The sequence below is a fragment of the Microbispora triticiradicis genome (assembly GCF_005864065.1).
GTDB lineage: Bacteria > Actinomycetota > Actinomycetes > Streptosporangiales > Streptosporangiaceae > Microbispora > Microbispora triticiradicis.
Genome location: NZ_VANP01000005.1, coordinates 114,224 through 171,894 on the forward strand (window position 1 = coordinate 114,224; position 57,671 = coordinate 171,894).

The following is a 57,671-nucleotide window of genomic DNA, read 5'->3' on the forward strand; positions in this document are numbered from 1 at the left end:
CGGGCAGCTCACCCTCGGGCTGGGCGCCGCCTTCGCCACCGCGCTCGTCGTGGCCTCACCGCCGGTCCTGGTCACCGCCGTGGCCGGGCTCGCGCTCCTCCCGGCCCTCGCCTCCTCGCTCGCCACCGCCTTCACCGGGCCGGACCGGCGGGAGGCGGCCGCGGTCACCTTCGTCGTCACCGCCTCGGCGACCTCCTTCGCGGGCATCGGATCGGCCTTCTGGGGACTGGTCGCCGGATCGCTCGCGCTCCTGCTCACCCGCCGCCGTACGGCACCGCGACCGGCCGAGCAGCCGGTGGCGCCGGCCGAGCCCGCGCCGCACGCGGAAACCGGGGCGGCGCGCCCGGCTTAGGTGACGGGCGTCCGGGGGATCGGGAATCGCCGGCGCAAGGCGCGCCGAGCCGGGCTCTCCGGCGCCGCGCCCGCCAGGTGCGGCGGCCGGGTACGGCCGCGAGGTCGTCATCGGCTCCGGGCAGGGGCCATCGGGGCGAAGCCGAGGCCGGTGAGCACGGCCTCGCCGCGCTCGGCATGGGGGCCTCCGGCGAGCACCATGGTCCGAGCGAACTGGTAGCGGCAGCCGGCGGCGTCGAACGCGTCCGCCGTGGCCAGCAGCGCCTCCCGGTCGCCGTCGAGCAGGGCTCCGGCCCGCTCCACGATGGCGCCGGCGACCGGGTTCCCGGCCACGACGGTGCGGGCCTCGGCCAGACGGTCGCGGGCGCCGGGGCTCCCGGCGAGCACGGCGGCCTCGGTGCGGAGCGCGACGTACCAGTGGTGCCAGATCCAGGTGACCCACTTCCACACCTGCCCGGCCTCCGGCGCCATCCGTTCCAGCGCCTCCGGCGCCCGCCCGCGGTGCAGCAGGAGCAACGCGTCGAAGACGGCCCCGTAGCCGTAGGTGCCCTCCGGCGGGGTGCCGAGCCGCTCCAGGACCTCCTGCCACTCGCGCCGGGCCCTCCGGTCGTCGCGCAGGCCATGGATCATCGCCACACCGGCCGCCGCCGGGCGGAGGATCGACAGGGCGGGGCTGCCTGCCCGCCGCCACGCGTCGAGGAACCGGACGCTGCCGGTGAGCACCTCGGCGACGTTGCCCGCCAGCGCGTCGACCATCAGCAGCCGGCATGTGGCGCGGTGACCGACCTCCGCCAGCGATGGATGGCCGGCCAGCCGGCGTGCCCATCGGCGGGCGCCCGGCACGTCCCCCGCGCCGAGGCCTGCCTCGGTGACCATGGCGAGCGCGTCGACCAGCTCGTGGGTGCCGGCCGGCGAGATCGGCAGGGACGACAGGAGCGCGATCCGGCGCCGGGCCGTGCCGGCGGCGGCGAACGTGTCCCCGGCCCAGCTCTGCGCGCCGATGAGCGCGTCGAGCGCGGCCGACTCGGCGAGCGGGTCGCCGGTCCGGCGGGCGAGGTCGACCGCGTGCTCGGCGCGCGCGATCGTCTCCGGCACCTCGTTCTCCGACGGGCCCTGGGCGGCGCCGAACGCGTCGGTGAGCACCCCCGCCTCGGCCAGCGCCACCGCGGCCCGCGCGGCCGGATCGTCGCCGGCGCGCTCCCGCGCCTCACGGACCAGCGCGAGCGCCTCCTCCCGGGGCGGGAGCCGCACGAACGTGGTCGAGAACCGGAACGCGACGGTGGCGGCGGTCGCCAGGTCGGCGGCGGCGCCGGCACTGTCGCCCGAGCCGCGGGCGGCGTCCGCGGCCGCGCGGCGCAGGCGGTACATGTCATCACCGATCGTCCGGCAGCCGGCCACGGCCGCGGCCTGCCGGAGCATCGACGCGCTGTCGGCGGGGTCGCCCGCGAGTTCGGCCGCCTGCTCGTAGCGCCGCTGGGACTCGCCGGTCAGGTGCCGGGTGAAGGTCAGCTCCGCCAGACGCCGGGCGAGCTCGTACGCGTCCGCGCGCCGCTCCGGCCGGCCGGCCGCCCACGCCAGGGCCGCGCGGAGGTCGTCGGCCACCAGGTCGAACCAGGCCCGCCAGTCCGCCCGTACGACCGTCAGGCTGGCGGCCTGGGCCAGGCACCAGCGCAGGTGCCGGGACCGGGCGTCGACCAGCTCACCGGCCTCGGCGAGCCGCTCCGTCCCGTACTGGCGGATGGTCTCCAACGCCCGGTATCCGGTCCCGGCCGGGGACGCGGTCACCACCAGCAGGCTCTGTTCGGCGAGCCGGGCCAGGCCGTCGGCGACGATTCCTTCATCGACCGTGCCCTCGTCGACCGTGCCCTCGTCGACCGGGCCCGTGCCGACCGGGCCTGGCCCGAACCTGACCACCTCCGCGGCCGCCACGGCGGTGAACGGCGCCGTGAACACCGACACCTGCCGGAGCAGCGCCCGGTCGGCCGGCTCCAGCAGGGCGTGGCTCCAGTCCAGCGCCGCCCGCACCGAGCGGTGCCGCTCATCGGCGCGGGAGCCGCCGGTGAGCATCCGCAGCGGTGGGACAGGGCCGCGGTGATGCCGTCGAGCCCGAGCGTGGGATACCGGGCGGCGGCCAGCTCGATCGCCAGCGCCATTCCGTCCAGCCGCGCGCAGATCGCGGCGATCTGGTCGCGCAGCGGAGGATCCAGCGGCCAGCCGACCGCCGCCGCCCGCTCCATGAACAACGCGACCGCGTCCGACTCGCCGTCGACGGCCAGTGACAGCGGCGGAACCGGATACACCCGCTCGAACGGCACCATCAGCCGGGCCCGGCTGGTCGCCAGCACCGTCATCCGAGGGCACGTCGCCAGCAACCGCTCGAGAAACAGCGCCACCCCGTCCGCCACGTGCTCGCAGTTGTCCAGCACCAGCAGCGCATGCCGGTCGGCCAGCGCGGCGACCACGGACTCGGTCATGTCGCGGCCGGGCTGCTCACCGAGACCGGCCGCCCCGGCGACCGCGGTCGCGATCATGCCCGGATCGGTGACCGGGACGAGGTCGACGAACCACGCCCCGTCGGAGTACTCGCCGACGGCCTCCCCGGCCACCGCCAGCGCGAGCCGGGTCTTGCCCACTCCCCCAGGGCCGACGGTGGTGACCTGCCGGTGCGCCCTGATCATCTCGGTCAGCTCGGCCCGCTCGCTCGCCCGGCCGACGAACGAGGTCAGCGGGGCCGGCAGGACCGGCGCCGGATGCGAAGAAGGAGCGGCGCCGGCCGCCTCGGGCGCACGCCGGGCGAGCGCCCGCCGATCCGGCACCCGCAGCTTGCGGAGCAGCGAGGAGACATGGCTCTCCACGGTCCGCACCGAGAGGCACAGCCGTGCCGCGATCTCGGCGTTGCTGAGATGGGCGCCGACCAGCTCCAGCACCTCGGCTTCCCGAGGCGAGATCTCCACTCCTGTACCCATTGGGCTCATTTTGGCGTATCCGCGCCGCGTCCCCATCCGCACCGTCCGCGATCCGCGCCGCCGATCCGTGCTCTCGATCCGTGCTCTCGATCCGTGCTCTCGATCCGTGGCCGGTTCCGTGGTCACCACGGATGCGGGCCCACCGGGCCGGGAGGAAGGCTGTGACCACGCAACCAGCGGGTCGACGCGACCCACCACCGAAGGAGTGACCATGACCGACGCCTCCCCCAACGTGATCAGGACCGTGCTGCACCCCGTGTCCGACCTGGCCAAGGCCAAGGCGGTGTACGCGGCCCTGCTCGGCATCCCGCCGCAGACCGAGTCGCCCTACTACGTCGGCTTCGACGTGGAGGGCCAGCACATCGGACTGGTGCCGGACGGCGGACCGCAGGGCATGACCTCGCCGGTGGCCTACTGGCACGTCCCGGACATCGAGGCGAAGCTGGCCGAGGTGGCCGCCGCGGGGGCCACCGTGAAGGAGGCCGCGCACGACGTGGGGGGCGGCCGCCTGGTGGCCACCGTCACCGACCCCGACGGCAACGTCCTCGGGCTCCTGCAGGACCGGTGAGCACCGGCCTTCCCCTGCCCCATCCGCGACCCGGCCGCCGCCACGACGCCGAACCCACCTCGCCTGAAGGACCCGTCATGACCTCTTTCACGTCCGTCACCCTCGAAGTTCCCGACCCCACGGCCGCCGGTGCCTTCTACGACGCCCTCGGTCTGGGCCCGTACGTGAACGTACGCGCCTCGGACGCGCCGGCGGACGGCTTCCGCGGGTTCGCGCTGTCGCTCGTGGCGTCCCAGCCGGGCGACGTCGACGCCCTCGTCGGCGCCGCCCTCGACGCCGGCGCCACGACGCTGAAGCCCGCCGCGAAGGGATTCTGGGGCTACGGCGGCGTCGTACGCGCCCCGGACGGGACGATCTGCAAGATCGCGACCTCGAACAAGAAGGACACCCGCCCCGCCGCCCGGCACGTCGACCAGGTCGCGCTCCTGCTGGGGGTGGCGGACGTCAAGGCCAGCAGGCGCTTCTACGCCGACCGCGGCCTGGCCGTGGCCAAGAGCTTCGGCGGCAGGTACGTCGAGTTCGACACCCCGGCGTCGGCGGTCACGCTGGCGCTCTACCCGCGCCGCGCCCTCGCCAAGGACACCGGCGTCTCCCAGGAGGGCACGGGATCACACCGGATCGTGATCGGCGGCGACGCCGGGCCCTTCACCGACCCGGACGGGTTCGTCTGGGAGGCCGCCTCCGCCTGAGGCGGGCGGCGGGCCCGCACAGCGCCCTTCTGAACGGCGGGAGAGCGGCAGACTTCCGGCCTGCTGCCGCCAGATGTCCGTATCACATACGGCCATATCTAGGCGTTATATGGCTGGACGGCGTTTCAGCCGCGTTAGGCCGGGAGTCATTCCGACTGTCAAACATCCCCAGTGGACGTTCGCCTCGACGCCACCACTGGGGAACATCATGGATCCCGCCCTCAGCCGCCGCGCTTTCCTCCTCGCCTCCGGAGCGACCGCCTCGGGCCTCGCGCTGGAGATCGCACTTCCCGCCGGCCCCGCCGCCGCCTCGGCCGTGACGCCCTCGGCCACGACCCCCATGACGACGGTCCGCACCGTCGCCAGACCACACGGCACCAGCGGTTACCGCAGGCTGTCCGACGGCCCGGGCTGGCGGCGGGTGACCCGCACCGAACTGGCCGACGCCAGGAAGGACAGGGCCGAACGCCGTACGGTGCTGGCCTGCTTCGTCCAGTTCACCGACCTGCACATCACCGACGCGCAGAATCCGCAGCGCTACGAGTTCCTGCGCGCCGGAGACCTGGGCTCCTGGCGCCCGCAGGAGGCGCTGACCGCCGTCGGCGCCGTCTCACTGATCGAGCAGATCAACGCCCTGGGGCACGGCCCGGCCACCCGGGCGCCGATCGGCTTCGTCATGACCACCGGTGACAACACCGACAACAACTCCCGGATCGAGATGGAGTGGTTCCTCACCGCCATGACCGGCGGCCGCTTCACTCCGAACACCGGCGACCCCGGCGCGTACGAGGGCGTGCAGAACTCCGGCCTCGGCCTCTACTGGCAGCCCGACTCGGGCCTGCGCGACGTCGACAAGCGGGTGGGGTTCCCTCATCTGGACGGCTTCCTGAAGGCGGCCATCCGCGAGGTGAGCAGCCCGGGCCTGGCCATACCGTGGTATTCCACCATCGGCAACCACGACCAGCTCTTCGGCGGCGCCTATTCCTCGGCCGGCGGTTTCTTCGCCGACCTGGCCACCGGCTCGCGCAAGCTGTTCTCCCTCCCCGCCTCCGAGGCCGGCGCCGTCTACCAGGCGCTGCGCCGGGGCGACCCCACGGGGGCCCGCTTCCGCGCCGCGTGGAAGCGCTACCGGGGCAAGACCCGCACGGTCACCGCCGACGAGCGCCGCGCCCCGCTGAGCCCGCACGCCTACATCGCCGCCCACCTCGACCCGGCGTACACCGGCTCGGGGCCCGCCGGCCACGGCTACACCCGCGACAACCTCGACAGCGGCCGGCTGGACTACTCCTTCCGGATCGCCGACGGGGTCGTCGGCATCAGCCTGGACACCACCGACCGCGGCGGCGACTACCGCGGATCGGTCGGCACCCGGCAGCTCGCCTGGCTGGAGCGGACCCTGAAGACCCACGCCGACGACATCGCGCTGATCTTCAGTCACCACCCGAGCTGGGCCATGACGAACCTCACCCCCAACCCCGCCAGGCCCGGCGAGAAGCGCCACAGCGGGCAGGAACTGCTGGCGGTGCTGAGGAAGCACGGCAACGTGGCCGCCTGGATCAACGGCCACTCCCACCTCAACAAGATCGTTCCGCATGGCGGGCTCTGGGAGATCTCCACCGCCTCCCACGTCGACTACCCCCAACTGGCGAGGGTCGTCGAACTGGCCGACAACCACGACGGGACGCTGTCGCTGTTCACCACGCTGGTGGAGTCGGCCGCGCCGCACCGCACCGACTTCACCGACCTGTCCCAGAGCGGCCTCGCCGCGCTCTACCGGGAGCTCTCGTTCAACTCCCCCGGCATCCGGAGCGGGCTGGCGGGCCTGCCCGGCGACCGCAACACCGAGCTTCTGCTGAAGAAGCGCTGACCGTGCGTGTGCGGGCGTACACCGGACGGGCCTGCGTGCGCCCCGCACCGCTCACGGCCTCAGCTTGAGCCTCTTCCTCGACGCGCCCGGGAACACGACGATTAGGTGCTCCTCTCCCAGCTCGCCGACCCGCACGTGGACACGGACCCGGTAGCGGCCCTTCCCCGCGATCGCCAGGTTCGGCATCGGGGCGCCCGCGCCCACCTCTCCGCCCTCGCCCATCTCCGGCACGATGAGCCGGCCGCTGCGGCTGACGACCGGCACCTCGTCGACCTGATCCCACCCGGCCGTCCGCCGTGGCGGCGGGGTGCGGAAGGCCTTCACCGTGAGGCACAGATCGGCGACGTCCTCGACGTGCCCGACGAGCACCGCGCTGCCGGCCACCCCGATGAGGGCGCTGTCGTCGAAGGACTTGTCCGTCGCCCGCTCCGCCGCCTCGTCGGCCGCTTCGTCCTGCGGGTCGTAGACCAGGTAGCCGGGATCGCCGTCGGCGAACAGGAAGTAGTTGGCGGTGGCCTGGACGACGCCCTTCGTCCGGGGCCACGGGTCGCGGCACTCGGCGTTCCGCTCGGCGACGTAGGCGTCGTTCGCCGCCTTCGTCTCGGCGGTCGACCGCAGCAGCTCGGGATGGGTCGCGCCGACGATCTCCGGGCAGACGTAGACGAGGTCCCACGGGTCCGCGCCCCAGGCGGGCCGCGCGCTCCCGGCCCGGGTCAGGATCGCCTCCTGTTCCTCGCGGTCCTTCGTGCGGCACAGCGCCCGCCCGTACGCGAGGACCTGCTGGTCGGACAGGCTGTCCGGGAACATGGGCGGGACTCCGCCGTCCGTGTTCCGCGCCCGGCACAGGAACGCGGCGTCGCGTTCCGCGGGTTTCAGGTCCCCAAAGCTGGGCCGGTCATAGCAGTTCGCCGACCAGCCGGTGTAGGCGAAGTGCGGGGTCTGCTCCGGGTGGATCATCGCGATGACCGGCAGCAGGGCCACGGCCGCCGCCGCGACGCGGATCACGCGCCGCCGTGCGGGCGGCAGGTCCGCCGGGCGGCCCTCGGTGGGCAGTTCACGGGCGGTCGCCGCGATCCACACGGTGCTGACGAGCCCCAGCGCGTCCATCAGGACCGGTATCGCCAGATCGCCGCCGCTGGGAATCATCGCGAAGCGGACGTTGAGCGGGATCACCAGCACGTAGACGCCCACCGACACCCACCCGGCGGCCTGCGTGCCGCGGCTCCACCGGCCGTCGCGCCGCTGCCCGACGAGCGTGATGAGGGTCGCCGCCACTCCGCCCAGCATCAGGCACAGTCCGACGACGCCGCCCGAGCCGAGCTCCGGGAGGTCGAGTTCGTCGAGCAGGTCGTCGGCCATCCCGGCCAGCTCGACCGCGAAGATCGCTCCGGCCGCCGCGCGCAGCACGCGGGACCGCCAGCGGATGACGAGCAGGTAGAGGACGTCGATCGCGGCCCACAGCGCGAGCTGGAATGCCGCGTCGACCGCGTCGGGGAGCAGCGCGATCGGAAACCACAGCACGAGGGCGTACGCCACCGCCAGATACAGCAGCAGGCGCAGCGCCCTCGCCCGGCGGTCCAGGAGTCCCGGCGCGGGGGCACGCAGGATCAGCCACAGGAGCGCGGCCTTCACCAGGGCGGCCACGACCAGCGCCACGACCGTCGCGGTGCCGAACCCGCCGCGCGCGTAGAACCCCGCGAAGGCCGGCGGCGACCATTCGACGGCCACCCAGAGCCAGGCGTCGCCCAGCACCAGGCCCGCGGCCGCCGCCGCGAGGACCAGGCCCGCCGATCCGATCCTGATGATCCGCCAGAGACTGTCCGGAAGCACGGAACGCGATCTTAGTGCGGCACCGCCGTACGGGCGGGCACGGCGGAATCAGCCGTCCCGCCGATCAAACTCCGTGATCTTCGCGCGCCAGGGGCGGGACCGCTCAGCCCAGGACGATCGTCGTCAGGGCGCGCGGCGCGATCGTCACGCCCTTGCCCCGCAGGGGGATGGGGGCCACCGCGTTGTCCTGGTCGGTCAGGTAGGCCCTGGCCCGGCCGTGGCCCTTGATCCTTTCCCAGGTGACGGGTTCCGTACCCGTGTTGAGGATCTCGACGACCCGGGAACCGTCGGCGTTGCGGAACGCGGAGACCTTCAGGCCGGGGTCGGAGGCCGTCGCCCCGAGCCGCACCGCGCCGGGCCTGATGAACCTGCTGTAGGCGGCCATCGCCCACAGCCTCCGGGACACCTGATAGGTCTGCGTCGTGGTGTCGATGCGGATGAACGCCCTGGTGGCACCGCTCGAAGCGCCCAGCCAGTACACGTAGGCGGAGGCGCCGCCGAGCGTGAGCGCGTCGTTGACGGCCTGCGCGACCGTCATGCCGTCCTGGCCGCTGCCGTCGTCCCACTGCTCGTCCCACGTGCTGCCGCCGGGGCCCCACTCCGACATCCACGTGTGGCGGTCCGTCGGCAGCGGGGAGGTCGGGGGACTGGCGTAGGAGTGGCCGGTGTGCACCCTCACCCAGCGGGCGGCCTCGGGGTCGGCCTCGATCGCCTCCGTGTACGCCTTGGCCTGGTCCCAGCCGAAGGAGTCGCAGCACGCCACCTTCACGCCCGCGGCCCCGGCCACCGGGCCGAGCACCTTGACGAACCGGGCGGCCTCCTCGGGGGTGAAGCGCATGGACTCGTAGCCGGCCGTCCAGTCGGGCTCGTTCGTGAAGCCCAGGTCGGTGATCCTGACGCCTTCCCGCGCGTAGAACTTCGTGTACTGCACGAGGTAGTTCGCGTAAGCCTGCTGCCACTCCGGCAGCAGCTTGCCGCCGTTCCTCGCGTCGCCGTTGTCCTTCATGTAGCCGGGCGCGCTCCAGGCGTCGGCGAAGAAGCGCCTCACGCCGTACCTCTGGGCGGCCTTGGCCATCCAGACCTGGCTGTTGTCGTCGCCGTCCCAGACGTACTTGGGCGGCGCCGTCGGGCCGCCCGGGTCCTCCGGCTGGATCGAGATCATCTGGTCGTACGGGCTGCCCGCCGGCCGCGCTCCGATGCCGAGCCGGAGAATGCTGAGCCCGGCACCCTTCTGGCGGCTGAACCACAGATCGAGGATCTCCTGCTGCTTGTCCTCCGGCAGGGCCTTGATCAGCTCGTTCCGCCGGAACGCGGTGGAGACCCCGAACCCGTCGATCTTCTGGTACTTCACGCTGTCGTTGATGTCGATGGTGACCGGCGACGCGGCCGCCGGCTGCGCCTGCCCGATCAGCGGAACGGCGAGCAGTGCGGCCGCGAGGACGTGTTTACGCATGGCTACTCCGGTGGCGAGGGGGTTTCCGCGCCTGCACAGGCACCTCGGAATCTGGGCAGGGCCGGCGTCATGCGGCCGCGGCGCGGTTGCGGAACGGTCGGTGGGGGCTCGTGCCGAGGGCGACTCCGACGTGTGCGGGACGAACTCCTCTATGGCAAAACAGTCCCGGAACACTCACAGAAATAGCACGCCGAAACGCGTGACTCAATATGTCAGGCCGGATTCCCGAAAATTTCGGCGTAATTCGTCACGGAGAGGAGCGCCGACCATTGCCGGCAGGGGGACGGCAGGGGCGGTGTGGCGTTCGGCTCGCGGTCCGAGCCTCCCCGCCGACCTAGGACGGGCGGGACGCACGCGTCGGGGAAACCGACCCTCTGGTTCAACACCCCTGCTCAACGGCTTGGTTGCGGTGTCGCGGGGGCGCGCCTCAGGGTGGTGTCACACTGACCGCGGCACTCCTGATGCTTGACACGTATCTGTAACCTGTCTACACTTCTGAACAGAAACTATCGAATCATCTTCGAAATTTTTCGACGAAATTAGCCGGACGCGAATTTCCGGAAACCGTGTGACGAAAGGCCACGCGGCCCTTTTCGCCCTCGCGCGGAATAACACCCGCGGCTTACTACGGCAGCCGCCATTTCCTGGCTGACCAGGACATTTGCTCGGTCGAGGCGGGCACGGCGATGGAACCCGCGAGAACGTGCCTGGTGGCGGCGTCGCCAGTGGTGAAGTTGGAGGCGACCCGCAGCACGTACGCCTGGCCGCGACCTTCCAGGAACGCGCGCGGACCAGTGCAGCCGCCGTACACCTCATCGCCGCAGAGGAGACCGTCCGCGCTGCTTACGCGATGCTCGCGTGGTCGGAGTAGCCAACAGCACGATCACCCACCGTCGAGAAAGGCGGTGGTCGCCCGTGTGGCGCGCGGGTCCAAGAGCGTTGTCATGTGGCCTCGGCCACGGAGCAGGAGGAGCCGAGCGTTCGGGATGCCGCGTGCGGTCGCTTCGACGAGCGCGGGTGGGACGAGGGAATCCCGGGTGCCACCCACGACGAGCGTGGGTGCGGTGATCTCGCCCAGCCGTGCCGTCACATCCCACTCTTGAACGGCTTCGATGAGGGCGACCTCACCGGGGGCTCGCTGTTGGCCGGCGCCGAGCGCGTACATGGCCGCGACGACCACGCGCAGGGGTCCGTGTGCGACCAGGCCGCTGCTGATCCAGGCGGCGGACTTCCCCCGGCGTTCCATCTCGACGCTCCGTAGCAGGTCATGTCGTCCGCGGTCGCTGACGCGGCTCGCGGCGACGGAGATGACCAGGCGGTGTACGACTTCGGGGTGGTCCATCGCGAGTTGGAGCGCGGTGACGCCTCCACCGGAGCTACCCATGACGTCGACCGGTTTGCCGAACCGCTCCTGCAGTGCGATGGCGTGCCATCCGGCCAATCGGGCAATGGTCGTGCCGGAAGGCATGTCGATGGGACGGTTGATCAGGTGGACCGTGCGGCCAGATCCGAGCGCGACGGCGCGGGCCGACCGGGCCATGGTTCGCGGGACCCCTTGGGACAGGTCGGCACCCGGACCGAGGCCGGCCAGGAAGACCAGGGGTGCGCCGTTCCCGGTAGCCGCCACGGACAGTCCGTCGTTCAGGCGTTCGCCCCGCATCCGGCCTCCGCCCGTGCTCAGTCGCGTTGTCGCAGACCGAAATCCTAGCCAGCAACGCCGCCACCAGGCACGTTCCCGCCGGTTCCATCGCCGTACCCGCCTCGACCGAGCTGCAGCCGGAAAAATTCGGGAACTCGGAGGCCAGCGGATGTCGAGAACGCTACGGCGGCTCCGTCCCTGGCTCGGATCACGACAACGACCCTGGAGGGACCGCTATGCGAGCGAACGAGATCGCCGAGATTCTGGACCGGCCGATCAGCCGAGAGCTGCTGGCACGCGACGTGACGCGGCTGGCGTACGTGGCCAAGGACGGCACGCCCCGGAACGTCCCGATCGCGTTCACCTGGAACGGCTCGCAGATCGTCATGTGCACCACGAAGAACGCCCCTAAGCTCCCGGCTCTGCGCGAGAACCCGATGGTCGCCCTGACGATCGACACCGAGGTGCATCCGCCCAGGATCCTGCTGATCCGCGGCCGGGCCGAGCTGGACGTCGTCGACGGCATCCCGGACGAGTACCTCCAGATGAACGGCTCGTACGAGATGACGCCCGAGCAGCGCGTCGCGTGGGAGGCAGAGGTCCGCTCGCTCTACGACGGCATGGTCCGGATCGTGGTGACCCCGACCTGGGCGAAGCTGATCGACTTCGAGACGACCCTGCCGAGCGCGGTCGAGGAACTGGTCCGGCAGCGAGCAGAGCGGGAGCGCGCCTGAACACGGTCTTCGACGACGCCACGGACGCCGTCAGCGGTGGTGGCCTGTTTCGAGAAGACTGAGCCGAATGTGCGAGTGCTCGTAGGCTGCTCTCGCACGTGACGGACAGGAGGCTGAGGTGGCCGGAACGACCCCGACCGAGACGACGCTGCCCGCGGTGATGACCGAGCTGGCCGAGCTCGAGGACCCGAGAGCGCGCGAGGTGAACGAGAGACACGGCGACGATCACGGTGTGAACCTCGGCAAGCTGCGCGCGCTCGCGAAGCGGCTGAAGACGCAGCAGGAACTCGCGTGCCGGCTCTGGGAGACGGATGACACCGCGGCGCGGCTGCTGGCGATCCTGATCTGCCGTCCGAAGGCGTTCGAGCGTGACCAGCTGGACGTCATGCTGCGCGAGGCGCGTGCCCCCAAGGTGCACGACTGGCTCGTGAACTACGTGGTGAAGAAGAACCCGCACTCCGAAGAGCTGCGCCTGGCCTGGTCCGCCGATCCGGATCCCGTGGTCGCGAGTGCCGGCTGGGCGCTGACCACCGAACGCGTGACGAAGAAGCCCGAGGGCCTCGACCTCGCAGGGCTGCTCGACGTCATCGAGGCGGAGATGAAGAACGCCCCGGATCGCCTGCAGTGGGCGATGAACCACTGTCTGGCGCAGATCGGGATCGAGCACGCCGAGCACCGCGCCCGGGCGATCGACATCGGCGAGCGACTGGAGGTGCTCAAGGACTACCCGACTCCCCCGGGCTGCACCTCTCCGTACGCGCCGATCTGGATCACCGAACTCGTACGCCGGCAGCACGAGAAATAGGAAGGTCCCACTCACACCCGCGCCGCCTGATACTCCAGCCGTAGATGACGATCTCGCGCGTGGGCTGGTGGCAGAGATGCCCGATAAACAGGTCTGCCGTGGCTGAAGTCACCCGTTCTGGTTGCCGCAGGAACGATCGTCAGGCGATCAGCCCCGGGCGGCGACCTTCGAGCAGCGCGGTGCCGAGGTCGGTGATGGTGTGGATCACCGCCTGTCCGAGGCGCCGGCTTTGCACGAGGCCTGCCTCGCGCAGTGTGGTCGCCTGGCGGCTGGCGGTCGATCCGGGGATGCCGAGCCGCAGGGCGAGCTCTCCCGTGGTGCAGTCGCCGCGGGCGATGGCCTCAAGGACATGGGCGCGGGTCAGGCCGAGCAGCCGCGTCAGGGCGGGACGTCCGTCGAGAGCCTCGCGGTCGAGGAGCTGGTCCGGCGGCGGGCCGAACGTGAGCGCGCCTGAACACGGTCCCGACGTTCCCCATTGACAATCGATCCCGCGCGGGCGCATCTTGTCAGTGACAAGTTCAGTTCATCGAGGTGAGAAGGAAGGGCCTGGCCACCCCTTGCCGGTCTGAGCCTCATTCGGACGGTCGCGGCGAACAACGCCCGTCTCCGAATGCGCGGTGATTTCCGATGTCGGCCTCTCATTCGTGACACACCGTCGCCAGTCAACCGGGAAGCTCACATGACCCGAATCGCCGCTGTCCGCGGTGCCCTTCCCCCACACCGTTACCCGCAGTCGGAGATCACCGACGCGTTCGCGCAGGTGTGCCTTCCGCGGGGAGGCAGCCGCAGGCTGCTCGACCGGCTGCACGCCTCCGCCCGGGTCGAGCACCGCAGCCTCGTGCTGCCTCTGGAGCGGTACGTCAAGCTCGACGGCTTCGGGGCGGCCAACGACAGGTTCATCGAGGCGGCCGTCGACCTCGGGGCCGAAGTGCTGAGCGATGCGCTCGACGCCGCCGGGCTGACACCGGGCGACGTCGACATGATCATGTTCACGACGGCGACCGGGATCGCCCTGCCCTCGGTCGAAGCGAGGGTGGCGAACCGGCTCGGGATGCGTCCCGACGCCAAGCGGATGCCGATGTTCGGCCTCGCCTGCCTCGGCGGAGTCTCGGGTATCGCACGCCTGCACGACTACCTGCGCGGATGGCCGGACCACGTCGCCGTGCTCCTCTCAGTGGAACTGTGCTCCCTCACCGTGCAGCGGGAGGACCCCTCCCCGGCCAACCTCGTCGCCAGCGGCCTCTTCGGGGACGGCGCCGCCGCGGTCGTGGCCTGCGGGCCCGGCAGAACGGACACGGACGCGCGGCGCGCACCCGGTCCGACCGTCGTCGCCAGCCGCAGCCGCCTCTACCCGGACTCCGAGCAGGTGATGGCCTGGAACGTCTCCGACAGCGGCTTCCGCATCGTGCTCGACCCCGGCATTCCCGGCATCGTGCGTGCCCACCTCAGGGAGGACGTGCACCGCTTCCTGAGCGACCACGGCCTGTCGGCGCGGGACGTGACCGCCTGGGTGTGCCACGCGGGCGGCCCGAAGATCCTCCAGGCGGTCGCGGAGACTCTCGGCCTTCCCGACGGCGCCCTCGACCTCACCTGGCGGTCCCTGGCGGAGGCGGGAAACCTCTCGTCCTCATCCGTGCTCCACGTCCTGAGAGACACCCTGGCCCTGCGGCCCCCGGAGCCGGGCACGCCGGGGTTGCTCATCGCGCTGGGTCCCGGCTTCTCGTCCGAACTCGTCCTCGTGCGCTGGTAGCGCGTGGCCGCCTCCACGTCGGCGTTCTCATCGCACCGGTAGGTATGAGTGGTCACCACGGTCATGTACGCGATCCCGGCCTTCCTCCTGCTCGTAGTGGCCGAGGCGGTGTCGTACCGGTTCCTGCCCGGCGACGACGAGCGCGGCTACGACATCCGCGACACGGCGACGAGCATGTTCATGGGACTGGTCAACCAGCTGATCGACTTTCCCTGGCACATCCTGGCCGTCCTCGCCTACGCGGGCCTGTACGAGGTGGCGCCCCGGCACCTCTCCGCCGCTTCGGGGTGGACGTGGGTGCTGCTGTTCTTCGCCGAGGATCTGACCTACTACTGGTTCCACCGGTCGCACCACCGAATCCGCCTCCTGTGGGCCAGCCACGTGGTCCACCACTCCAGCCGGTACTTCAACCTGTCGACCGCGCTGCGGCAGAGCTGGACGACCCCGATGACCTCCCTGCCTTTCTGGCTCCCCCTGGCGCTGCTGGGCGTCCCGCCCTGGATGATCTTCCTGCAGAAGTCGGTGAGCCTGCTCTACCAGTTCTTCCTGCACACCGAGCGGGTGGACAGGCTGTGGGCGCCCGTCGAAGCGGTCTTCAACACGCCCTCCCACCACCGCGTGCACCACGGCTCGAACGACGTCTATCTGGACCGCAACTACGGCGGGATCCTCATCGTGTGGGACCGCCTCTTCGGCACCTTCAGGTCCGAGGGCCGGCGAGTCGTCTACGGGCTCACGGAGGACGTCGAGAGTCACAACCCCATTCGGGTGGCCTTCGGCGAGTTCGCGCGTCTGTGGCGGGACGTCCGTACGGCGGACCACTGGCGCGACCGTCTCGGGCACCTCTTCGGCCCGCCCGGCTGGATTCCGGAGAAGCGAGGCTGACATGCACCTCCTTGGATCGAGTGGGAAGAAGGCGGCGAGTTGAGCGAGGAGCGGCCGCGTGTCGTCGTCACCGGGCTCGGCGCGGTGACGCCGCTCGGCGCGGATGTGGCGTCGACATGGTCGGCACTCCTTGAGGGGCGGTCGGGCATCCGTGCGCTCACCGAGGACTGGGCCGGCTCCGTCCCGGTGAGGATCGCCGGTGTGGCGGCCGTCGATCCCGCCGGGCTGCTCTCCGCGTCCGAGGCCAGGAGACTGGACCGCGGCGAGCAGCTCGCCCTGGTCGCCGCCCGCGAGGCCTGGCGGGACGCGGGCGCCCCGGAGGTCGACCCGGCGCGGCTCGGCGTCGTCGTCGGCAGCGGCGTCGGCGGCATCACCACGATCCTGTCGGCGTACGAGACGGTCAGGGAGAGGGGATGGCGGACGCTGTCGCCCTTCACTGTGCCCATGCTCATGCCGAACGGCGCGGCCGGGTGGATCGGGATCGAACTCGGCGCCCAGGCCGGCGTGCACGCCACGGTCAGCGCCTGTTCCTCCGGCGCGGAGTCCGTGGGTTACGCGATCGCGATGATCAGGGAGGGCCGCGCCGACGTGGTCGTCGCGGGCGGCACCGAGGCGGCCATCCATCCGATGAGCTTGAGCGCGTTCGCCGCCATGCGGGCCGTGTCGACCCGCAATCACGAACCGCAGCGGGCGTCCCGGCCGTTCGACAGGGGCCGTGACGGGTTCGTCCTCGGCGAGGGCGCGGGCATCGTCGTGCTGGAGTCGGAGAAGCACGCGCGGGCACGCGGCGCGAGGACCTACGCCGTGGCCGCCGGAGCGGGCTACTCCGCCGACGCCCACCACATCGCGCAGCCCGAGCCCACCGGTGCGGGTGTCCGGCTCGCCCTGCGGCGCGCGCTGGAGGGCGCCGGCCTGACCGGCGCCGACGTGCGGCACATCAACGCCCACGCCACCTCGACTCCGGCCGGCGACGTCGTCGAGACGGTCGCGATCAAGGAGACGATCGGGACGCATCCGCTGGTGACCGCGACCAAGTCGATGACCGGTCATCTGCTGGGAGGCGCGGGCGCCGTCGAGTCCATCTTCACGGTGCTGGCGCTGCACGAACGCGTCGTCCCTGCGACCATCAACCTGGACGAACCGGACGACGGCGTGGAGGTGGACGTCGTCCGCGGGCAGCCGCGCCCCCTGCCCGGCGGGCAGATCGCCGGGCTCAACCACTCCTTCGGGTTCGGCGGTCACAATGTCGCCGTGGTGTTCACGACCCTCTGACCCCACGGGTCGCCGCCGGAGACCCCGTGTTCCCGGCGGTCCCCGGCGGCCGGGCCTCGTCAGGAACGGGCCAGCCTGAAGCGCCCGCTCCCGCTCTTCTGTATCACGATCACGGCATGGGCGCCGGTCACGCCCGGCGTGACGGTGAGGCGTTCGGCCGCGCTCGGTCCCTTGGTGAAGGCGCCTTTCGCGTCGGCTCTCGGCCTCGCCCACCTGGTGGCACTGGGCGCCATCACGAAGACGTCAAGGTCCTGACCGTCCAGCGGGGTGACGGTGAACGTCACCGGGACGCCGGCCGTGAGGTCCGCCGTGCGGATCTCGACGACGTCGGCCGACTCCATGGACAGCTCGGTGGAACTTCCCGGCGCGAGCGGCCCCTCCGACTCGGCGAACTCGACGAGGTAGGAATCCCCGGCGGAGAGCGTCGACACGCGGGGCAGGTGGGTCCTCGGACCGGACGTGGCGTCGACCGCGATGAAGTCCGGCTGATCGCTGCGGGGCATCCAGCTCGAGATCACGTCCCCGCCGGTCGCCCCGGCGGCCTTGTACAGGGAAAGGCTGGTGTCGTTGGCCGGGTCGCCCACGTGGAGCGCGGCCACCACAGACCAAGTGGGCCGTGTTGTGGTGAAGGAGAAGTCGCCGCCCCAGAAACTCGGACGGTTGAGCTCGACCCTGTCCAGCAGGGGTTCGTAGAACACGTCGTCTACGGTGTTCTGGAAGAGGGCGGCCAGCACGTTGGACTTCCCTCCCGCCGTCGGCACCGCGGGCAGCAGGGCGTTCTTGAACTCGCCCACGGTGTTCGGCTTGCTCGCCCGGACAACCGAGACGATCTTCTCCGGTCCCTCGGAGGACAGGTCCCAGTAGATCTCGTTCCTCGGGTCGCCGTCGGCGAGGTCCATCAACGCGCCGGCCACCCGGCCCTCGATGTCGGGCCCGATCGACCCCTCCCAGCCGGGGCTGCCCCACGTGGGGCTCTCCAGCTCGACCGGCGGGTCCAGCGGTCCCCAGCAGTAGCGGGTGTCCCCGTAGGTCTGGGCCGCCAGCCAGTCGGCCCACCCTTCCGTCCAGGCGCACCCCTCTGAACTCGCGCTCAGGATGAAGTGCGAGTTGCACGAGGGAGTCGGCGGATACGCATCCGAGTAGACGTAATCCATGATGAAGTGGCCGAGTTCATGGGACACCGTCATCTTTTCGAGCTGCTCGGTCGCGCTCAGGTGGATGGTGTCGTCCGGGAGCGTGTAGTGAGCGTCCGCGATCGTGACGTCGGGGGCCCACAGAATCACCGCCTGGCGGCAGGGTGCCGCGCCGGCGACCCAGCAGCCGCCAGGGTTCCCGGCCCAGCCCGTGTACGCCTTCCAGGTGGCGTGCGCGGCCGTGAAGATCCGGAACGCGCCCTCGTCCGTGCTGCCGGGCGGGGAGAGGTAGTTGACGATTTCTCTTCCGCCCTGCTCGACATCCGCGACGACCGGCGTCTGGAACGTGTAAAGGCCCCTGGTCCTCGGATCCTCGACCGACCAGTAGTCGCTGAAGGACAGCCCCTTCACGTAGACGTCCTGACCACCGCTCTCGTCGCCGTCGCTCCCGTCGAAGCACAGCTCGTAGTCGCCCTGGTCGTCGGTCTCGCCTCTGGCGAGCAGGTCGTCGCCGCCCTCGGCGTCCCGGTCGAACGCCTGCAGCCTGAGCCGGGGCACACCCTGGAAGGGGCCCTCCGCCGTCACGTGGCTGACCCTGCCCTGCACACAGGTGTCGGCCTCCGCCGCGTCCACCGCCGCGTCCACCGCCGCGTCCTCTGTCGTGGGCGGAGGGGTGGCGGTCGCGGGCCGCGCCATGCCGAAGAAGGACCTCTCCTCGCCGACGGTGACGTAGGCCAGCGCCTCGTTGCCCGGCCCTGGCCGCCCGTCGGAGACGTGGACGTTGACCGCGGCCGGGCCTGGCTCGGTGGCCGTCACCGTGCCGACGTACGTCACCCGCTCGTTCCTCCGCATCGGGCCGGTACGGCTCGCGCGGTCCAGCCTGCTGCGCCCGATCGTCGCGGGGCCACGGCTCGTTCCGTCGGGCGGGCGCACCCAGCGCAGGTTCCCGGGCAGGTCCGTCACGACCCGCACGTCCGCCGCCTTCTCCCTGGATGAGACCGTGACGGTCAGCGTGGCGGTCTCCCCCACGGCGGGGGCCCGGTCGAGGGCCGCGGTGACGGCGAAGCAGGTGCCGGGCACGCACCGCTCCGCCGCTGCGCCTCCGGGCCCGGTCTCCGCCCGGGCCGCCACCGCTCCGATGGAAAGGCCGGTGACCAGCAGTACCACCGCCGGCAGACGACGTGTCATCGACGCGTTCCCTTCTCAGCCCGGACAGGCCACGGGCGAGTCGACATGTTTTGATCCCCGGTGCGGTTGGGGATCAGGTGCGGGTCAGGGTGAGGTCTCCGTCGCCGCTCTTCTTGACCACGATGACCGCGTAGACGCCGGGCACCTTCGGGTCCGCGATGGTGATCCGTTCGGCCTTCCCCGGCCCGCCGGTCGAGGAGCGGCGGGCCGCGGAGCGCGCGAGCCCCCACGCCGTGGAGTTCGGAGCCATCACATAGAGGTCGATGTCCTGCCCGTTCTGGGGCGTGACGGTGAACGTCACGAACGCGCCCAGATCGATCGGAGTCGTACGGATCTCCACCAACTGGTCGGCGGGCATCGTGAATGTCTGGGGGGTTCCCCTCTCCAGGTCGCCCGGGGGCGCCACTGCACTTTGCAGCACGTACTCACGGAGATCGACACCGGAGCTCACCCGGCTCGCGAAGATCTGGTCGACGAGGGTGGGCTGCACGGCGACAAAATCCGGATCCGGGCCGAGCCCCTGCGAACTCCTGACCGTCGAACCCCCTTCGAAGGGGTTCACCTCAAGGGTGACGTCTCCGCTGCCCGCCCCGGAGGTGGCCGCGGCCACCACCGACCATCTGCCCGTGGTGGAGGAGAAGAGCGACTGCAGCGGGACGTTGGCGGGCCGGCGCACCGTCGTGCGGTCGTCGAGGTCCTCCGTTCGGCTGCCGCGGATCGTGTTCTGGAACGCCACGGACTCCGCGAGGGCCTGGTCCTCCGGCTTCAGCCCGGCGAGGAACTGGGCGAAGGTGTCCGCGGGCGCCTTCCTGAAGGCCGCCACGACCCCGTGGGTTCCTATACTTCCGGTGTCCCAGATCTCCTCATGATTGTCGGCCAGGTCGAGGAGAGCGGCGGTCACCCGGCCCTCGACATCGGGTCCGTCGTCCCAGCCCGCGCTGAACCACGTCGGGCTCTCGACGTCGACCGTGCCGTCGGTGGCTTTCCACCGTATGTGCGTGCCTCCGTAAGTCTGGACGGAGATCCAGTGGGCCCATCCCTCGACCCACGCGCAGGACTCGGTCGACCGGCTGGTCACGTAGTGCACGGAGCAGGCAGGATCTCTCGGTGGCAGGTGACCGTAGGTGTAGTCCATGATGAAATGACCCAGCTCATGGGCGACCGTCATCTTCTCCAGGCCGACCGACGCGTCCAGATCGATCTGGAAACGGCAGGGGTCGAAAGAGCAGTAGCTCGACGTGACGACCCTGGTAGGCGCCCATTTGAAGGTCACCGTCCGGCAGACCGCCTCGCCGGATTTCCAGCAGTCGTTATCCGGCTGCTGGAGTTGCCTGACGTAGAAGTTCCACGTGTCGTGGGCGGCCGCCATGATCCGAAGCAGGTCCTCTACCGGAGTTCCGGGCGGGGCCGTGACGTCGACGGTCCTGTCATCGCCCGGGGGAATGTCCTTGTGTACCGAGCCATTGGCCCAATAGACGTTGTCGTTGTCCGTCGGATCCACGATCCGCCAGTAGCGCCCCTCCGTGAGCACTTGGACGTCGACGTCCTGCCCAGTCCCGTTCTCTTCGGTGCCGGTGAAGCAGATTCTGTAGTTCCCGGCGTCGTCGGTCAGGGTCGCCCCGAGTTTGTCGTATTCGGCGCCGCCGGCGTCGACATCCCACGCTTCTACGAGTGTCGAGGGTGTCCCCCGGACAACACCGTCCAGCGTGACGTGCGTGACGTGCCCGTGCACGCAGGTGTCGCCGACCAGGGACGCCGTCTGCACCAAGGGTTGCGTCCGCGTGTGCGGCTTGGCCGAGCCCGGGGGCATCCCGAATATCGACGACTCGGCGCCGACGGTGAGGTGGACGAGTCCCTCGCTGCCCGGACCGGGCCGTCCGTCCCGGGCCTGCACGCGGATCGAGGCGGGGCCGGGCGCGACCGCCGTGACCACCCCCTCGTACCGCACCCGCTCGCCCTTCCGGGCCCGTTCCGTACGGCTCGCGCGGTCCACCCGGCTGCGGCCGATCGTCGCCGCCCTGCGGTCGAGCCCGGCGGGCGGGCGCACCCAGCGCAGCGTCTCGGGCAACTCGATGGTCGTCGTGGCGTCCGGCAGGTCCTCCTTCGCGGTGACCTCCACCGTGAGCGTCGCGGTCTGTCCCACGGCAGGGGCGCGGTCCAGCCTGACGCTGACCGTGAAGCAGTCCCCGGGATCACACGAGGGTGTCCTCGCGGGGGCCGCGTGGGCCGGGGCCGCGACGAGTCCCGCCGCGGCCAGGGCGGTGGCGGCCAGGGCGGCCGCCGTCAGTCGGCGTAACATCCAAATCTCCTGATCAGCTCGCGCAGGCGACGGGCGAGTCGAAGTGCCCCGGTGAGGTGGGATAGGGGGAGCCGTTGTCGTTGGCGGGGATCGCCAGCTCCCGCGCGCCGGACGCGTCGCCCGCGCTCCGGCCCGCGCCCGCGCCCCAGGCCACCTTGGCCAGGAAGTCGCGCATCGCGGGCGAGTGCTGGCGGACGATGTTGTGCCCGCCGTTGGCCGGTCCGCAGTGGGTGTAGAGGTTGAACGAGCCGTTCCAGTCGATCATCTTGTCGCCCGGGTTGGGCCCGTTCGCGGTGCGGTCGCCCTGCAGCACGTCCCGGTCCGCGCCGCCGTACTGCCAGTCGACGCCCTGGTGGTGCTGGTCGTCGGCCGCCGAGGCGTTGTCCTTGCCGGTCATCCGGAACCACAGGCACGGGTCGACGACGGTGGTCAGCTCGCCGTCGGGCATGCGGCCGGGGGCGCACTCGTCCGGATAGGAGCCGCGCGGGTTGTAGTCGAGCAGGTCGGCCCCCGCGCCGCCGAACACGTGGTCGACGAAGCGGTCGCCGGTGCCCCGGGCGGCCGGGTCGAAGGCGCCGCCGCTGAGGCAGTCGGCGGTCGCCGCGTCCAGGACGGGGTCGCAGCCCTTGCCGCCCCAGACGACGTCCGCACCGTCGTCGCCGAAGACCTCGTCGCCGCCGCTGTCGCCGTTGATCAGGTCGTCGCCCGCGCCGCCGTGCATGCTGTCACGGCCCGGCCCGCCGCGCATGCGATCGTCGCCGCCCTTGGCGAATCCGTCGTACGGCATGGCCGCGCTCACCCAGGCGTCGCCGTCCGCGTCGTGCAGCAGGTCGGTACGGCGGTCGTAGGAGCCGGCCGGGAAGCCGTGGTAGGTCTCCTTCGGCGGCGCGTTGAGGCTGACGGTGAAGCCGAGACGTTGCGCGTCCCCGGCGTCGATGCGCTCGTCGACCACGCCGCCGCGGTCGCCGAGCATGGCGTCCTCGCCCTCGCCACCGTCCATCTCGTCGTCGCCGAGCTCGCCGAACAGGTCGTCGTCGCCCGCGCCGCCGGACAGCCGGTCGTCGCCGTCCTGGCCCCACAGCCCGTCGTCGCCCGCGTCGCCGTACAGGTGGTCGGCGCCGTAGGAGCCTTCCGGCTCGCAGGTGGCCTGGGCCTGGGTGCAGAACCGGGTGGAGTCGCCGGGCAGCGCGGGGTCGTGGGTGCGGCTGCGGGTGGCGTCGGCGGGCGCCTGGCCGGCCGGGTAGCGCTCGGTGTAGACGCGCTCGGCGTTGCCGGTCAGCGTGCGCACGAGCGAGCCGTTGTCGCCGAGCAGGACGTCGGCGCCGCCGCCGCCCTCGATCGCGTCGCCCTTGTCGGCCGCGCCCGGCTTGGCCGAGCCGCCGATGAGGTCGTCCTGGCCGGGAGCGGCGTCGTCGCCCTCCAGTTCGGCGGTCCCGCTCGCGACCCCCTTCCAGCCGGGGTCGGCGAGTGGCTCGCCGGCTGTCCGGGTCGACTCCGCCGACAGCGGGAGATCGCCGCGGATCCGGTCGGCGCCGCCGCCGCCCTCGGCGTAGTCGCCCTGGCCGCCGCCGGAGATCTGGTCGTCGCCGTCCTGCCCCCACAGCACGTCCACGCCGGAGCCGCCGGAGACGCGGTCGTCCCCCGAGCCCTCGTCCAGGAGCTTCACCGCCCGCGGGGTCATCGGCGTACCGGCCGAGCCGAGGCGGACCGTCGCCCGTGTGGGAGTGCCCGCCAGTGTCACCACCGCGTTGTCGCCCGTGACCACGTCGTCGCCGGGGCCGCCGAACAGCGCGTCGGCGGCGTCGTCCGCCCCCGCGTGCGAGCCGCCCACGATGTCGTCGTCGCCCTGGTCGCCCTCGGCCCAGTCGACGCCGGCGCCGCCCTCCGCGTAGTCGTCGCCCTCCTGGCCGCGCAGCCGGTCGGTGCCGCCCTGGCCGAAGATCGCGTCGTTGCCCGCGCCGCCGTCGGCGACGTCCGCGCCGGAGCCGCCCGCCAGCGGCTCCACCCGGTGAGTGCGCAGCTGGCCGGGTCGTACGGCGACGGAGGTGGCCGCGCCGGACGTGCTCAGGACGGCGTTGTCACCGGCGATCACGTCCGGTCCGTCGCCGCCGAGCAGGGTGTCGCCCGCGTCGGGGTGCGGCCCGGAGCCGCCGCCGACGAGCTCGTCCTCACCGGCTTCGCCGAGGACCTGGTCGGCCCCGTTGCCGCCCTCCAGGTGGTCGTCGCCGGCGTCGCCGTGCACCTCGTCGGCCCCGATCCCGCCGAAGGCGGTGTCGGCGTCGGCGCCACCGTGGATCACGTCGGGCCCGCCGGCCTCCTCCGGTGTGCCGTCCAGGTCGGATGGGCCGCCGGCGTCGCCGTTGTCGCCGACCAGCCGGTCGGCTCCGGCGTCGCCGTAGAGCGTGTCGCCCGCGTCGGCCCGGCCGGCCGTGCGGCTGCCGCCGACGACCAGGTCGTCGCCGAGGCCGCCGAACGCGGTGTCCTCTCCGGCCTCGCCCGCGACCACGTCGTCCTGCGCTCCGCCGTACAGGGTGTCGCCGCCGGCGCCGCCGGTCACCTCGTCGGCTCCGTCGTCGCCGTAGGCGATGTCGTCGCCCGGGCCGCCGCCGACGTCGTCGTCGCCCGCTCCGCCGTACAGGGTGTCGTCGCCCTTCTCACCGCACACGCGGTCCTGGCCGCCACCGGCCTCGACCCGGTCGGCTCCCCCGCCGGCCGAGACGGTCTCCGTGCCGGCGCCGCCGAGGACGAGGTCGCGGCCGTCGCCGTCCGCCTCGGCGTCGGTGCAGGGCTCGTCACGCACCCTGTCGCCGAAGATCGTGGCGCCGCCGTCGCCGCCCACGATGTGGTCGTCGCCGTCGCCGCCGGCCAGCAGCTTGACCGAGGGCTCCACGCCCGCGGGCAGCGGCAGGTGCAGTACCTGCCGGGCGGGGCCGTACTCGTCGCGGCCCTGCGCCTCGCTCACGTCGGACGGCTCGGCGATCACCCAGTCGTCGCCGGGGCCGCCGAAGATCTCGTCCTTGCCGTGACCGCCCGCGAGGACGTCCTCGCCGCCGCCGCCCAGGATCCGTACGGTCTCGCCGGGACGGGAACGCCCGGCGACCAGGTCGACGGCCCCGCCGCCGTACACCCTGTCGGCGCCCGCGCCGGTGTCGACGTGGTTCGGCCCCGAGTCCGCGGGTCCCGGCGCGTCGGGCCCGAACTCCTCCCGCGGTCCGGTGTAGATCTCGTCGGCGGCGGAACCACCGGTGAGGGTGTCGCCGCCGGGCCCTCCGACCAGCAGGCTCGGCTGGGCGCGGAAGCGCGGCGACGGGTCGGAGGCGGCCAGCGGGCTGTCGGAGGCGACTCCGATGGTGTCGTCTCCTCCGTTGCCGAACAGCCGGTTCTCACCGAGTCCGGCGGCGATCCGGTCGTCGCCGTCGCCCGGGGCGTCGGCCGGCGCGCCGGGCGGGCCGCCGGCGTTCCAGTCGGCGACCTCCGCGTTCCCGACCTTCCGGACGGCGGGGGTCAGGCGCCCGTCACCGGCCACCCAGCCGCCCGCGCCGCCCACCGTCAGGTAGTCGTCGCCGGGACCTCCGGCGACGACGACCACCGTCTTGCCCTGCTCGTCGTACCGGTCGCCGCTGGTGATCTGGTCGTCGCCCTTGCCGCCGTCCGCCACGGTGCTGCCGGACCCGGCGAGGATCATGTCGTCGCCGTCGCCGCCGAAGGCGACGATCTTCCGGTCGAACGGGTACGGCGCGCCGGACGCGTCGGCGTACCCCTGGAAGACCAGTTTGAGGTCGCCCGTGGCGCCGCGGCCGTCGGCCAGCACCCGGTCGAGGCCCGCCGTGTGGTGCTCCTCGCGGACGCCGAGCGCGCTCACCACGAAGCCCTCGTCGCCGGGGAGCTGGCTGACGGTCCACTGCTCGGCGTCGTCGCCCGGCTTGGCGGTGCTGCCTCCCCTGGCGCCGCGCATCGGGCCGATGTGCAGCACCAGCGCTTCGCCGCTGACGGTGGCGAGCTTGGGCGGGGCCTCGTCGCATTTCGGCTTCGCCGAGAAGTCGAGCAGCGTGGCCTCGACGATCGTCCAGTCGAAGCGCTTTTTGAAGATCGAGATGCCGATCTCCACCCACGCCTTCAGGTACACCTTCAGCTTGCCGTCCATGGTGAACAGGCAGAGCGGGTTGCGCAGCAGGATCCCGGAGAACTCGTAGAACCTGAACTTGCCGTCGTTGGTCGGGTCGGCCCAGTTCATCGAGATGCCGAGGGAGATCCCTCCGCTCACTCCGGCCTTGACGAGCAGCACGTCGACCGCCGCCCCGGCCTCGAGGCGGCCGGACAAGGTGATCGCCGGCAGGGGGCGGCCCCGCTCGTCGGCGGTCCTCAGGTACAGGCTGTCGAGGACCTGGAGGTCGGCCTTGCCCTGCTCGATCGCCTTGCGGATGCCGTAGGTGTCGAAGCCCGCCCTGATCCGCGCCTCCACCCCGGCGGTGCCGGAGATGACGACCATGACGGGCGGCGGCGCGTAGACCGGGCCGAAGGACTGGCTGTAGGTGAAGCCCAGACGCAGCGGCCCGGAGTCGTACTCGACCAGTTCGACGTCCCTGCCCATGATCAGGCTGAAGATCGACCGGCCCGCGTTGTTCAGGACCGGGAAGGAGAAGCCGGCCTTCGAGGACTGCCCCATCGGCCCCTGCTCGGCGTCGGCCGTGGCCGTGGCCTTGTCACAGGTTCGTGCGCCCTGGTCGAGCGCCGCCAGGAGGTCCTGCGTCTCGGGGGTCGTGTCCCCGATCAGCGAGTCCGCCACGTCCGGCGAGTTCTGCGTGACCAGCGCCCTGTCGCCGGCCACCGTGAAACCGCCCAGGGGGATGTGCAGCTCGCCCCGGCAGTCGGGCAGGGAGGTGACCAGCTTGGTGATCTCGACCATGCGCTCGACGAACTGCGTCGAGCTGTTCCCGCCCAGGGTGTTGAACTTCTTGGCGATCGTCATCAGGTTCACGTCGCCGCCGCCCGCCGCCCGGCTCAGGTCCGACAGCACCGGGATGGGCGCGTACAGCTGGTCGATCACCGGCCTGACCGGGTCGGTGACCCGCTTCACCTGGGTCACCACCGGGCCGAGGACGCTGCGGAAGAAGTCGCCGGCCTCCAGGTTCACGTTCGTGAATGCGATGTGCAGGTCGGCCGGGTCGGGGCCGCCGGCCTTGGTGAGGTCCCAGTCGAGGGCGAAGTCGCCGAACAGCCCGGGGAGCATCGGCGAACCGGGCGTCACGGTGAAGCGCCAGTCGACGGCGGTCTTGGCCTTCAGCGAGGTCTCGACCAGGTCCCCGGCGTCGGCCAGCTGCCCGAGGCCAATCTTGCCGACCGGCTTGAGCCCGACGGTGAAGGTGCCGGCGAACAGGTCCGGAGACCGCGGCGTGCGGTTCTTCAGGGTGACGTCGAGGATGGCCAGCTTGGCGTTGATCTCCTCGGGCAGCGCGATGTTCACGCCGATGCCCGCCTGCGGCCGGTCGTCCTGGCCGGCGTCGATGTAGAAGCCGTTGGTCCGGTCCAGCCCGATCGTGGCCTTCACGTGCCAGCCGAGCCTGGCCTGCACGCCCTTGCCCGGGCCCTGGCGCAGCGCGAGACCGGGGATGCCGATGTTCAGCCGCCGTTCCAGGCTCGCGCAGCCCTCGACACAGCCCTGCTGGGGGTCCACGGTGCCCTTGCCGATGTCGACCGTGAATTCGACCCCGGTCAGCTCGGTGCCCTTCGCCGCGTCGCACGCCGTGGGCTCCGGCGGCTCCGGCGCCTGCACACAAGTGATCAGCGGCTGCGCGCCGGGACCGACCTTGGGGGCCAGCTCGGCGTTGTACCACTCACGCAGGTCCTTGCCGGTCGGCACCCGGCCGCCGTTCGGCAGCTTGGCGATCGCCGCCTTGATCTCCTCACGCTTGGCGCCGACGAAGTCCGCGCCCTGCTGCAGGTCGGCGCCGACCAGGGGCAGCCTGCCGCCGTAGGAAGCCGTGCGCATGCCGGACTCCAGCGCGGTGAGGTACCGGTCGAGGCCGTCGCCCAGGTTGGTCCAGTCCAGCTCCAGCCCGGCGGGCAGCGTGGAGAAGTCGAAGCTGGGGATCTCCAGCCGGTCGATGTCGCCAGGCAGCTTCGCGGTGAGGTCGAACATCTCGGCCAGCGGGGCGACCCTGGGAAGCCGCAGGATGAACGCGTGCCTGCCGTCCGCGGTGATCGGGCTGCCGTTGAGGTACGCGGGCAGCACCGCGCACAGCGCCAGGTCGGTCTCGTCGCGCCGGGGGTCGCGGTCGCAGGTGACCGACTCGGTCGTCTCGTTGAGCGACAGGCCGAGCCCGGCGAAGAAGTCGGCCGGCGGCACCGCCTCCTGCGGATCGCCGTCGTACCGGAGGCTCACGCCGTACGCGAGCCTGGCCTGCAGCGGGTCGTCGCCGGCCTTGCCGACGGAGACGGGCAGCGGGCCGATGTCCGCCTTGACCGTGCCGTCCAGCCGCGCGCTCGCCTCCAGGTCGAGGCCGGAGTCGGTGTCGACGAGCAGGTCCTGGGCGAGGTCGAAGTCGCGCTTGAGCGCGACACGCAGGCCCAGCCGCACCTGCCCGGTGACGGAGGCGTCGAGCGTGCCGGAACCGGAGGCCGCGACCAGGCTGCGCTCCCCGAAGGAGAAGCGCAGCGCCTCGTTCATCGCCGCCTTCTTGTCGTATGCCAGCGACAGCCGCAGCGCGCCGTCGTCGTAGGAGACGCGGACCTGGCCGCCGAGCGCCCTGTTCAGCTCGGCCACCAGCGCCTGCACGGTGTCCGGCGGGGCCGCGATCAGCCGGTCGATCGCGTCCCTGAGCGGAGACCGCAGCGCGTACGCGCTCCCCGGCGCGGGAGCGGTCTCGCCGAACTTTGCGGTGAAGGCCAGGGTGTGCTCGGCGCACACCGCCTCGACGGTCATCACGCGGGTGCCGATCACCACGCCGCGCCCGATGTGCGCCTGGGTGAACGTACGCGAGGGATCGGTCACGAAGCCGTGCTCGCCGCCGCAGGCGCCGTCGCCGTACACGACGCCGGGGCCCGAGCCCATCTCCTCGGCGGCGACCAGGTCGGAGATCGACCGGCCGAGGAGCGGCAGCCTGGTCGTCATCGCCTTGCCGACCGGGCCGCCGCCCTGGACGTGGTCGAGGTAGCCGGCCAGCGCCCCCAGCGACTTGATCAGCGTGCCGAACAGCGCCTGGGGGTTGTCGGGGTCGAAGGCGAAGCCCTTGACCTTGCCGATCTGGTCGAAGCCGCGGAAGTTCAGCGTGTCCGGCTTGCGGACGTCCGGCATCTCCACGTCGCCGGTCACCCTGCCGCCGAAGAAGTCCGCCATGCCGGGGACGCCCAGGGTCAGCCTGGCCCGGGCGGCGGCGTTCACCTGGGAGGTCAGGACCTCGCCGGGGTTGCCCGCCAGCCGCTCGAACAGCCGTGTCAGCGGCACGTCGCCGATGTCCTTGAGCGCGACCTTCACCACGTCGCCGCCGCTCGCGCCCGTCATGGTGAGGTCCCCGGTGACCTGCACGGCCAGGTAGCCGACGACGGCGTCGACGTTGACGGCGCTCCTGACCGACACCTGCGCGCCGAACAGGTCGCGGCCGGTACGCAGCATCACGCGGTCGGCGGACCGGGGAAGCTCGGTCACCACGGTGGAACTGCCGTCCGGGTTGACGTGCCGGTAGGGGCAGGCCTTCTGCTGCCCGTCCGGCCGGGAGGCGCACGCCTGACCGGTGACCGGGTCGCTCAGGTCGAGCACGACCGTGGCGGCGGCGTGGTAGCCGCGCATGACGCCGGCGACGGCGACGTCCGCGTTGGCCTGGGCGAGGCCCGCGCGGGCCTTGAAGGTGTCGCCGAAGGCGACCTGGCCGATCATGGGGTCGGCGGCGGCGATCCGGTAGGCGGTCCCGGCCGCGGGCACCCCGCCGCGCCACCCATCCCCGGCGAGGGTGACCGTGTCGGCGGTGTTGTCCGCCACCATGCCGCTCGCCGTGCCCGCGGTGACCGTACGGCCGGCGAGCTCACCGGGCGTCCACTTCTGGCCGGTGTGCTTGAGCGTCTTCGCGGTGTAGGCGACGCCGGCGCCCGAGCCGGTGGTGGCCTGTCCGGCCGGGTTGAGCGTCTCGGGGGTGGGGTTGACCGGGCGGTCGACGACGAGCGTGAATGCGATCTTCTTGCCGGCGTCGTCGTAGCCCGCGTCGGCGACCTTGATGATCGCGCCGCCGGGCAGGTTCCGCGCCCTGCCGAGCGCGGCGAACATGTCCTGGATCGAGGTGAAGGTGGGCTGGCCGGTGTTCCGGTCGACGTTGCCGGCGACGAACGCGTCGATGGCCTCGGAGACGCGCACCGCGTCGGCCAGGGAGCCGCGCATGAACGGCAGGTCCACATCGCCCTGGTCGCCCCAGCGGGCCCGCTGCACGGCGGTGATGGCGCCGGACAGGTGCGTCAGCCCGTCGAGCAGGTCCTTCGGCGTGAGTGTCTGGAAGCGGCCCAGCCGGTCCAGGTCGGGCTGGCTCACGCTCACCTGCGGCCCGCCCGTCGCGAGGTCGGGCCAGCTCACGCCGACGGTCGCGGTCGCGCCCTCGACCTGGGCGCCGGCGAACGGCTTCGCGGTGACGTGCAGCGCGGCGGTCGCCGAGCCCTTCCTGGTGAAGGCGAAAAGCCCGGACGCCGCTCCGTCCGCTCCCAGCTCGTCCTGGCTCAGCCTGCCGTCGCCGTCGGGGTCCGCGACGGAGGAGGCGAACGCCGAGGTGAAGGAGAGCGAGGAGGCGGTGGACAGGTCGACTCCGAGGATTCCGAAGGCGGCCGAGGGCGTGGCCCCGGCCGTGAGCCGCCCGTCGGCCTGCACCGTCACCGCGACGTCCCTGCCGAGCCAGGCGGCCTTGGTGGCGGGATCGTAGGCGAAGGGCAGCTTCGCCACCAGCTTCAGGGTGACGTCCACTCCCCCGGATGTCGCCAGCGAGACCCGGGGCTGCGCGCTGCTGACCGAGACCGGCCGGTCGGCGACCGTCCTGGCCACCTCCAGGGTCAGGTCGAGGCGCCTGACCCCGCCCTGGGTGCTCGCCTTCGCCAGCAGCCGCCCGGCGCGCGGGCCGGAGAGCGGGTACTCGTCCTCCAGATCCTCCAGGCTCGTGAGCCCCCTGAGCTGGTCGTACACCGCCACGTCGAACAGGTCGCCCAGGCCGAGGCCGTCCTCCGCGCCGGGGACGAGCCCGACGAGGGGCAACTGCTCGTTCATCGGGCCTGCCGCGCCCAAGCCCCTGCCGAGGGCGGCGAAGCGCTCCACGACCGACAGCAGGGCCGAGGTCTCCGCGTCCGGCTGCGCGGCCGCGGTGGCGGCCTGCGGCACTGTGACCAAGCCCGCCAGCATTCCCAGCGCACACAGGATGCCGACCAATCGCCGCCGTACCACGGGGACCCCCAGGACTTACAGATGATGTTCCGGGGCTCTGTCTAGCGATGAGGTCTAAAGAACCGGTTGTGGACTCTTGCGGGGTCCACCGGGCCGGGCGCCGTGGCTTCGCCGCGCCTTAAGGAAGCCACAAGACAGTCTTGTCATCGTCAAGATTGATCGCCCCGAGCGACCCCCGGCGGGGCGGGCCCTCCGACCCCACAAGGAGTCACGATGTCTCTCCACCACGACGAGACCGTCCTCGAACCCGGCCTTTCCACCAACCACAACGAGACCGTCCTCGAACCCGGCCTTTCCACCAACCACAACGAGACCGTCCTCGAACCCGGCCTTTCCACCAACCACAACGAGACCGTCCTGGCCTGACAACGCCTGCCGGCTCCGGCGAGTAGCGGAAGAGGGAGCGCCCGTCGAGCGCCCGTCAGGGCACTCGTGACAGCGGAAGGACGAAGAGATGGAGCGGACGCCGTCGCAGGGATTGCTTCCACGTCTGCCCGGTCACGCATGGCTCATCCTCTGCGGCGACGCCGTGTCCGCGGTCGGAGCCGGCCTCACTCTCCCCTTCCTCCTCGTCTACCTGCATGACGTGCGGGGCGTCGAGCTCGGCCCGGCCGGGCTCGTCCTCTCGGCGATCGCGATCGCCGGACTGGCCGGAGCCCCCGTCGGCGGGCTGCTCGCGGATCTTCTCGGTCCGCGGCGGCCCGCCGCGGCGGGCCTCGTCCTCGCCGCGGCCGGAACCGCCGGGATGATCGGCGTACGGAGCGCGTGGGAGGGCGCCCTGTGGGCCGCGCTCTACGGGTTCGGTGTCGCGCTCGCCGAGCCGTGTTTCCAGTCGCTGCTGAGCACCTCGGTTCGCCCGGCCCGCCGCTCGCAGGTGTTCGCGGTGCGGCATGCCCTGCTGAACGTCGGGCTCAGCGCGGGCAGCCTGCTCGCCGCCTTCTTGGTGGACCTCTCCTCGGCGCGGACCTTCGTCACGATATACGTGGTCGACGCGGGCACCTTCCTCACGTTCGCCGTGCTGATCGCCGGAACACCGGGCCGTGGTCGCGCCGCCCCCGGACCCGGCGCTCGCCAGGACCGGGGCGCCCGCGCGCGCGATTCCCCGACGGGCGGCGCCGGCGGCGGATACCGGGCGATACTCGCCGACCGGCTGCTGCTGCGGATCTGCGTGTCGGTCGCCGTGGTCTTCGTCTGCGGCTACGGCCAGTACTACAGCGCCTATCCGGTCTTCGCGATCCGAAGCGGCGGCCTCGACGCCGCCGCGCTGCAGCTCACCTTCCTGGCCAACACCTGCACGGTCGTTCTCACCCAGCTGTTCGTCCTCCGTCTCGTGACCGGCCGTCGCCGTACCCGCGCGTTCGCCCTGTCGGCCGCGCTCATGGCCCTCGCCTGGCTCACCGTGGTGGGCGCCGCGCATCTCGGCGGCGGCCCGGCCGCCGTCGCCATGTTCATGACCGCGATGGTCCTGTTCGCCGCCGGTGAGACGCTCATGGCACCGAGCGTCCCGGCGATCGTGAACGACCTGGCGTCCGACGACAACCGTGGCAGGTACAACGGGGCCTACAGCTTCGCGCAGACGCTGGGCTACATCGTCGGGCCGGCGGTGGCCGGCGCGATGGTCGGTTCCGGGCGCGGAGCCCTGCTCTTCCTGGTCCTGGCCCTGGCGCTCGGCCTCGTGGCCCTGCAGGCGACCAGGCTCGACCGCCTCCTCGCCCCCGCGGCGAACGTCATCGGCGCCGGCCAGGCCGACGCCGCCGACACCGACGCCGAACACGCAGGCCATGGCGCCTGACCCCCGGGGACACAGTGCCATCCCGGGCGCCACGACGGGCACCGCCCCGGGCACCGCCCCGGACGCCACGCCGTACGACACCGGCGGCGGCACCGCGCCGGAGGCCCTGCTGTCGACGGCCGGGCGGTACCGCCGGCTGGGACGGCTGGACGAAGCCGAACGCACCCTGGAACGGGCCGTCCAGATCACCCGAGACAGCGAACCGTCCCAGGACGCCCATCTGCGCGCACTCGACGCCCTCGCCGAGCTGCTCCGCTTGCGGGGAAGGTACCGGCGATCGGACGAGATCCTGCGGAGCGCGCTCAGCCTCGCCGAGGAGACGCCCGGAGTGGGCTCCCTCGCGGTCGCGCGGATCTGCAACAGCCTGGGCGTGCTCCACAAGTACACGGGACGGTTCGAGGAGTCCGAGTCCTTCTATTCACGGGCTCTCGCGATACTCGAAGCAGACCTTGGCGATGAGCACCCGTTCACGGCCACCCTCTACCACAATCTCGGCGGGCTGAACCATGCCCGCGGGACCCACGCTCAGGGGGAGCCGTTCGCCCGCCGCTCCGTGGAGATCCGGCGGCGCACTCACGGTCCCGCGGACCCGGAACTGGCCGCCGACAAGGCCGCGCTGGCGGCGATCGTCCACGCGCTCGGCGACCTCGACGAGGCCGAGCGCCTGCTGGTGGAGGCACTCGCCGTGTTCGAGACGCGGCTGGGCCAGGACGACTACGAAGTGGCCTCCTGCCTGAACAACCTCGCCTCGATCCACTATTCGCGAGGCGGGTTCGAGGCGGCCGAGGCGGGCTTTCGCAAGGTCCTCGCGATCAAGGAAGGGTGCCTGGGCCCGGCCCATCCGGAGCTCGCGGTCGCGCTCAACAATCTCGCGATGACCCTCTGGAAACGCGGTCGGCCAGAGGCCGCCGTACCGGTGCTCGAGCGTGCGATCGTCTTGCTGAACACCGAGGTCGACCGGGACCAGCCGGTCAGGCTGGCCTGCCTCCGCAATCTCCAGACGTGCCGGAGCTCCATGTGAGAGCCGCGTCGATGACGTCCGCCGTCACGTCCCCTTGGGCCGTTCCCGCCGTCAGCGGAGCCTACGCGGTCGTGCCGGCGTGGCGCGGACGCCGCGCTCACGTGCGGAAGGGGCATCGGTGAGCTCCGCCTGAGGCCGTCCGAAAAGCCTTCCCACAGATTCGGCCCTTAAGGAGTTCTTGTGATCGATCCGCGGTTCCCCCTCGCCAGCTGGTTCCTGATCGTCTCCGGAACCGGCTTTCTCGCCGTCTACGCTCTTCCGCTCCTGCTGGTCCCGCTGCGCTGGGCGCGCTGGTTCCGATGGGAGTCCGCCTCGACCCCCACGGACCTCACCGTGTACTTCGGGCGCTGTCTGGGAGCCGTCGCGGTGGCCGTCACGTGGGTCGCGCTCGCCGCGGCGCCCGACCCCGAGCACCACCTGATCGTGTTCGACCTCATCACGGTCGCCTGCGCTCTCCAGACGCTCATCCACGTGGACGGTGCGGTGCGCGGGATCCAACCGTGGACCGAGACTCTCGAGATCGGCCTGTACGCCCTCCTCTGCGGTGCCGCCGTGGCGATTCGCGTCCTGCTGCCGACCTGAGCCGGGGGGGGACCGACCACCCGACGAGCCGGTGGCGGTCGCCGTTCACAGCACCAGATACACCCTCCGCGCTTGCGCATCGGTGGTCACCAGGACCCGGAGCGGCTCGTCGAAGATGTCTTCCGGAAGGTCGTACAGGGCCAGTTTCGAGCCGGGGTCGCGCGGGTCCTCGATCTCGGCGACGAGGGGCATCCCCACCTCCGCGATGTAGCGCTCCCAGCCGAAGGACTCGATCGCGCATCGGCGTGTCTCCGGGTCGTCCTCCGCCCTGATCGCCTCCGGCGTCGGATTCGTGATGACCCACTCGGGCACCGGGGTGCCGTGCCACGCGTGGAGCGCGTACCCGTCCGGCCAGGACAGGGCGGGACCGGTCGCGGAGTGAAGCCGCTCCAGCTCGTCCCTGAGGAGGACCCCGGGCCGGTCGGACAGGATGACGCCGTCCCTCGACGGGATCCACCAGCCGACGCGGCGGGTGACGTCGGAGAGCGCCTCGAGGCCTTCGTCCGGTCGCCCCTGCGCGATCCGGAAGGCACAGGTGTAGAGCGCTATCCGGTACGCGTCCCGCCAGACGTCCTGCACCCCGCCCAGATGACCGCCCAGCAGAAACGGAAGCTGATCACTGAGCCGGCTCAGGACATGACCGCGCAGCCGCACCCCGAACCGGTTCCACAGGCGTTCCCTGATCCGGGAGCCGATCTGCGACCTGAGCTCGTCCCACAGCTCGGGTCCGAGCGCGTCGTGAAGCCGGCTCACCAGCCGGTCCTCCAGTTCTCTCCACGGGTTGCTCTCGTACCGGCGCCGCAGTTCACGGCGGAGTCTGAGCGCGAGCTCGGGCGAGAACGCGTCCGTCGGCCCCGGCCGGTCGGGACCGTCCCCGACGCAGGCGCGCAGGCATCCGGCCGGAGAGTCGGCCCAGACGACGCTGCGCGGCGGCTCCAGCCGCATGGCGGTGTACGCCTCCCGCACGGCCCGCTCCGCCGCGCTCCGGTCGGCCGGTCGCGTGGAAAGGGCGCTTTCCGCCCACTCGTCGCGGACCTCGGCGACAAGGGCCTCGTGTTCCACGGTGAAGACGCCTGTGAACGGTGACACCTGAGCATCCATCCGATCTCCAATGTGGGCGGGATCCAGCGCTCCACGTCCGTGCCGCGCAGCTGCGGAAACCCCGCCAACCCTCGGACCCGAAGTCGCCGGGACCCTGATGAGACGCTCGGCCGCCCCTGCCCCGGCCCTTGAGGAAACCGAATCCGGGCACGGGCGTGCGGCACCGGCTCCGCCCGTCCGGGGCCTCGTCCGGAACTCTCCCGCGTACGCCGGGACCAGCCGCCTGTCGCTCACGCGGGCCGGGGAGACGACATCGGGTGGCGGCGATATCCGTAGCATGTGGGGGGTGAGTGCCCCGGCCGGCAAGCAGCCATACCATCACGGCGACCTGCGTCGTGTGCTGATGGACGTCACCCTCGAGGCGATCGCCGAGGACGGGCTGGGCGAGCTCAGTCTCCGCGAGCTGGCTCGGCGGGCGAACGTCTCCCACGCCGCTCCCGCCCACCACTTCCGGAGCCGGGCCGGGCTGCTGACCGCGATCGCCGCCGAGGGCTACAACCTGCTGGCCGACCAGCTTGAGCGTGTGCGAGGCGACGACCTGACCGAGCGGGCCGTCGCCTACCTGAGGTTCGCGACCAAGCACCCCGCCCACTTCGCGGTCATGCGGGCGCCCGAGCTGTGCATCGATCGGGATCCCGAGCTCCTCGTGGCCCGGGAACGGGCCGGGGAGCAACTGCTCCGGCCGGCCGACCGCACGGCCGCGCTCGCCGCCTGGGCGCTGGCCCACGGTCTCGCCAACCTCCTGCTGGAGGGAAACGTGCACCCGGACCCGGGGGGCGACGTCGAGTCCCTCGCCCGCACCCTGCTCCACCATCTCACCTGACGCCGGCCTCGCGGGCGACGCCTCAGGACGGCCGCGGACCCTCGCGATCTCCACGACGCGGCGAGCGGGGACGGCCCGGGCACCGCCGTGCTGCGCCGTGGTCAGCGGTGATACCCGGCTCCCGCACGGTGAACGGCAGGCGCCCGGCCGGGTCAGCGGACGGCCCGCAGGGCGTTCACGATGCCGTAGCCGTAGAAGCCGTTGCGGAATCGGTTCCCCTCACAGAGGTGTGTGTCGGTCACGGTGGTGCCGTTGGGCAGGTGCCGCGTGTAGGTGTAGGCGGCGGGGGTGGGGCAGTCCTTCCTGGTGGCGGTCGTCTTCAGCATCGCCTCCACGACGTCGGGGTTGAGCGTCTTGCCGCCGTGCTCCCGGTCCTGGTGACCGTGCTCGCTGACGATCAGCGCCGCCACGCCGGCGGCGCGCGGCGACGCCATCGAGGTGCCCTGGTCGTACTGGTAGTAGGCACAGACGGCGTCGTCGCAGTCACGGACGACGCGGGCGACGTTGGGCGTGCCGTCCGGGTTCAGCTCGCCGCGTGCCACCGCGAGCGCCTTCGGGTAGGCCGCCAGCGTCGCCCGGGTCGTGTCACGCGTGTTGTCCGGCGTGTCGTAGGTGTCCCCGCCGGGGGCGGCCAGGTCGGTGGAGCCGTCGCCGTAGTTGGAGCCGAACGACTTGCGCTCGCTGACGCCGGTCGCGGACACCCTGATCACGTGGTTGCCCTCGACCGGCATGATGTCGCAGTCCGGCGTGATCGTACGTGAGTGCGGCTTCTCGCCCGGCACTCTGACGAAGTTGGGGCTCGAACTGTCGACGTAGTCCTTGGTGAGGTCGACGGCCTGGTTGCCGATGGCCGTGATCAGAGTCACGCCCCTGGCGTGGGCGTAGTCGAGCGCCCGCTGCATGGCACTGCGGATCGTGGTCTGCTCCAGACGCTCCTCCGGAGAGTCGGACGGGTTGCCGGTGCAGTTGGACAGCCAGGGGTCGGTGTAGAAGCTCATGTTGGCGACATCGACCCCGATGTCAGCCGCATAGGTCAGTGCGTCGACGCTCGGCTGGAGGAAGAAGTAGCCGGCGTCCGAGCCGACCCTCAGGTTCACGATCGAGACCTTGGGCGCCACGCCCGCGATGCCGAGCCCGTTGATCGGTGCGGCCAGCGCGGACGCCACGTGCGTCCCGTGGCCGTCCTCGTCCACGTCCGCCGGGTCCTCGCACGAACGGTCCGGCTCCTCCTCACAGGGGCCGTCGACCTCCTCGCCGTCGGCGTCGACCGGGATGTCCACGGTGAAATTGCGGCTCAGCTCCCGGTTGAAGTTCGGCGCGATGTCGGGATGGGAGCCGTCCACGCCGGTGTCGAGGATGGCGACCAGCACCTCGGGGTCTCCCTGCCCGTACTTGTACGAGCCGTCGACGGTGGCACCGATCTGCTTCATGTCCCACTGCAGTTCCGACAGCGGCTCGGCTTGAGGAGCCGGCTTGCGCCGCTTGGCGGCGGAGGGCGTGCCGCGCTCCCCCGTCCCCGGCTCCTCGAACGCCTCGGCCCGGAGGACCTTGCGCACCGCCCCATCGCTCATGGGCGCGTTTTCGGGTACGCCGCCGACGGACCGGTTGCGGGCGACGCCCTCGATCAGGGCACTGCCCCGCAACAGGCTCGTGAAGCCGGGGTCGGTCGTGCTGACGGTGGCCAGCCCGACGGTGCCGTTCTCCTTCAGGATCCTGCCACCAGCGGCCTGGATGGCACCCCTGGCATCGGCGGCGTTCACGCCCTCCTTGTAGAGGACCACGTATTCGGTTTCCCGGCCGGCTTCCGCGACCGGCTGCCCGGCCTTCGCGGCGGCCGCCGACGTCGCCGTTACCAGGAAGGTGAACGCGATGACGACAGCGCGCTTCACATATACCTCCGTTCAAGGAGGAACCGGCCGACCTCGGCCGGCACCTCCAGGTAGAAATCCCGCTTCGGCCGATCGTCAGTGCAGGAGGAGGGCGCCGAAGTAGGAGGGATTGCCGACGCCGACCGTGCCTGGGTGGACGACCTGGGCGTTGGTGGCGGAGATGCCGGTGGGCGAGCCGCGCAGGACGGCCAGCATGCCGGTGTTGGTGTTCTTGCCGGGAGCGCCGACGACGACCTCACCCATGCCGTCGCCGGTGACGTCCGTGATCGAGACGGCGTCGCCGAAGTTGTCCTTGGGCTGAGACCGCTCACTGATCGGATCGGCGACCGGGGAGGCCGGATTCGGGACGGAGCCGAGGCTGTCCTGGGTGACGAACTGCGCGCGGGCCGGTACGGGGCCGCCGGTGGAACCGGGTATCACCACCACCATGCCGGCACCCGCCTTGCCGGAGACGGTGGTGTTCGCGGCACCGACGGCGATCTCCGCGGAGCCGTCGCCGTTGACGTCGCCGACGGCCAGGCTGGTGCTCGCCGCCTGGTTCGCCAGCCAGGTCAGCTGGTCGGTGGAGAAGCCCGGGGTGGCGGACAGGCCCGAGGACGAGCCGTACCAGACCTGCAGTGAGTTGCGGCTGGCGGTGACCATGACCAGGTCGTCGTGGCCGTCACCGTTGACGTCGCCCATGTGGACCAAGGAGTCGTACTTGGGGCAGACGACTCCGCACGTCGCCGACGATCCCAGGAGGACGCGTTGCGGCGGAGAGGTGTGCGGGGGGTACATGATGCTCAGTTCGACCACGTTTTCGCTGCTGACGTATGCCAGTTCCGTCTTCCCGTCGCCGTTGACGTCGCCGGAGGCGGTTGAGGTGACAGCCGTGGCGGTCCCGTCCTGGGCGCGAGGAAGATACTGGTAGGCGCCCTGCTCGGCCCCGTTGTACCACCCGGCCAGCACGTCGCTGGAGAAGTAGTACGTGCGCATCGGCTTGACGATGTCGGCTCCGGGCCGGTCGTCGAACTCCCCGGCCCGCATCACCTGGACCGCGTCCCAGCCGTTGTACGGCGTGTAACCGAGATAGTGCTTGCTTTGGGCGATCCCCGTGGACGTCCACGAACTGACGATCGTGTAGAACCGGCCGCCGGCGATGAGGTCGGTCCTGCCGTCGTTGTCGACGTCGGCGGCCGACAGCTGGGCACCGAACGAGTTGCAGGAGTAGGCCGAGGTCGAGCAGTCCCCAGGGGGACGGAGGAGCACCTGCCCCTTCAGCCCGCCGGGCCCGCCGTACAGGACGGGCACCGCCCCGGTGCCGCCGTTGGCCGGTTGGGCGACGACGACGTCGCCGTAGCCGTCACCGTTGAAGTCGAACTTGTTCATGACCGGCGCGGCCGCCTGGGCGGAGGCGGGTGTGGCGGCCAGGCCCGCTGCGAGAGCGAGCGAGACCGCCGTACACATGATCTTTTGTTTCACCTCTGTCCTTTCCTTAAGGTGATGCCCGTGACGGCCGCCGCAACCCTTGCCCGGGACTCGCGGCGGCCTATCGGTGTTGAGCGGGGAAGTAGGGCAGGAAGCCGGTCTGGTCGTGGCAGTTGAGGTACTCCATGCGGCCGCCCTCCGGCGCCACGTAGACCTCGTGGCCGAGCGTCACGTGAATGTCGGGGGCGAAGCGGGCGATCAGTTCGCCGGCGCTCTTGAAGATCGCGAGGTGCGTGGCATGGCTGTGCGCCCAGCGCTCAAGGTGCGACAGGCTCAGGAACCATGCGAGCGTGGCCGTCTGCACCCGGTCGTCGTTGGAGACGATCAGGTCGGCGAGCCGGGCGGACAGGCACCCGGTCTCCTGCGGGTTGGCCGCCAGATATCCGACACCGTCCTGGTAGACGGGCAGAACCCGCTCCTCGAACCAGGCGCGTTCGTCGTCCGGGCAGTGTTTCCAGCCCTGCGGACTCCGGATGAAACAGAGATTGCCCGGGGTGGTCACGACCAGGTGACGACCGGCCGAGTCCGCGGGTGCCGCCTGCACGACGGAGTCCACCTCGCCGGCGAGCCCCGCGTCTTCGGCGGCCGGGATGCGGTCGCGCATGGAGCCCGGGTAGGAATGGTACGCGTTCAGCACCGCGGGAAACTGCGACGCCAGGCCCCACGTCGGGGAATCGTACGAATACGACGTCTCGAAGTGGTCGGCAGGTGCCCGCAGGACCTCCGTCCACAGGCCGATCGGCCCACCCTTCGCGGTCAGTTCCGGCGCGGCCCACGAACCGAGCGGATGCTCTTCGGACCAGGACTTCTCGGCATCGCCGTCCAGCCAGTACGCCAGGATGACGTCGTTGGTGTAGCCGAGCCGGTCGACGTGGGCGGCATGCTCGTACGTCACGGGAGCGTGGGCTCCGTGAAGACTGCCGACGACGTCCGCCAGCACGCCGGCCGCCTCGTCGTCGTCGCGATGCTGAACGGCGAGTTGCCGCATGGTGACGCCGGTCAGCCGCTCGGGCAGATGGAGGCTGTAGGCGGGGTAGGGGTTGCGAAATCCGGCAGGCCGCAGTTTCGGCATGACGCGCTCTCCTGTGTCGGTTCGGTTTTCCCTCGGCATGCCGTCTTCGCCGCCGCCCGGCGGATGGAGGGGAACGGGCGGTACGGCCCGGTCACCGGTCGAAAGCCAGCGGAAGGAACGCCGGACCACGCACGATCAGGTTCGGTTTGTACACGATGTCGGCACGTGGTACGGCCAGTGACATGTGAGGGAATCGTTCCAGCGTCATCGTGAGGAGCGTCCTGGCGTTCCGGCGTGCCAGCTGTGCGCCCAGGCAGCGATGGATCCCATGCCCGAAGGCCAGATGGCGCTTGTCTTTCCGGAGGATGTCGAAGTCGTCGGGGTCGGGATAGCGGGCGGGATCACGATGTGCGGATCCGACGAGAAGCAGGACCGTCTCGTGCGCCGCGATCCGGACTCCCGCCAGCTCCATGTCCGCGGTGGGGAAGCGCCAGAAGGACGACGCCTGAGGGCCGTCATAGCGAAGCACCTCTTCGATCGCCGCATCGACGAGCGAAATGTCCTTGCGAAGCAGTGCATGCTGTTCCGGGTGGTCGAGCAGAGCCAGGAAGAGGTCTCCGACCAGAGCGATGGTCGACTCGTAGCCCGCCACGATGAGTCCGACCATCGTGGCGAGAAGTTCGTCTCCGCTGAGCATGCCGCGATTCCGGCTCGCCCGTATCAGGTCCGACATCAAGTCCGTGCCCAGATGCCTCTTTTTCTCGGCGATGAGATCGCTCGTGTACGCGACCAACGACTCCACCGCTTCGAACGCCAGGTGACGCAGGTTCGGGTCGGCGGTGAATATCAGGTCCCCCCATTCCCGCAACTGCACGCTGTCACCGGGTGGAGCGCCCAGGACGGTGCAGATCACCTCCACCGAGAGCGGCGCGGCGATCCTTTCCAGAACGTCCACGGGCTCCTTCCTGGGCAAGGAGCCGAGGAGGGTTTCCGCCGCCGCCCGCATCGCCGTCTGCCACTGGGCGATTCGCCGATCGGTGAAGGTCGAGGCGGCCAGCCTCCGTAATCTCGTGTGGTCGGGCGGATCCAGATTGAGCATGGTGCGTGAGCCGACCGTGCCCGATCCGAATGCCAGCGAGGCCGCGTGGAAAGCAGGCGACGCGTTCGCGTAGTCACTGCTGAGCCGCGCGTCCGCCAGCCCCTCCTTGACGTCGTCGTATCGGCTCACCAGCCACACGTCGACGTCGGTGAAGGGAATGGTCGTCCGGCACACGGGATGGTTCTCCCGCAGAAATCTGTAGGTCGGATAGGGGTCCTGGAAGAATTCGGAAGTGAAGACGGGTATCGCGGTCATCTTGTGACTTCTCGTGTGCGTGCGACTTATGGCGTCCACTGACCTCACAGCGGAATTCTGGCCACCTCGGCGCGGGGCAGGTCGTCGAGACCTCGCCGCAGCTTCGACGTGACGGCTTCGAATTCGTACGCCCCCTCGGACACGCGATGCGCGAGCACACGCACGGTGTCCTGGTAATGCGTGGAGTATCTGTCGGTGCCCGGGCAGGGGTGGAAGCCCAGGCGGCCGAACAGCACGTCCTGCCGATGACCGGTGCCGGAGGTGCAGACGACGAGCGAGGCGCCGAGGGCGCGGGCGGTGGCCACCATGGCGGCGACCATCCGTCCCCCCAGCCCCCGGCCCTGCATCCCGGAGGCGACGACGAGCCGGCCGGCCTCGAAGACCGGCGCGTTCGAGGCGCCCAGCTCGGCGAGCAACTCCGCGTACGCCCGTCCGCCGAGATGGCGTCGCGCCTGGAATCCGGCGCCCAGGCCGGGTGGTGCCAGGCGGACACAGGCGACGATCTCGTCAGTGGTGTCCAGATGCGCGGTGAGATGGAAGGCGCCCAGGTCGAGGTCCTGCGGATCCGCGTACTCGCCCTGTGCGACGCGGAAGCCCGGCCGGCGGCCCTGGTCGTAGAAGACCTCGGCGCGGAACCGGCGGATGTCATGGAGCCATTCGGCGGGGCGGCCTCCGGCCGGGTGCCTGCGAATCCACACCTCGAAGCCGCGAGCCTCGATCTGCTCGTCCGCCGTCCCGGGACCGCGATCGTTGGGAATCGGATAACGCAGCTCGGTGCCGGGATGCCGAGGCGAGTTCACGGGCTTACCCGCTCGCTTTCCAGATCACCCCTGGCCAGATCAAGGCATTCGGCCATGAAAGCGGCGTAAGACGCCAGCGCCGCCTTACCCGTTTCGATCATCGTGCTCAGCGCGCCGGGAGAAGCGGCGAGAACGCCGCCGAGCTGCCGCTGGTTGAAGGCGGTGTGGCCGGCGTCGAGTTCGACGTGTTCCGCCAGGAAGCTGTAGCACGAGGCATCCGGGTGGAAGACGCGCTCGCAGGTGGCCAGCAGGACGGGGCCGATGGTGACCGAGAGTCGTTCGATCTCGTATTCGATGGCGAGCTGGGCGAACGGCGTGGGACCGGCGATGACCTGCTCATGGAACCTGGCGTAGAAGCCGGCGGTCTCCAGTGGCGGCAGGGCGAGGAGGCCGTCGGCGTCGACAGGCTCTCCGTAGCGCTCACGCCACCAGTTCGCGATGGCGTGCGTGTCGGCGACCATCATCCGGTCGTGGCCCGCCTCCGCACGGGAATGCGCCTTGAGGGCCTTTTCGAGTTGATCCATCCCCAGCTCGCCACATCGTTCGCCCGCGCTCGAGATCCAGCGTTCGACGTCGTGGGTCATGTGGATGCCGTGCGCGTTGTACCGCAGCATCCACCGGGCGAAGAGCCGGTCCTCGCACTCGGGGGAGAACAGCGGGGAAATGGCCGGATCATTGATGAATCGCTGACGGCTGTCCTTCAGCTCTGCTTCGTACTCGTCCATCTTCGCGCCCAACGAGAGCCTCCTCGTGTTTGCCGTGCGCGCGCTCGTTCCTGCGCACACCTTCGCCGGTGTTCTGAGCCGCGGTCCTGCCATGAGAGGCCGTCCCCGGCGGCATCCCGTTACAGCTCGCGAGATTCCTGTGAGTAGTGCCGTCGCTCGTTCACGTGCCCCGAGATCTCCTCGTACGAACGATTCTGCTCGCGTCACGAACCGAGCGATTCGGCAGCAGAATCCCTGCAGCGGCTTATCGCGGGCTTAAATGTCCCCGCCCGCGGCCGGGCACCGGGCCGTAAGCGGCGGACAAGACGGATTTAAGAGCGGCGTGTTCGGAGCATGGCATCACCGGCGGGTGGGCCGGCCGTCGTCTCCCCCGTCGTGCGCGTTCTCCCACGACAGAGCCCGCCCGGCGGCAGGGCGTCCCGCTTCCGGCGGATAGCGGATCACTCTTGCGAGGGACGAGCCGGAGCGAAGCGCGGGTCAAGATGGAGCGATCTCGTGACCCTCTCTTCGGAGGAGGCAGCCGGTGTGGAGCGGTGCAGGGGGCTCGGCAAGGAACGCCGAGGAGGCACCCAAGGAGCGATCGGTCACGTGAGCAACGTCGAATTCCGGGTTCTGGGGTCGTTCGAGGTGCACGGCGCAGAGGGAATCGTCGGCATCGGGGGTCCGCGGCAGCGGGCCCTGCTCGCCCGATTGGTGGCCGCGGCGGGCACGGTCGTGTCCACGGACACGTTGATCGAGGATCTGTACCACGGCAGGCCACCGGTGACCGCGCTGGGCTCGATCCACGTCTACGTGTCGAACCTGCGCCGGGCGATCGAGCCGAAACGCGCGCCTCGCACTCCCCCGCAGCTCTTGATCGCACGACGGCCCGGCTACCTGCTCACCACGACGGACGTCGACGCGCTGCGGTTCAGCGATCTGGTCATGGATACGGAACAACGCCCGCCCGCGGAGGCTCTGCCCCGCCTGGAGGAGGCGCTGAGGCTCTGGCGCGGCTCTCCGTACGGGGAGTTCGCCGGCGAACTGTGGGCGATCCCCGAGTCGACCCGCCTGCGCGAGCTGCGCCTGACCGCGATCGAGCGCCGCGCCCAGGCGCTGCTGGATCTCGGCCGTCCCCAGGCGGCGATCCACGAACTGGAGTCCGAGACAGAGGAACACCCCCTGCGTGAGCGCCTGTGGTGGTTCCTGGCCCTGGCTCTCTACCGGGCCGGGCGACAGGCCGACGCGCTGGCCGCGCTGCGCAGGGCGCGGAAGCTCGTCGCCGATCAGCTCGGCCTCGATCCCGGTCCGGAGCTGCAGGCGCTGGAGAGGGACATCCTCCAGCAGGCTCAGTCGCTCGCGCCACCGCCCGAGCCCGTCTCCGTGCTGCACCATCCTCTGCCCTCCGCCCCCTCCGAGGTCCCTCCGGTGCACGGCCGGGACCGGCGCCACGGGGAGACGCCGGCACCGCCTGGCGGCGGAGCCACGACCGATGCCGTACGCGAAGGGGCCCGTGGCGGAGAGGCCCCGCACGCGGAGGCCGTCCGTCCCCGGGGCGCGGTCCGGGAACCTCTCATCGGCCGGGAGCAGCAGCTCGCGGAGTTGAAGGGGCTCACCGCCCTGGCGGACCGGAACGGCATGGTGGTCGCCGCGGTCAGCGGCGAGCCCGGTATCGGCAAGACCCGGCTGTTACAAGCGTTCCGGGACGACTGCGAAGATCTCGGCCATCTGGTGCTGTGGGGCCGCTGCCATGAGGGGGAGGGAGTGCCGCCGCTGTGGCCGTGGCTGCAGGTCCTGCGCGCGCTGGCCGAGACCGTGCCGCCGCCGGAGCGCCAGGCGTTGGGCGGGCTGCTGGACGACGAGTGGCCCAGCGGCCTCCCTGAGCCGGCGTTGCGCCGCCGGAACCAGGTCATCGCGCATTGGCTCGTCGAGACCGCGCGGCTGCGGCCCCTGGTGATCGTCCTGGACGACCTGCACTGGGCCGACTCAGCCACGCTCGAGCTGCTCAGGGATATCGCCGTGTTGTCGGAGACCCCGCCGGGGAATTCCGCACTGATCCTGGTCACCGCGTTCCGCGATTCGGCGCACCTCGGTGCCGTCCTCCCGGGCGACGCCCTGAATCCGTGCCTGGATGAGCAGTTGCACCGGCTTGGCCGTTACGATCTGGTTCGCATCCGGCTGACCGGCCTCAACGGCACAGAGATCGGGGCCCTCGCCGCACAGATGGGCGTCACGGTCGACGACTCCACGGCGGAGCGGCTGGCCGAGCGGACCGGCGGCAACCCGTTCCTGGTACGCGAAAGCGTGCGGCTGCTGGCGCAGGGCCAGGGCTTGGAGGTCGTGCCCGACGCGGCGGCCGATCTGCTCCGCCAGCGACTGGCCGCGCTCGGACCGCAGGCGACCAAGATACTCAATACTGCCGCGGTCATCGGCCGCACCTTCGATCCTGGCCTGGTCGCCGATATGTGGGTGTGCGAGGCATCGGAATGGAGATCGGGGCAGATCTACAGCATGCTGGACCAAGCCGCCCAGGCCGGGCTGATCACCAGCGGCGACGGGTTCATGACGTTCGTCCACGACCTGGTGAGAGAGACTTTGATCGGCGGCATCCCGCCGCTGCGCAAGGCGCTGATCCACCGGGAGGTGATGACCGTCCTGTCCGCCAAGCCCAGCACCGACGTGACGGTCATCGCCCACCATTCGGTGGAGGCGGGTCCGGCGGCGTACCGGGAGACGGCGCAGTGGGCCCGCGCGGCGGCCGGTCAGGCGAGCCGGCGCCTGGCGCACGAGGAGGCCGCCGCCTGGTGGGGCCGCGCCGTCACCGCTCACGGCGCCTGCGACGGCGACCCCGCCGAGCATGTGGAGCTCCTGCTGCACCAGGTACGCGCCCTGCTGGACGCCGGAGACGCCATAGGCGCGCGTCAGGTCCGCGTGCAGGCCGTACGCGTCGCCGACCGCGCCGGAGCGGACCCCGGGCTGGCCGCCCGAGCCCTCACCGCGCTGGACGCCCCGGCCGTGTGGATGCTGCGCAACCCGTACGAGCCGGTGGAGGTCCGCCTGGTAGAGCAGTTCGAAGCCACGCTGCGCGCGCTGCCCGAAGACGACACGCCGGAGCGGGCGCTGCTGCTGGGCGGCCTGGCCCAGGAACTGCACGACGGGACCGGCGACCCCCGCTGCCTGTCCCTGTCCGCCGAAGCCGTCGCCATGGCGCGCCGGATCGGCGATCCGCACCTGCTCATGCGGGCGCTCAACGCACGCTGGCTGTCCCTGCCGCAGGTGACGCACCTGTCCGAGGTCGGTGAGATCGCCGAGGAGATGCACGTCCTCGCGGCGCGAGCCGGGACTCCGGAGTTCGAGTTGCTGGCCCACATGATGGACACCCACTGCAAGCTGGAGACGGCCGACCTGGCCGGCGCAGACCGGGCCGCCGCCCGCTGCGACGTCCTGCTCGACCATCTGCAGTTACCGTGGCCGCGTTTCCAGCACACCCTGTGGCGGGCTGTCCGGCTCGCCCTCGACGGCCGGTTCGACGACGCCGACGCCCTCTACGACGACGCCGAACGACAGGCCCAGCGAATCGGCATGTGGTACGTGAGCGCGGTCGTGAACAGCGGTCGTCTCATGCTGTGTTATCAACGCGGCACGATGGCCGACGCCGGACCGCTGATCGATCTGGTCGGCGGCATCCACCCCAGCGCGGACCACGACGCCCGGGTGCTGGAACGGTGCGCCCAGGGCCGTCTGGACGAGGCTCTGCAGCTCGCCGCGGAAGGGTGGCCGGCCCCGCCGCTGGACTGGGCGTGGCTGACCACCACGTGTCTGCAGGGCGCGGCCCAGGCGGCCGTAGGCGACCTGCCCGCCTGCCGGGCGACCCACGAGAGGCTGTTGCCCTACGCCGGGCGGATCTCCCTCATAGGACCTGTCGACCACTTCCTGTCCCTGCTCGCCTCCACTCCCGACGATCTCGGCTCGAAACGGCGCTGACATCGCCGTAACCCCGCACAGCATCCCGGAGCGGTTCTGGATGAACCGCTCACCGTTCCCGAGCCGGAAGCCCCCGGCCGGCGGCCTCGCCGTCGCGCATCCCGTCGTTGTGCCAGTGGCCGACCAGGTCCGCGTACAGGGGCGACCGGTCGATCAGCTCCACATGGGTGCCGGTGAGCACAGCGCTTCCGTCCATCAGGAGGACCCGGCGGGCTCTGATGGCCGAGCTGATGCGGTGGGCGATCACGATCAGGGTGCCCGGCCGGGCCGCCAGGGCCATCTCCGCACGCAGTTCGGCGGCCGGATCGAGGTGGCACGTGGCCTCGTCCAGGATCACGACGCCGGCGGGAGAGGCGTGGACGCGGGCCAGGGCGATGAGCTGCCGCTCTCCAGCGGAGAGCGCCGACGGCTCCTCGATCGTCCCGTCGATCCCGCCCAGCCGTTCGACGAGCGCTCCGGCGCCGACGGCGTCCACGGCCGTGCGCAACCACTCGTCGCCGGTCGTCTCCGGGCACAGGTACGCCAGGTTCTCGCGCACCGTCCCGGCGAAGACGTACGCCTCCTGCGGCACCAGCGCGACAGAGCTCCGCAGCCGCGCCTCCGGGACCGAGCCGAGCGGCGCTCCGCCGAGCCGAATCCGGCCGCCGGTGGGCCGCCGCAACCCGGTCATCAGCATGGCCAGCGTGGACTTGCCGACGCCGCTGGGACCGACCACCGCGAGATGCTCACCTTCGCCGATCGTCAGGTCCAGATCCCGTACGACGGGGGTCGCCTGCGGCGAGTAGGAAAAGGTCAGGTGCTCCGCCCGCAGTTCGTGGCCGGTAGGAACGCTGTCGCGCGCCGAATCCCGCGATGGAGCGGGCAGGGCGGGGAGTGTGATGGTCCCGGCGATCCTCCGCGCGGTGACCGTGAGGGTGACTCCCCAGGATCCGACGCTGTCGAGAATCGCGCGCAGGGCCGGTTCGAGGCCGGTGAACAGGTACGTCGCCGCTCCCACCACCTCGCCGGCGGTCAGGTGACCGTGCCGGATGAGGAGCGGGGCGGCGAGGAGAAGACCGATCAGCGGGACGTGGGCCCCGAGCATGACGACCAGCCGCCTGCTCGTGCCCGCCCACGCGAGCGCGCGGCTCGCTCTCGCCTGGGCGTCGACGAGGGTCCGCAGTGCGGCTTTCGCCGGGTCCTGTGCCCCGCAGGCGGCGATGTCACGTAGTCCCGCCACGATGTGCGCGGTCTGCGCCGTCAGCGTCTCCTCCGAGAGGACGAGCTCACGCTGGCGGGCCACGAGCACCCCCAGCAGCCTGGCGAAGACGGCCAGCGCCGCGACGAGAGGCCCCGCGACGAGGGCGGCGGCCACCGGCGACAGAACCAGGAGTCCCACCAGCGCGGCGATCACCGAGATCCCGAGTTCTCGGCTGTTGCGCAGCATCGCGGACAGCAGACTGCGGAGCGTCTCGATCTGCCTGGTGAGCCGGTTGACCGCGGCGGCGTCCGGTGTCTCGCCGCCGTCGGCGGCGCGGACCACGGTCGCCTTCACCACGGCGCGGACCAGGTCGTCGCGCACGGGCTCGACCACCGCGGCGAGATGGGGGAACATCAGCCGGGTCGCGACGGCTTTGACGAGCATCGTGGCGCCCATGAGGCCCAGCCAGGCCATCCCGGCGCCCGGCCGGCCGGCCAGGAAACCCTGATCGACCGCCGCGGCGACGAGCAGGCCCGACAGCAGTGCCGGCGCCGCCTCGACGAGGGACCACGTCATGGCCAGCGCGAGAGGGCGCCGCCGGGGACGCAGCAGATCCGCCAGGAGGCGCCAGGGGCTGGGGGCGTGCCCGCGGTCCGGGATCGGCGGAGACGGTGTGGTGCCGGATCCCTGTCCGGCCTCGGTCACTGCATGGACGTGCATGCTTCCTCCTCGTCCGCCACCGCGTGGCCGGTTCCCTCCGCAGCGGCGGCGGCCGTGTCGTCGCCTGGATCGATGGCGCCCGGATCGTCGCCGGAGGCGAAGAGGGCGCGGTACGCCGGGTCGCGCCACAGCTCCCGATGGGCGCCGCGGCCCCGCACCCGGCCGCCGTCGAGCCATATGACCAGGTCGGCCCGGGCGGCCGTGGCCGGGCGATGGGCGATGACGAGACGGGTCCGCCCTCGCATGGCGTCGACCAGCGCGTTGGTCACCTGAGCCTCGGTCGCCGTGTCCAGGCTGGAGGTCGCGTCGTCCAGGATGGTCAGACGGCCCCGCCTGAAGAAGGCGCGGGCCAGTCCGAGCCGCTGCACCTCACCACCGGACAGCGGTGCGTCCGCCGCCGGGGTGGCGTACCCCAGGGGAAGTCGACGGACGACATCGTCCACGCCCGCCGCCCTCGCGGCCGCGCTGACAGCCTCGGGGGTGCTGACAGAAGCGCCGTAGGCGATGGCCGAGGCGATGTCACCACCGAGGAGCACCGGGCGTTCGAACGCGTAGGCGACCGCGCTCCTCAGCAGGCCGGGATCGACGTCGCCGAGGGGTATGCCGTCGAGGAGCACCTGTCCGCGATCGGGGTCCGTCAACCGTCCGGCCAGCAAAGCGAGGGTGGTCTTGCCCGCGCCTGAGTGGCCGACGACGGCGGTCAGCGCCCCCGCGGGAATCTCCAGGCAGATGTCGTCGAGGACGGGAGTCTGCCCGCGCATCACGGTCACGCCGCGGAACGAGAGCGCTCCCGGGCCTTCGGCCAGGGGCGCGCCGCCGGAGGGCAGGGCGGGAAGGGCGAGCACGTCGTGCACGCGAACCGCCGCGGAGCGGCCGTAGGCCAGGCTCAGCAGCGGATCGATCTGCTTGACGAAAGCCAGGGCCAGGGCGGTGTAGCCGGCCGTCTCCAGGAGCACGCCCGGTTGCAGCCGGCCCTGCGCGATGCCGAGACCCGCCACGGCCAGCACGAGGAGTTCCATGAGCGGCAGTAGCAGCGTGATGTGCCACACGCTGTGCGCCTGCGCCCTCCAGAGGGCGCGCCCGGCGGCGCTGAGTTCGGGCAGCGGTTCGAGCACGCGGGTGATCTCACGGGAGGCGGTGCCCGCGGCCCGTACCGTGCGGATTCCGGCCAGGGTCTCGGTGAGGCGTGTGGCCAGCCGGCCCTGGGCTCTCTGATAGGCGCCGTACAGGCTGGAGATCCGGGCGACGAGCACGCGCGTCACCACGACCGCGACCGGGACGCCGGCCAGGAAGGCGAGCCCCACCCGCCAGTCGATGGTGAAGAGCGCGACGGCCCCGCCGAGAGAGGTGACGGCTCCCGCGGCGGCGCTCACCACCGTAACGGGGACGTAGCCGACGGTCGACGTGTTGCCGACGAGGCGATTGGTGAGCTCCCCGGCCGGAAGAGCCGCCGCGCCGCCGACGTCCGACTGGAGAAGGCGGTCGATCACGCGCAGGCGAAGGAGGCTGGTCGCGGACGTGACGGAGGTGATGCCGGCGATGTGCGTGGTGATCTCGACGAACGCCTCGGCCACGAGGAGGGCTGCGAGGGAGGCGCACGCGATCGGCGAGGCCCGGCCGGTGAGGACAGAGTTCACGGCGGCGGCCAGCGCCGCGGGCAGAGCGAGTGAGATGCCGATCGACGCCGCCGCGGACACCCCGGCCACCGCCAGCGGCGCCCACGTCCCGCGGACCAGCGAGGCGATGAGGCGGTCGCCGTGTTTCTGCTTCACCTGCTCTTCGGCTTGTTCCGGCACGGGCATCTGACATCCTCCTTCTGTCCGGTACTGGCCCGGCGGGGGCGATGCCGGCCCGGCAGGGCCGGCATCGCCGGGTAAGGGCCCTGACCGAAGGCCAGGAGCCAGGGGTCAGAGAGTGGTGCCGCAGGTGCCGTACTCGTCGTTGCAGGTGCTGAAGGTGACGTTGCACCGCTGGAGCGCGGACTCCTGGGGAGCGGGCAGCATGTCCAGCGCGGTGATGTCGAGTTCCATCGGTGTTCTCCTTTTCTCGGACAGCCCACTTCGATGTGGGCTCTTTCTGGTTCCACCGGCGGCACCGGGTTGGCGGTGCCGCCGACGGGTTCGTGGTGCCGCTGGAAGCGGCATGCGGCGAGGACGCCGGTCCGCCGTCGTCCCTCCGCCGCGAGCCGGCCTAGCCATACGACGAGGCGGAGGGTGGCGCGGCGTGGAGGAAGGTGACGAGACGTTCGAGGACGAGGTGACGATCCGGTCCGGTCAACGGGTCGTGCCCCGCACCCGGCACCTCCAGGTACGTCAGCCGGGCACCTTGGTGAGGTGCCCTGGCCATCCGGTCGCGGAGTCGTCGCGAGTGGCCGACGGGGATGATCGGATCCCGCTCGCCGTGGATGACCAGGAGCGGCAGCCGGAGGCGGTCGGCCAGCCGGAGCAGGTCACGGGGACCGAGCGCGTCGCCGGTGATCTCCTCACGGCCGCCGAGGCGGTCGAGCAGGTTGCGCACCATCGCCGGCCCATCGGCGTACAGTTCCCGTCCGGACAGGAACGGCGCGACGACGGCGGCGCGGGACCACAGGTCCGGTTCGGCGGCGGCCGCCAGCAGCGCGAGGTAGGCGCCGTAGCTCGGGCCGTACAGGATCGGCCGGGAGCCGCCGGGCGCGCGCTCGGCCGCCAGGGTCCGCCCCACATGGAGGACGTCGGCGAGGTCGGGCCCGCCCCAGGCGCCGCGGATGGCGTCGCGGTGGGCTGCTCCGTATCCGGTGCTGCCGCGCTGGTTGGGGGCGACCACGGCGACGCCCTCCGCGGCCAGGCGCTGGAACAGGGGGTCGTAGGTGAGCTGCCACGCGGCCTCGGGCCCTCCGTGGAGGGCGAGCACCACACCCGCGGCGCGGACGGGATCACCGTAGACGACGGCTTCGAGAGGGCCGGCTGGTCCGTCGAAGCGGCGAACCACCGCGGGCGCCCAAGGGGTCCGTTCTCCGTCCGCCACGAGATGCGCTTCACGGGAATCGGACACCGCCACCACCCGTGGCGGACGGTCGGGAGCGGAGTGGACCACGTGCAGCCCGTCCTCGTTCCAGCAGGCGGCCGGCAACAGGCTGCCGGTCGCCGGGCCGATCTCCCGGAGGCCGCCCTCCTCCAGGTCGTACAGCAGGACGACGGAGCGGACGCCGCGGGTGACCGACAGCGCGAGACGCCTTCCGGCCGGGTCGAGGGCGAGCGGCCTGACCGTACCCTCGACGGCGTTCAGGTCCTCGGGGAAGACGGTCGGCCCGTCGTCGTCCCGCCGGCGGATTCCCAGCCGGTGGACGCCTCCGCTCTCGAGGGCCGTCAGCAGGACTCCGCCGCACGGAGCGGCGAGCAGCAGATGCTCGCCCTGGCGCAGGCCGGGAAGGGGGGAGACGGTGCCACGGGACGAATCCAGCACGACGGTTCGCGTTGCCCCGCCCTGCGACCTCGCCAGGGCGAGGAGGTCCCCGCTCTCGTCGAGCCAGACGCCTCCGGACAGGAAGCTCGGCACGTCGGCGACCTGTTCGGGGCGTTCGGGCGAACCGGGGAGCCGCCACACGGTCGTGCCGCGCCCCGGGGTCCTCAGCAGGGCCAGGGCGGCGGTTCCGGAGTTCCGGCCGGCCACCAGCGCGAGGTCCCCGTCGTGGACGGTGAGCAGCTCCCGGACCGAGGTGGCGGAGCCGGTCGCGGCCGGGACGGCGAGGAGGACCCGGCGGGTCCCTCCGGCTTCGACGCTGTTCACCAGGATGTTTCCGTCGCCGGTCGGCACCGCGGCGCTCCACGGGCTCACACCGTCCCGCAGGCGCAGGACACGGGACCGAGGACGCGTACCAGTGAGATCCCACAGCTCGGGAGCCAGGCCGTCGCGGTCCCGGGCGGTGAGGCAAACGGCGTACCGTCCGCTTCCGGAGAAGCGGAAGTTGATTCGCCACACCTGCGGGGGATGCGACGGTCCCAGCGCCCCGTCGATCACCGCGCTCGTCGTCGGCGCGTTCATCGTGTCTCCCCGCCTCGGGCCGGCACGGTGAGGCGGGCCGGGACGTCGGCCATCCAGGGACGGGCGCCGCCGTGGCGCAGCCGTCGCAGGAAATCGAGGATGCCCGCCAGGCCGGTGTTCCAGCCGAAGCTCACCTTGTCGCCGCTTTCGTCCGGCACCACCAGCAGCCCGTCTCGCGTCACCGCGCGCGCCCACAGGCATGCGGCGAGTTCCTCGGCCTGGGCGTGGTAGGCGGGTTCGCCGAGCAGGTCGGCCATGTCGAGCAGGAACTGGCCCTCCCCCGCCAGGCCATGGCAGGCGACGGTTCCGGAGGACAGGCGGGAAGCGTGGGCGGCGATCGCGGCCGCCCTGGCGGCGTCCAGGAACCGGGCCTCGCCGGTGGCGGAGTGGAGCCGGACCAGGAAGGTGCCCACCCCTGACGACCCGCTGCACCAGTACGGTTGCCTGATGGTGTTGCTGGGAGACTCCGTCCACCAGGCGGCGTCGCCCGTGTGGTGGGCCGCGGCCAGCAGCGTCCGCCCGCCGAGCAGGGCCGTCTCCATGCAGTCGTCGCGGCCGAGGACGCCGGCGGCGGCGAGCAGGAAGGTTCCGATCCCGGCCACACCATGGGCGAAGCCGTAGTGGACCGCACCGGCCAGCGCCGAGGCGAAGTCCTCGGGGATCTTCCACAACACGGTGCCGGGCGTACGCTCGGCGGCCGCGAGCAGGGTGTCGGCGCACCGGCCGGCCATGTCGCGGAACCGGTCGTCGCCAGTGGCGTGCCAGAAGTGCAGCAGGGCCAGCCCGGTCCCGGCGAGGCCGTGGCAGACGTCCGGATTCGGCCAGGCGACCGGCAGGCCCAGCGCCAGGTCGACGCCGGCCGAGCGTAACCTGTCGTCGCCGAGCACGCGACCGGCCTCGTGGAGGCCCCAGGCGATACCGGCCCGGCCGAAGTACAGCCCTGGCGAGGGCCTGGCCTCGCTCACCAGACGCCGGACGGTCCATTCCGCCGCGTCCCTCAGGGTGGCGGTGACATCGGCGTGCCAGGACGGGAGCCCGGCGCTTTCCCCGCCCCCGTGCTCCGCCACCGAGGCCAGCAGCGTGAGGACCCCGGCGGCGCCGTACTGGACGGCGCAGGGGTCCGAGGTCGCCCCGAACTCCATGACGGGCCACAGATGCCCTCTGCCGGCGGGATCGGCGGCGGCCTCCCGGTTCATCTGCCGGAGCGTGTGCGTGACCCCGTCGTGGAGCAGGCGGTCCTGTTCCGCGACGCCGAGGCGGTGACCGGTGACGTGCGCTGTGAACGGCCGGGGCTCTGTGTCCAGCTTGGCGAGAAACTTCTCGACCCGCCGCAGATCCCAGCGCCGGGCCGGGTCCTCCCGCATCAGGCCCAGGATCATCGGTGCCAGCGCCTGGGCCAGGGCGTTGCCCGCGCTCGCCACGTCCGCCAGCGCCCGCACGCGGGAGTCCCACGACCGGCTCCCGGGCGGCTCGTCGTCGCCGAGCATCGGCCGGCAGGCCGTGGTCAGATAGAAAACGGTCGCTCCCAGGGCGTACAGGTCCACCTCGATCCCCGGCGCGGGACCGTACTTGGGCCCGCGGGCCTGCTCGGGCGGCGCGTACCCGGGCGTGTACGCCCTCGACACCGGGGTGCCGGGAGTGGCGGCCATCTCCAGATCGACCAGCCGGCAGTCGCCGTCCGGGCCGACGATGACGTTGTTCGGTGTCAGGTCCCGTAACACGAAGCCTCGCTCGTGTACGGCGTCGACCAGGCGGACCAGCCCGTGCACCACGGTCAACGCCAGGCCCTGCCGGCGGCCGGGGTCCGCGGATCTTTCCTCGGCGGCCCAGGTCGTCAACATGGCGCCCTCGAGATGCTCCTGCGCCAGGAACAGGTTGTCCCCCTGCTCGAACAGGCTCACCTTGCGGCTCGTGATGCCCAGCGGCGCGAGGAGGTCGAGCATGTGCGCCTCGTGGCGTAGCTGGTCGCGCTGGTCGTGTCCCTGCAGAGTGGAGCTGATGTGCGGGCGAGCCTGCTTGATGACGACGTGGCTTCCGGAGACCCGGTCCTCCGCCAGGAAGACTCCGCCCTTGGCGTTGTGGCGGATCGCCTGGCGCACCACGAAGCGGCCGGCCAGCAGAACGGCCTCCGGTGCGGTGGACCGCACCGGGGCCTGGCCCGACTCGAACGGACAGGTGGCCCATTCCGGCGGGGAGTACCACGCGTTGCGCTGGTCGACCGTACGGGTGCCGTCGGGAGCGGTCAGCGTCGAACTGTAGGTGCCGTCGTTGTCGAGCACGTTCTGGGCCGAGAAGACCCCGAAGCGGTAGTGGACCAGGCTGCCCGGCCGGTACGCCCGGTCGGACAGGATGGACGGGCCGGGCAGGCCGTAGGTGGCCGTGTGCAGGTCCTCGGCGATCGCCGTCGCCGCCTCGTCTCCGGGCGGGTAGACGGTGACGAACTTGCCGACCGATCCTCGCCTGGCGCCCCTGGACGTGAGACCGGCCAGGTCGGCGAAGGTGGCCGCGAACTTGAACGGGCAACGGTGGCGGGCCAGCACCTCGACCACCCGCGCCAGCACGACGGGGGCCGACAACTGTGTCGCCGACACGTGGAGCTTCCAGCCCTGTGCCGGTGTCTCCGCGCCCTTCGGGGTCACATACGTCCACGGCGTGCGGTGGCGGATCTCCCACTCATCCTCCACACCGGGCGCGCCGGCCGCGTTGCGGTGCAAGGCGGCCCTGGCGACGTCCTCCAGCAGGTGGATGTCCGCGCCCGTGTGCTCCGCCGTACCCGCACCGTTCTCGCTCACGCCGCAACCCTCACATCCGATGTTCCTCGGGACGTCTTCGGCGACCGCCGAGACCCGCCTGCACAGAGAACACGAGCGGCCTTCTCGATTACTGATGGGCCGCTTAAGGACACCGTCCCGCGGGTGGCTTAAGCGGCCGCCGCCACGCACCGCCGCCCGTCGAGAAAATTCACAACCCGCCTTTCAGGCTCGGCCGCTCGGCGCAGCGAGCTGCCGCCGGCTACCGCGGTCTCCTGGCCACGGCCACGTAGATCGGGAGGGCGATCGTGAGCTCTCCCCTCGCGTCGGCCAGGTCCAGTGACCGGAACCACAGGGACCTGTCGGCATCCGGGACGAGGCCTGATTCCCGCCGGTCGAGAACGGGGACCACGGATGCCGCGTCGTCCAGACGAGTGGACACCGCCTGGACCGCTCGCAGGACGGGATCGACGAGTCCCGCCCGGAGAAGCCTGCGCCGGAGGGTACGGCCGACGGTCGGGTGGGACACCTTGCCACGGAAGGCGTCCAGAACCCGCTCGGTCACGGTCTGGTCCACTCCGTCCACGACCAGCCCGCTCCAGTCCACGTCGATGACGCACAGGCGCCCGCCGGGGCCGAGCGTCCGGGCCAGGGCGCGGACGGCGGAGCCGGGGTCGGCCACATGCTGCAGGACGCGCTCGCACCACACCACGTCGAATGCGCCCGAGTGGTCGAGGGAGGCGACGTCCCCGATCCGGTAGGTGATCGTTCCCGCTTCCGGGACGCCGACGTGCCTTCTCCGCGCGGCCGCCAGCATCGCGGGGTTGAGGTCCACGGCCACGACCGATCCGGCCGGCCCGACCAACCGGGCGAGGTCCCGTGCCACCTCCCCGAGCCCGCACCCGGCATCGAGCACGCGTTCACCCGTGCCGACGGACAGCAGATCCAAAGCGGAGGCTCGTACGCCCAGCACCACCTCGTGCTGGGAGATCCGTTCGAGGTACTCCTCCATGATGGACTGCGCTTCCGCGGTGGAACCGGCCTGAAAGATCTTGTCGTTCACGGAGTGTCTCCCCTTGTCGATGACGCGGGTCCGGTCCGGACGAAGAGGGAGCGCCGCTCAACTGTCCCATCCACGCTCTCGCCGGTGACCGTTTCCATCTCGTGCCTCAGCGAGACGTGGTGCTGGAACTCATCCACGGGCATCTCGGCATCGAGAGCCCGGCCCTGAACGACAGACCGACTCTCGTCGACAGGCTTCCGGGTGGAGTCGCGGTTCCGTTCCGGGCCGATGCGAACGCCGGCCCGGAACGGAGTCGTCAGCGGTTCAGTAGTAGAGATAGAGGGCGTATCGGGAGCCGGCGAGCTCGCACTTGAAGTCCTGGACGATACCGCCGCTGGTGATGGCTTGGAAACCGGCCCTGAAGCACTGGTCGCGATACTGGTAGTACCCCGTGAGGTGCCACGTCTCAGCGGTCTGCGCGTAGGCGGCCGTGGCGGAGCCGGTCACGGCGCCGAAAGCCAGCCCACCGGCTACCAGCGCCGCTGCGGCCAGACGACGGGTTCTCATTTTCTTCTTCCTGCCCTTCATGAAGGAGCGCGTGCCACATGAACGACGATTTCCCAACGAGAAT

The 57,671-nt window shown here is 71.4% G+C and carries 37 protein-coding genes (1 of these 37 cut by a window edge); 15 read left to right on the forward strand and 22 right to left on the reverse strand.

The genetic code is table 11. From position 1 onward, the window contains the following. Positions 1 to 352: the final stretch of a benzoate/H(+) symporter BenE family transporter gene (locus FED44_RS14760; protein ID WP_138461029.1), read on the forward strand. Its footprint begins 872 nt before the window's first position; 352 of the gene's 1,224 nt are visible here — the last part of the coding sequence; its start codon lies beyond the left edge, outside the window; its stop codon occupies positions 350 to 352. 1,780 nt (positions 353 to 2,132) lie between these two features. On the opposite strand, the gene FED44_RS37320 is transcribed toward FED44_RS14760, so the two are convergent. Then, a complete protein-coding gene (locus tag FED44_RS37320; RefSeq protein WP_244301941.1) occupies positions 2,133 to 3,317 on the reverse strand; it encodes an ATP-binding protein in 1,185 nt (394 codons plus the stop codon). Positions 3,318 to 3,528: 211 nt separating this feature from the next. Between FED44_RS37320 and FED44_RS14770 the strand changes: the two genes are divergently transcribed. From FED44_RS14770 to FED44_RS14780, 3 genes are all read left to right on the forward strand, one after another. After that, a complete protein-coding gene (locus FED44_RS14770) occupies positions 3,529 to 3,885 on the forward strand; it encodes a VOC family protein (protein WP_138461030.1) in 357 nt (118 codons plus the stop codon). Positions 3,886 to 3,962: 77 nt separating this feature from the next. Then, positions 3,963 to 4,574, forward strand: a complete 612-nt coding sequence (locus FED44_RS14775) for a VOC family protein (protein ID WP_111700975.1) — start codon at positions 3,963 to 3,965, stop codon at positions 4,572 to 4,574. Positions 4,575 to 4,782: 208 nt separating this feature from the next. Continuing rightward, positions 4,783 to 6,441 (forward strand): TIGR03767 family metallophosphoesterase, encoded by a 1,659-nt coding sequence (locus tag FED44_RS14780; RefSeq protein ID WP_138461031.1) that lies wholly within the window; start codon positions 4,783 to 4,785, stop codon positions 6,439 to 6,441. Positions 6,442 to 6,492: 51 nt separating this feature from the next. Here the strand turns inward: FED44_RS14780 and FED44_RS14785 are convergent, their stop codons facing one another. The 3 genes from FED44_RS14785 to FED44_RS14795 form a co-directional block, all read right to left on the reverse strand. After that, positions 6,493 to 8,271, reverse strand: coding sequence for a hypothetical protein (locus FED44_RS14785; protein WP_138461032.1), 1,779 nt, complete (start codon positions 8,269 to 8,271; stop codon positions 6,493 to 6,495). A gap of 103 nt (positions 8,272 to 8,374) precedes the next feature. Continuing rightward, positions 8,375 to 9,724, reverse strand: coding sequence for a glycoside hydrolase family 30 protein (locus tag FED44_RS14790; RefSeq protein WP_138461033.1), 1,350 nt, complete (start codon positions 9,722 to 9,724; stop codon positions 8,375 to 8,377). An 883-nt stretch (positions 9,725 to 10,607) separates the two neighbouring features. Beyond that, positions 10,608 to 11,384, reverse strand: a complete 777-nt coding sequence (locus FED44_RS14795) for an alpha/beta fold hydrolase (protein ID WP_138461034.1) — start codon at positions 11,382 to 11,384, stop codon at positions 10,608 to 10,610. 215 nt (positions 11,385 to 11,599) lie between these two features. Here FED44_RS14795 and FED44_RS14800 point away from each other — a divergent pair, with 215 nt between their 5' ends. Next, on the forward strand, positions 11,600 to 12,097 hold the full coding sequence (locus FED44_RS14800) for a pyridoxamine 5'-phosphate oxidase family protein (RefSeq protein ID WP_111700980.1): 498 nt from the start codon (positions 11,600 to 11,602) through the stop codon (positions 12,095 to 12,097). Positions 12,098 to 12,257: 160 nt separating this feature from the next. Further along, complete coding sequence (locus FED44_RS14805; RefSeq protein WP_208759015.1) at positions 12,258 to 12,902, forward strand: DNA alkylation repair protein; 645 nt, start codon at positions 12,258 to 12,260, stop codon at positions 12,900 to 12,902. A gap of 139 nt (positions 12,903 to 13,041) precedes the next feature. Here the strand turns inward: FED44_RS14805 and FED44_RS14810 are convergent, their stop codons facing one another. After that, complete coding sequence (locus FED44_RS14810) at positions 13,042 to 13,404, reverse strand: ArsR/SmtB family transcription factor (RefSeq protein WP_138461036.1); 363 nt, start codon at positions 13,402 to 13,404, stop codon at positions 13,042 to 13,044. A gap of 177 nt (positions 13,405 to 13,581) precedes the next feature. Between FED44_RS14810 and FED44_RS14815 the strand changes: the two genes are divergently transcribed. From FED44_RS14815 to FED44_RS14825, 3 genes are read left to right on the forward strand one after another with little or no spacing between them, the layout of a single operon-like run. Beyond that, positions 13,582 to 14,652, forward strand: a complete 1,071-nt coding sequence (locus FED44_RS14815) for a type III polyketide synthase (protein ID WP_138461037.1) — start codon at positions 13,582 to 13,584, stop codon at positions 14,650 to 14,652. A 48-nt stretch (positions 14,653 to 14,700) separates the two neighbouring features. Beyond that, positions 14,701 to 15,537, forward strand: coding sequence for a sterol desaturase family protein (locus FED44_RS14820; protein WP_111700982.1), 837 nt, complete (start codon positions 14,701 to 14,703; stop codon positions 15,535 to 15,537). Positions 15,538 to 15,576: 39 nt separating this feature from the next. Next, on the forward strand, positions 15,577 to 16,809 hold the full coding sequence (locus FED44_RS14825; RefSeq protein WP_111700983.1) for a beta-ketoacyl-[acyl-carrier-protein] synthase family protein: 1,233 nt from the start codon (positions 15,577 to 15,579) through the stop codon (positions 16,807 to 16,809). A gap of 59 nt (positions 16,810 to 16,868) precedes the next feature. Here FED44_RS14825 and FED44_RS14830 read toward each other — a convergent pair whose 3' ends face one another. The 3 genes from FED44_RS14830 to FED44_RS14840 all read right to left on the reverse strand — a co-directional run bounded on the left by FED44_RS14830 (position 16,869) and on the right by FED44_RS14840 (position 30,775). Next, a complete protein-coding gene (locus FED44_RS14830) occupies positions 16,869 to 19,130 on the reverse strand; it encodes a hypothetical protein (RefSeq protein ID WP_138461038.1) in 2,262 nt (753 codons plus the stop codon). Positions 19,131 to 19,203: 73 nt separating this feature from the next. Continuing rightward, the gene (locus tag FED44_RS14835; RefSeq protein ID WP_138461039.1) at positions 19,204 to 21,429 is read right to left on the reverse strand and encodes a peptidase associated/transthyretin-like domain-containing protein; all 2,226 of its coding nucleotides are present in this window, start codon (positions 21,427 to 21,429) and stop codon (positions 19,204 to 19,206) included. Positions 21,430 to 21,442: 13 nt separating this feature from the next. Then, positions 21,443 to 30,775 (reverse strand): calcium-binding protein, encoded by a 9,333-nt coding sequence (locus FED44_RS14840; RefSeq protein WP_244302001.1) that lies wholly within the window; start codon positions 30,773 to 30,775, stop codon positions 21,443 to 21,445. A gap of 276 nt (positions 30,776 to 31,051) precedes the next feature. Between FED44_RS14840 and FED44_RS35790 the strand changes: the two genes are divergently transcribed. The 4 genes from FED44_RS35790 to FED44_RS14855 all read left to right on the forward strand — a co-directional run bounded on the left by FED44_RS35790 (position 31,052) and on the right by FED44_RS14855 (position 34,233). Next, positions 31,052 to 31,204, forward strand: coding sequence for a hypothetical protein (locus tag FED44_RS35790; RefSeq protein ID WP_167521474.1), 153 nt, complete (start codon positions 31,052 to 31,054; stop codon positions 31,202 to 31,204). Positions 31,205 to 31,367: 163 nt separating this feature from the next. After that, positions 31,368 to 32,630, forward strand: a complete 1,263-nt coding sequence (locus FED44_RS14845) for an MFS transporter (protein WP_208759004.1) — start codon at positions 31,368 to 31,370, stop codon at positions 32,628 to 32,630. Continuing rightward, the gene (locus tag FED44_RS14850) at positions 32,620 to 33,651 is read left to right on the forward strand and encodes a tetratricopeptide repeat protein (protein WP_138461042.1); all 1,032 of its coding nucleotides are present in this window, start codon (positions 32,620 to 32,622) and stop codon (positions 33,649 to 33,651) included. Before FED44_RS14845 ends, FED44_RS14850 begins: the two co-directional genes overlap by 11 nt. A 180-nt stretch (positions 33,652 to 33,831) precedes the next feature. After that, entirely contained in the window at positions 33,832 to 34,233 is a 402-nt protein-coding gene (locus FED44_RS14855) for a hypothetical protein (protein ID WP_111700989.1), read from the forward strand. A 45-nt stretch (positions 34,234 to 34,278) separates the two neighbouring features. On the opposite strand, the gene FED44_RS14860 is transcribed toward FED44_RS14855, so the two are convergent. After that, the gene (locus FED44_RS14860) at positions 34,279 to 35,322 is read right to left on the reverse strand and encodes a DUF6745 domain-containing protein (protein WP_111700990.1); all 1,044 of its coding nucleotides are present in this window, start codon (positions 35,320 to 35,322) and stop codon (positions 34,279 to 34,281) included. A gap of 298 nt (positions 35,323 to 35,620) precedes the next feature. Here FED44_RS14860 and FED44_RS14865 point away from each other — a divergent pair, with 298 nt between their 5' ends. Then, complete coding sequence (locus FED44_RS14865; protein WP_244301942.1) at positions 35,621 to 36,157, forward strand: TetR/AcrR family transcriptional regulator; 537 nt, start codon at positions 35,621 to 35,623, stop codon at positions 36,155 to 36,157. A 152-nt stretch (positions 36,158 to 36,309) separates the two neighbouring features. Here the strand turns inward: FED44_RS14865 and FED44_RS14870 are convergent, their stop codons facing one another. From FED44_RS14870 to FED44_RS14895, 6 genes are all read right to left on the reverse strand, one after another. Continuing rightward, entirely contained in the window at positions 36,310 to 38,046 is a 1,737-nt protein-coding gene (locus tag FED44_RS14870; RefSeq protein ID WP_138461043.1) for a S8 family serine peptidase, read from the reverse strand. 75 nt (positions 38,047 to 38,121) lie between these two features. Continuing rightward, the gene (locus FED44_RS14875; protein WP_138461044.1) at positions 38,122 to 39,507 is read right to left on the reverse strand and encodes an FG-GAP-like repeat-containing protein; all 1,386 of its coding nucleotides are present in this window, start codon (positions 39,505 to 39,507) and stop codon (positions 38,122 to 38,124) included. Positions 39,508 to 39,574: 67 nt separating this feature from the next. Next, positions 39,575 to 40,585 (reverse strand): phenylacetaldoxime dehydratase family protein, encoded by a 1,011-nt coding sequence (locus FED44_RS14880; protein ID WP_167521475.1) that lies wholly within the window; start codon positions 40,583 to 40,585, stop codon positions 39,575 to 39,577. A 91-nt stretch (positions 40,586 to 40,676) separates the two neighbouring features. Then, positions 40,677 to 41,879 carry a cytochrome P450 family protein gene (locus tag FED44_RS14885; RefSeq protein ID WP_138461046.1) on the reverse strand — a complete coding sequence of 401 codons (1,203 nt, stop codon included), beginning with the start codon at positions 41,877 to 41,879 and terminating at the stop codon, positions 40,677 to 40,679. Positions 41,880 to 41,923: 44 nt separating this feature from the next. Next, a complete protein-coding gene (locus FED44_RS14890) occupies positions 41,924 to 42,679 on the reverse strand; it encodes a GNAT family N-acetyltransferase (RefSeq protein WP_111700996.1) in 756 nt (251 codons plus the stop codon). Next, complete coding sequence (locus FED44_RS14895) at positions 42,676 to 43,416, reverse strand: heme oxygenase-like domain-containing protein (RefSeq protein ID WP_111700997.1); 741 nt, start codon at positions 43,414 to 43,416, stop codon at positions 42,676 to 42,678. Before FED44_RS14895 ends, FED44_RS14890 begins: the two co-directional genes overlap by 4 nt. Before the next feature lie 576 nt (positions 43,417 to 43,992). On the opposite strand from FED44_RS14895, the gene FED44_RS14900 reads away from it, so the two are divergent. Further along, entirely contained in the window at positions 43,993 to 47,367 is a 3,375-nt protein-coding gene (locus FED44_RS14900) for a BTAD domain-containing putative transcriptional regulator (protein WP_167521476.1), read from the forward strand. Between the two features lie 49 nt (positions 47,368 to 47,416). Here FED44_RS14900 and FED44_RS14905 read toward each other — a convergent pair whose 3' ends face one another. The 7 genes from FED44_RS14905 to FED44_RS14930 form a co-directional block, all read right to left on the reverse strand. Beyond that, a complete protein-coding gene (locus FED44_RS14905; RefSeq protein WP_111700999.1) occupies positions 47,417 to 49,267 on the reverse strand; it encodes an ABC transporter ATP-binding protein in 1,851 nt (616 codons plus the stop codon). Beyond that, positions 49,249 to 51,069 carry an ABC transporter ATP-binding protein gene (locus tag FED44_RS14910; protein ID WP_111701000.1) on the reverse strand — a complete coding sequence of 607 codons (1,821 nt, stop codon included), beginning with the start codon at positions 51,067 to 51,069 and terminating at the stop codon, positions 49,249 to 49,251. Before FED44_RS14910 ends, FED44_RS14905 begins: the two co-directional genes overlap by 19 nt. Positions 51,070 to 51,174: 105 nt before the next feature. Then, complete coding sequence (locus FED44_RS36415) at positions 51,175 to 51,297, reverse strand: ALQxL family class IV lanthipeptide (protein WP_208759005.1); 123 nt, start codon at positions 51,295 to 51,297, stop codon at positions 51,175 to 51,177. A gap of 160 nt (positions 51,298 to 51,457) precedes the next feature. Then, the gene (locus tag FED44_RS14915) at positions 51,458 to 53,287 is read right to left on the reverse strand and encodes an alpha/beta hydrolase family protein (protein WP_111701001.1); all 1,830 of its coding nucleotides are present in this window, start codon (positions 53,285 to 53,287) and stop codon (positions 51,458 to 51,460) included. After that, positions 53,284 to 56,079: a class IV lanthionine synthetase LanL gene (lanL, locus tag FED44_RS14920; RefSeq protein ID WP_167521477.1), complete on the reverse strand. Its 2,796-nt coding sequence runs from the start codon at positions 56,077 to 56,079 to the stop codon at positions 53,284 to 53,286. The genes FED44_RS14915 and lanL overlap by 4 nt, the downstream gene beginning before the upstream one ends. Before the next feature lie 220 nt (positions 56,080 to 56,299). Then, positions 56,300 to 57,100 carry a methyltransferase domain-containing protein gene (locus FED44_RS14925; protein WP_138461049.1) on the reverse strand — a complete coding sequence of 267 codons (801 nt, stop codon included), beginning with the start codon at positions 57,098 to 57,100 and terminating at the stop codon, positions 56,300 to 56,302. A gap of 264 nt (positions 57,101 to 57,364) precedes the next feature. Beyond that, positions 57,365 to 57,607: a hypothetical protein gene (locus FED44_RS14930; protein ID WP_111701004.1), complete on the reverse strand. Its 243-nt coding sequence runs from the start codon at positions 57,605 to 57,607 to the stop codon at positions 57,365 to 57,367. Between the last annotated feature and the right edge of the window lie 64 nt (positions 57,608 to 57,671).

Excerpts from the sequence above, each read along its gene's own strand:
- FED44_RS14770 (WP_138461030.1), top strand. The coding sequence starts at position 3,529 with ATGACCGACGCCTCCCCCAACGTGATCAGGACCGTGCTGCACCCCGTG.
- FED44_RS14810 (WP_138461036.1), bottom strand. The coding sequence starts at position 13,404 with ATGCGCCCGCGCGGGATCGATTGTCAATGGGGAACGTCGGGACCGTGT.
- FED44_RS14835 (WP_138461039.1), bottom strand. The coding sequence starts at position 21,429 with ATGTTACGCCGACTGACGGCGGCCGCCCTGGCCGCCACCGCCCTGGCC.
- FED44_RS14780 (WP_138461031.1), top strand. The coding sequence starts at position 4,783 with ATGGATCCCGCCCTCAGCCGCCGCGCTTTCCTCCTCGCCTCCGGAGCG.
- FED44_RS14795 (WP_138461034.1), bottom strand. The coding sequence starts at position 11,384 with ATGCGGGGCGAACGCCTGAACGACGGACTGTCCGTGGCGGCTACCGGG.
- FED44_RS37320 (WP_244301941.1), bottom strand. The coding sequence starts at position 3,317 with ATGGGTACAGGAGTGGAGATCTCGCCTCGGGAAGCCGAGGTGCTGGAG.
- FED44_RS14790 (WP_138461033.1), bottom strand. The coding sequence starts at position 9,724 with ATGCGTAAACACGTCCTCGCGGCCGCACTGCTCGCCGTTCCGCTGATC.
- FED44_RS14885 (WP_138461046.1), bottom strand. The coding sequence starts at position 41,879 with ATGACCGCGATACCCGTCTTCACTTCCGAATTCTTCCAGGACCCCTAT.
- FED44_RS14915 (WP_111701001.1), bottom strand. The coding sequence starts at position 53,287 with ATGAACGCGCCGACGACGAGCGCGGTGATCGACGGGGCGCTGGGACCG.
- FED44_RS14850 (WP_138461042.1), top strand. The coding sequence starts at position 32,620 with ATGGCGCCTGACCCCCGGGGACACAGTGCCATCCCGGGCGCCACGACG.
- FED44_RS14910 (WP_111701000.1), bottom strand. The coding sequence starts at position 51,069 with ATGCCCGTGCCGGAACAAGCCGAAGAGCAGGTGAAGCAGAAACACGGC.
- FED44_RS14830 (WP_138461038.1), bottom strand. The coding sequence starts at position 19,130 with ATGACACGTCGTCTGCCGGCGGTGGTACTGCTGGTCACCGGCCTTTCC.
- FED44_RS14930 (WP_111701004.1), bottom strand. The coding sequence starts at position 57,607 with ATGAGAACCCGTCGTCTGGCCGCAGCGGCGCTGGTAGCCGGTGGGCTG.
- FED44_RS14805 (WP_208759015.1), top strand. The coding sequence starts at position 12,258 with ATGACCGAGCTGGCCGAGCTCGAGGACCCGAGAGCGCGCGAGGTGAAC.
- FED44_RS14775 (WP_111700975.1), top strand. The coding sequence starts at position 3,963 with ATGACCTCTTTCACGTCCGTCACCCTCGAAGTTCCCGACCCCACGGCC.
- FED44_RS14815 (WP_138461037.1), top strand. The coding sequence starts at position 13,582 with ATGACCCGAATCGCCGCTGTCCGCGGTGCCCTTCCCCCACACCGTTAC.
- FED44_RS14880 (WP_167521475.1), bottom strand. The coding sequence starts at position 40,585 with ATGCCGAAACTGCGGCCTGCCGGATTTCGCAACCCCTACCCCGCCTAC.
- FED44_RS14800 (WP_111700980.1), top strand. The coding sequence starts at position 11,600 with ATGCGAGCGAACGAGATCGCCGAGATTCTGGACCGGCCGATCAGCCGA.
- FED44_RS35790 (WP_167521474.1), top strand. The coding sequence starts at position 31,052 with ATGTCTCTCCACCACGACGAGACCGTCCTCGAACCCGGCCTTTCCACC.
- FED44_RS36415 (WP_208759005.1), bottom strand. The coding sequence starts at position 51,297 with ATGGAACTCGACATCACCGCGCTGGACATGCTGCCCGCTCCCCAGGAG.
- FED44_RS14905 (WP_111700999.1), bottom strand. The coding sequence starts at position 49,267 with ATGCACGTCCATGCAGTGACCGAGGCCGGACAGGGATCCGGCACCACA.